The organism is Deltaproteobacteria bacterium (assembly GCA_005879795.1).
Lineage (GTDB): Bacteria > Desulfobacterota > Binatia > DP-6 > DP-6 > DP-6.
Genome location: VBKJ01000131.1, coordinates 1 through 57,032, shown reverse-complemented (window position 1 = coordinate 57,032; position 57,032 = coordinate 1). Strand labels below are relative to the sequence as shown.

The window sequence follows — 57,032 nt, the reverse complement described above, 5'->3', positions numbered from 1 at the left end:
AGGTCGAGCTGCCGGGGCTGCTCATCGGGGCGGAGCTCGGCCACCAGCTCGGGGTGGGCACGGGCGACGTCGTCAACCTGATCTCGCCGCTCGGCACGCCGGGGCCGGCGGGGCCCGTGCCCCGCATCAAGCGCTTCGTGGTGGCCGGCCTCTTCGACTCGGGCATGTTCGACTACGACACCACGCTCGCCTACATGGCGCTCCCCGACGCGCAGCGCTTCTTCGACATGAAGGGCGCGGTCACCGGCATCGAGGTCCGGGTGCGGGACGTCTACGGGGCCCGCGCCGTCGCGCGCGCGATCGAGGCGGCGCTCGGCGGCTTCCCGTACCGGGCGCGCGACTGGATGGAGGTGAACCGCAACCTCTTCTCCGCGCTCGAGCTCGAGAAGGTCGTCTACGGGATCGTCCTCTGCCTGATCGTGGTGGTCGCGGCCTTCAATATTCTGGCGACGCTCACCATGGTGGTGAAGGAGAAGCGGCGCGACATCGCCGTGCTCAAGTCGATGGGCGGCTCGAGCGCGTCGATCGGCCGCATCTTCATCCTGAACGGGGCGGTGATCGGGGTCGCGGGCACCGTCCTCGGCAACCTGCTCGGCCTGGTCGGCTGCTGGCTCCTGGCGCGCTACCAGTTCATCGAGCTGCCGAAGGACGTCTTCCTGGTGACCACGCTGCCGGTGCGGGTGGACCCGCTCAACTTCGCGGTCGTGGCGGCGGTCTCGATCGCGATCTGCGTCGTCGCGGCCCTCTCCCCGGCCCGGCGGGCGGCGAGCCTGGTCCCGGTCGAGGTGATCCGGTATGAGTAGCGCCCGATGCCCGGCCAGCTCCCCCCGCTCGTGCAGGCGGTTCAGCTCGACAAGCGCTACGTGGACGGCCCGTCGATCGTGCAGGTTCTCACCGGGCTCGACGTGGAGGTCGAGGCCGGCGAGCGGATCGCCATCGTCGGCGAGTCCGGGGTGGGCAAGTCGACGCTCCTCCACCTCCTCGGGGCGCTCGATCAGCCGACCGGGGGCCGCATCCTCTTCGAGGGCGTGGACGTGTTCGCGCGCTCGGAGGCCGAGCTGGCCGTCTTCCGCAACCGCGAGATCGGCTTCGTCTTCCAGTTCCACCACCTGCTGGGCGACTTCACGGCGCTCGAGAATGTCATGCTGCCGAGCCTGATCGCCCGCCGGCCGTACGCGGCCACCCGGGCGCGCGCGACCGAGCTGCTCGAGCGGGTCGGGCTCCGGGAGCGGCTCGCGCACCGGCCCGGGCAGCTCTCCGGGGGCGAGCAGCAGCGCGTGGCGGTGGCGCGCGCCCTCGTCCTGCGCCCGCGGCTCGTCCTCGCCGACGAGCCGACCGGCAACCTGGACCCGGCCACCGGCGAGGACGTCCAGCAGCTCATGCTCGAGCTCAACCAGGAGCACGGCGCGGCGCTCGTGGTTGCCACCCACAACGACCGCCTGGCGGCGGCGATGGGGCGGACGCTCCGCCTGGCGGGTGGTGCGCTCCACGAGGTGGGCTCGGGGCCGCGCGGGCGGGCCCACGGCATGACGTCGTGAGAAGGCCCCGGATGGCGAGGCACGGTCGCAGGCGGTGGGTCGCGCTCGGGGCGGCGCTGGCGCTGGTCGCCGGGGAGGTACCGGTCGGCGCGCAGGGCGAGCCCTCGATCGCGCGCGTCGGGGTCGCCGGCAACCTGCGCGTCGAGGAGGACGCCATCCGGGTCCATCTGCGCTCGCAGCCGGGCCAGCCCTTCGACCAGGACACCATCGATCGGGACATCCGCTCCGTCTACGAGATGGGCTTCTTCGACCAGGTGGATGCGGACGTCACGCGGGTGGGCGAGAACCGGGTCGAGGTCGTCTTCCGGGTGAAGGAGCGGCCCCTCGTACGCAGCGTCCGGATCGAGGGCAACAAGAAGGTGAAGCGCGAGGAGCTCGAGGCCGCGCTCAAGATCCGTGCCCATGCCATCCTCGACCCCGAGAAGGCGCGCCAGGGCCTCGAGGCCGGGAAGAAGCTCTACGTCGAGAAGGGCTATCTCGACGCCACGCTCACCTACTCGACCGAGCCGGTCGGCGAGAACGAGGTCGACGTCCTCTACAAGGTCGAGGAGCACGAGCCGGTCAAGGTCGTCGAGGTCGCCTTCGAGGGCAACAAGGCCTTCTCGCCCCGCAAGCTCCGGGGCGTCATGCAGACGCGGGAGAAGTGGCTCCTCGGCTTCATCACGGGCGCCGGCGTGCTCAACAAGGAGGTGCTGCGCACCGACGTCGAGCGGCTGACGGCCTGGTACTACGACCACGGCTACGTCACGGTGCGCGTCGACGAGCCGCGCGTCGAGCGCCGCGACGACGGCCTCCACATCACCGTCAAGATCGACGAGGGCGACCAGTACCAGGTCGGCGAGGTGGCGGTGGCGGGTGAGAACACGCCCACCGACACGAAGCTGCTCCTCCAGGGGCTGCAGATCACCCCCGGCGAGGTCTTCAAGGCGAGCGCGCTGCGCGAGGACACGCAGAAGCTGACCGAGCGGCTCTCCGAGGACGGCTACGCCTTCGCCAGCGTCGAGCCCGAGACCGAGATGCGCCCCGAGGAGAAGCGGGTCGACATCACCTACAAGGTCGAGCGCGGCAAGCCGGTGGTGGTGGACCGCATCGAGGTGACCGGCAACACCAAGACGCGCGACAAGGTGATCCGCCGCGAGATGCGCCTCCAGGAGCAGGAGCTGTTCTCGGCGAGCAAGCTGCGCAAGAGCCGCGAGGCGCTGCAGCGCCTCGGCTTCTTCCAGAGCGTCAACATCACGACCCGGCGCGCCGCCGAGGAAGACCGCATGCAGGTGGTGGTGGACGTGAAGGAGGCCCAGACCGGCGCCTTCAGCGCCGGCGCCGGCTTCAGCTCGGCCGACCAGCTCCTCTTCAACGCGCGCATCGTCGAGAACAACCTCTTCGGGCGGGGCCAGCGGCTCGAGCTCTCCGGCGACATCGGCTCGATCCGGCGCAACGTCGTCCTCTCCTTCACCGAGCCCTACTTCCGCGACACGCCGCTCACCGTGGGGGCGAGCGCCTTCAGCTGGAAGCTTCGCTTCGACGACTTCGACCGCAGCGGCACCGGCTTCGGCACCCAGCTCACCTACCCGGTCACGGCCTGGGGTTACACCTCGCTCTGGGGCCTGCCCCTCGAGGAGGTGCGCGTCGGCAGCGACTACCGCATCGAGTCGGCCAAGATCAGCGGCCTCGGCCTCGACGCCACGCGCTCGATCCGGGTCGAGGAGGGCACGAGCCTGATCAGCAGCGTGACGCCCCGCGTGTCGCGCAACACGCTGAACCACGCCTTCGACCCAACCGCGGGCTCCCTGCAGGACGTCTCCATGGAGGTCGCCGGTCTCGGCGGCGAGCGCTTCATGAAGGCCGAGGCGCGCGAGCGCTGGTACCACACCTTCTGGCGCTCGAAGGCGCTCGGCGACTTCACGTACTCCTTCGGCGGCAGGCTGGGCTACGGCTTCATGGGCGAGGGCGGCGTCAACGGCGGCGAGCTGCCGCTCTTCGAGCGCTACTTCCCGGGGGGGATCGATACGATCCGCGGCTTCAAGACGCGCACCCTCGGGCCGCGCGAGGCGCGCAAGGACATCTTCGGGCGCGTCATCTCGACCACGCCGGTCGGCGGCAGCGAGGAGGGGATCGTCAACAACGAGGTCATCTTCCCGATCGTGCAGGGCATCGGGTTGAAGGGCGTGCTGTTCGTCGACGCCGGCAACGCCTACAGCGCGGAGGAGGGCTTCACCCTCGACGAGACCCGCTTCTCGGCCGGGGCCGGGGTGCGCTGGCTGTCGCCCATCGGCCCGCTGCGCATCGAGCTCGGCAAGCCGTTCCACACCAAGCCCCACGATCAGAAGAGCCTCGTGCTGTTCTCGTTCGGGGCGCCGTTCCAGTACTGAACCGACGGGGGGAGACGGAAGCACATGCGAGATCGGGTCACCGGAGGCAAGAGCGGCCGGAGGGCCCGCGTGGCGCTCGGGCTCGCGGCGATCGTGGTCGGGCTCGGGGCGGCGCGGCCGGCGGCCGCGGAGCAGAAGATCGCCGTGATCGACATGCAGCGGGCGCTCAACGAATGCGATGCCGGCAAGCGGGCGAAGGAGCAGGTGAAGGCGAAGTTCGAGCGCTCGCAGAACCAGCTCAAGAAGCAGCGCGACGACTTGGACCGCCTGAAGGGGGACTACGAGCGCAAGGCGACCGTGCTCAAGGAGGAGGAGCGGCGCAACCTGGAGAAGGACCTCGAGAGCCGCGGCCTCGAGTTCAAGCGCAAGTACGAGGACTTCCAGCGCGAACTCAAGGAGACCGATGCCGAGCTCACCAAGAGCATCGTCGAGGAGCTCTACGGGCTGGTGCGTGACTACGGCGAGAAGCACGGCTACACGCTCGTGCTCGAGGCCTCCAGCGGCGCGCTCCTCTACAACGACAAGACGGTGGATGTGACCGACGAGATCGTGAAGCTCCACAACGCCTCGGCCCACAAGGAGGCGTCGAAGCGGAGCCTGGACAAGGAGTAGCGTTCCATCACTGACACTGACGAGCCCGAGCGAGGCGCGAGCGGGCCGCGGGCGTTCCCCTACGTCCTGGTCGACCGGGTGCTCGAGGTCGAGCCGGGGAGGCGCGCGGTCGGCATGAAGCGCGTGAGCGCCAACGAGCCGTACTTCGCGGGGCATTTTCCCGGCGCACCCCTCCTGCCCGGGGTCATGCTGTGCGAGGCCCTGGTCCAGCTCGGCTCCCGGCTCGCCGAGGACGAGGACCTGCGTCTGGTCGCGGTCGACAAGGCGCGCTTTCGCCGCCCGGTGCTGCCCGGCGACACGCTCCGGCTCGAGGTGACCTGCGCCGCCCCCGGGCCGCCCTGGCGGCTGCGCGGGGTCGCGACGGCGGGGCCGGCGCTGGTGGCGGAGGTCGAGTTCGCGGCGGCGCCCCCGGCGGGCGCGCGCGTCCATCCGACGGCCGTGGTGGCGCGCGGCGCCGAGCTGGACACGGGGGTCACGGTGGAGGCCTACGCCGTGGTCGGGCCGCACGTGCGCGTGGGGCGCGACTCGTGGGTCGGGCCGCACGCGGTGGTGAGCGGGCGCACCACGATCGGCACCGGCTGCCGCATCTTCCAGTTCGCGAGCGTGGGGGCGCCCCCGCAGGATCTCAAGTACCACGGCGAGCCGAGCACGCTCGAGATGGGGGACGGGAACATCGTGCGCGAGTTCGCGTCCATCAACCCCGGCACCGCGGGCGGCGGCATGCGGACCCGGATCGGGAACCGCTGCCTCCTCATGGTCTCCGCGCACGTGGCCCACGACTGCCGGGTCGGCGACGGGGTGATCCTGGCCAACGGCGCGGCCCTCGGCGGGCACGTCGAGGCCCAGGACTACGCGATCGTGGGCGGCCTCGCGGGCGTGCACCAGCACGTGCGCATCGGCGAGTCGGCCCTGTGCGCCGCCGGGGCGATGGTGTCGATGGACGTGCCGCCCTTCTGCATGGTGGCGGGCGACCGGGCCCGGCTGCGCGGTCTCAACCTGGTGGGGCTCCGTCGGCGCGGCTTTGCCGCCGGGGCGATCACGGCGCTCAAGCGCGCCTACCGGGTCCTCTTCCAGGGCGGCGGCCGGCGCGAGGCGCTCGCGCGCGCGCGCGCGGCGTTCGGTCAGGTGCCCGAGGTGGCGCGGCTCGTCGACTTCGTCGCCGCCTCGCGGCGGGGTGTGTGCCGGTGAGCGGGGAGCGCATCGGCCTCATCGCCGGGAGCGGTCGCTTCCCGGTCCTGTTCGCGGAGACGGCGCGCCGCCGCGGCGTCGAGGTGTTCGCGGTCGCGCACCGGGGCGAGACCGACCCCGAGCTCGACCGGGTCGTGGCCGGCATCAGCTGGCTCTACCCCGGCGAGCTCGCGGCCATGATCGACGCGCTCAAGCGCGCCGGGGTGCGGCGCGCGGTCATGGTCGGCGGCATCGCCAAGCCCCGGCTCTTCCGCGAGTTCCGGCCCGACGCCCGTGCCCTGGCGGTCATTGCGCGCGTCGGCAAACTGCGCGACGACCTGGTGCTGCGCGCGGTGGCGAGCGAGCTCGAGTCGGAGGGGATCGCGGTGGTCGAGTCGACGTTGTATCTGCAGGAGATCGTGCCGAGCGCGGGCGTGCTCAGCGCCCGGCGGCCGAGCCCGGAAGAGTGGAGCGACATCCGCTTCGGCTTCCGCGCGGCCAAGGTGATCGGGCAGTTCGACATCGGGCAGAGCGTCGTGGTGCGCGGGGGCGCCGTGATCGCCGTCGAGGGCATCGAGGGCACGGATGCGACTATCCGCCGCGCCGGCCAGCTCGCGGGCGGCGACATCGTCCTCGTCAAGGTGTGCAAGCCGACGCAGGACACCCGCTTCGATCTCCCGGCGGTGGGGCCCGGCACGGTGGCGGCGCTCGCGCAGGCAAAGGGGCGGGTGCTCGCCATCGAGGCGGGCAGGACGGTCACGCTCGACCGCGCCGAGCTGGTCACGCTCGCCGATCGGGTCGACATCGCCGTGGTCGCGGTCGACGGGAGGGAGGTCGATCGATGAGGCTCCGCACCGCGGTGGTGGGCGTGGGGTACCTGGGCCGCTTCCACGCCGAGAAGTACGCCGCGCACCCGGGGGCCGAGCTGGTCGGCGTGGTCGACGTGGATCCCGGGCGCGCACGCGAGGTCGCGGCCGCGCTCGGCGCGGAGGCGCTCACCGATCACCGCGCGCTCGCGGGACGGGTCGACTGCGCGAGCGTCGCGGTCCCCACCCAGCAGCACTTCGAGGTGGCGCGCGATCTCCTCGAGGCGGGCATCGACGTGCTGGTCGAGAAGCCGGTCACCACCACGGTCGAGGAGGCGAAGGCGCTGGTCGAGCTCGCCGTGCGCGGCGCGCGCGTCTTCCAGGTGGGCCACCTCGAGCGCTTCAACCCCGCGGTGCTCGCGCTCGAGGGGCTGGTGACCCAGCCGCGCTTCATCGAGTGCCACCGCCTCGCGCCCTTCACCGAGCGCGGCACGGACGTCGACGTCGTGCTCGACCTGATGATCCACGACCTCGACGTGATCCTCTCCATGGTGCCGTCGGCGCTCCGCTCGGTCGAGGCGGTGGGCGTCCCGGTACTCACCAACTGCGTCGACATCGCCAACGCGCGGCTCCGCTTCGCCAACGGCTGCATCGCCAACGTAACCGCGAGCCGCGTCTCCATGAAGCGGGAGCGAAAGATCCGCATCTTCCAGGCCGACGCCTACCTGGCGGTCGACTACGGCGAGCGGCGGGTGCGCATCTGCCGGCGCGAGCCGGACGCCGACGGCCAGGCGGCGCTCACCCTCGAGGAGCGCGAGGTGCCGGAGGGCGACGCGCTCGAGGCCGAGGTCGACGCCTTCCTGCGCGCCGTGCGCGCGCGCGAGGCGCCGGCGGTGAGCGGCTGGGACGGGCTGCGCGCGCTCGAGGTCGCGCACGTGATCCGCGAGAGCCTCGAGACCGAGGTGCGCGCAGTGCAGGCGGCGTCGGCCTCCTAGCCATGTCGGACGGCGGCGCCTCCCGCGCCTGGCGCGCTCCCGCGCGTCCGCGCCGGCTCCTCCTGGTGGCTGGCGAGGCCTCGGGCGACCTCCACGGCGCGGACCTGGTGCGCGCGCTGCGCGCCTCGGTTCCCGCCCTCGAGGTGTTCGGCGTGGGCGGGGAGCGGCTGCGCGAGGCGGGCATGGTGACGGTCGCCGACGTGGGGCAGGTGGCGACCATGGGGCTCGAGGCGACCGGACGGCTGCGCGCTCTCTGGCATGCTTACCGCACGCTCGCGCGCCGCCTGCGCGCGGACCCGCCGGACCTGTGCGTGCTGATCGACTTCCCCGAGTTCAACCTCCGCCTGGCGCACGTCGCCAAGCGCGCGGGGGTGCCCGTCCTCTACTACATCGGGCCGCAGGTGTGGGCCTGGCGCCGCGGCCGCGTGCGCAAGATCGCGCGCCGCGTGGACCGGCTGGCGGTCGTTTTCCCCTTCGAGCCGGCGCTCTACGCCCCGCGGCTGCCGGGGGTCGAGTTCGTCGGCCATCCGCTCCTCGACCGCGTGCGGGTGACGCGCGGGCGCGCGGAGACGCTCGGCGCGCACGGGCTCGACCCCGCGCGGCCGACCGTGCTCCTCCTGCCCGGCAGCCGGCTCTCCGAGATCGACTATCTCCTGCCGCCGCTGCTGGACGCCGTGCGCACTCTGGGTCGGGACGGTCGGCTCCAGTTCCCGCTCGCCCTCGCCCACACGCTGCCCGCGGACGAGGTCCGCCGCCGGGTCCGCGCCGCCGGCCTGGACGTCAAGGTGATCGAGGACGACACCTACAACCTCATCGGGGCCTCGGACCTGGCGCTCGTCAGCTCGGGCACGGCGACGCTCGAGTGCGCGCTGCTCGAGCGCCCGATGGTGATCGTGTACCGGCTCGGGCCGCTCAGCTACGTTCTCGGCCGCCTCCTCGTGCGTGGCGTCAGGTACATCGGCATGCCGAACATCGTGGCCGGGCGCGAGGTCGTGCCGGAGCTGCTGCAGCGGCAGGCGACGGGCCCGCGCATCGCCGCGGCGGCGCGCGCCCTGCTCGACGATCCGGCGCGCCACGCGGCGATGATCGAGGAGCTGCGCGAGGTGCGGCGGCGGCTCGGCCGCGGCGGCGCGGCGGGACGCGCGGCCGCGATCGCGCGCGAGATGCTGGAGGGCTGCCGGGGATGAGGCAGTACCGGCGCCTGCTCTCCTACCTCCGGCCCTACCTCTGGCCGCGCTTCGTGCTGGCCGTGGCCTGCATGCTCTCCCGCAGCGCCGTGGAGACCAGCGTCCCGTTCCTCGCCAGGTTCACCTTCGATCAGGTCTTCCACCAGCAGCACCCCGAGGCGCTGCCGCTGGTGGTGCTCCTGGTGCTCGGGGCGGCCTTCCTGCGCGGCGGGCTCGACTTCGTCGGCGGCTATCTGAACGACTGGGTCGGGCAGCGCGTGGTGACCGACCTGCGCAACGAGCTCACCGCGCACATCCAGCGCCTCGACCTGGCCTTCTTCAACCGCCGCCGGGCGGGGCAGATCGTCTCGCGGGTGATCTCCGACGTGGGAATCGTGCGCGGCGCGGTGACCGACGCCGTCACCTCGATCTTCCAGGAATTCCCCACCCTACTCGGGCTCACGGTCACCGCCTTCTACCTCGACTGGGTGCTCGCCCTGCTCGCCATCTGCCTCTTCCCGGCGGCGGCGCTCCCGATCCGCTACCTCTCCCTCCAGCTCCGCCAGACGACTCGCCGCATGCAGGACGGCATCGGCCGGCTGAATGCGCTGCTGCACGAGAACGTGCAGGGCAACCGGGTCGTCAAGGCCTTCGGTCAGGAAGGCTACGAGCAGCGGCGCTTCGACGAGCACAACGAGCGGCTCCTCCGCATCTACATGCGAACCAGCGTGCTGCGCGCGCTGCCGATCACCGAGATGCTGGCCGGCATCGCGGTCGCGGGCATCATCTGGTACGGGGGCAGCAGCGTCATCTCCGGCGCGCGCACGCAGGGCTCCTTCATGGCCTTCATCATCGCGCTCTTCCTCCTCTACGAGCCGTTCAAGAAGCTGGTGCGCACCAACAACACCATCCAGCAGGGCCTGGCCGGTGCCGAACGCGTCTTCGAGCTGCTCGACACGGCGCCGCAGGTCGTCGACCGGCCGGGCGCGGTCGCCCTCCGCGGCGTGCGCGCGGCGATCGAGTTCCACGCCGTCAGCTTCGCCTACGATCCCGGCGAGCCCGTGCTGCGCGACATCAACCTCCGCATCCCGGTCGGGCAGGTGGTGGCGCTGGTCGGCATGAGCGGGGGCGGGAAGAGCACGCTCGCCGATCTGATCCCGCGCTTCTACGACGTGACCGCGGGCCGCATCACGATCGACGGCACCGACATCCGCGACCTGACCCTCGCGAGCCTGCGCACGCACATCGCGGTGGTGACCCAGTTCACGTTCCTCTTCAACGACAGCGTGCGCAACAACATCGCCTACGGCGATTCCAACCGCTCCATGGACGAGATCGTCGCCGCGGCGCGCGCCGCGAACGCGCACGACTTCATCGTCGAGATGTCGCGCGGCTACGAGACCGGGATCGGCGACCTCGGCGTGCGGCTCTCGGGCGGTCAGCGGCAGCGGCTCGCGATCGCGCGCGCGCTGCTCAAGAACGCGCCCATCCTGATCCTCGACGAGGCGACCTCCGCGCTCGACACGGAGTCCGAGGGCCTGGTGCAGGAGGCGCTCGAGCGCCTGATGGCGAACCGGACGACGCTGGTGGTCGCGCACCGCCTCTCCACCGTGCGGCGCGCCGACCGGATCGTCGTGGTCGTGCGCGGCGAGATCGTCGAGAGCGGCACGCACGACGAGCTCCTCGCCCGCGGCGCCGAGTACCGCAAGCTCTACGAGCTCCAGTTCCGCGACGTGGAGGCGCTGGAGGGCGGGGCGGACGTGGCCGCGGACAGCGTCCGGGCGCGGAAGGCCGCGCCCTAGCTGGGTTCGGAGCGCCACGTGCAGCGCGCGACATCGGCCGACGTGGCGCGCGACGGCGCCGGGCCCGCCGATTCGGCCTTCCGGCGGCGCTGGAGCCGGCGCACGCAGGCCTGGGTGGTGGTCGCGGGCTGGGTCCTGGCCCTGGCGCTCCGCCTCCTCTATCTCACCCTGCGCGTCCGCCTGGTGGATCACGGCGAGCTGTTCGCACGCCGCCGGCGCGGCGAGCAGGTGCTGGCCGCCTTCTGGCACGACGGGATCGTGCTCCTCCCGCTGGTGGTGACGCGGCTTCGCTGGCCGGGGACGGTGAACGTCATGCTCAGCTGGCATCGTGACGCGGAGGTCGCCGCGCAGGCGATGCGCCACCTGGGCATCCGGGCGGTGCGCGGCTCGGCCACGCGCGGCTGGCTCGGCGCGGTGCGCGGGCTGCTCGCGGCGCGCGCGCGCGGCGAGGACATCGCCATCGTGCCCGACGGGCCGCGCGGGCCGCGTCACGAGGCGAAGGACGGAGCGGTGCAGCTCGCGCGTGCGACCGGGCTGCCGCTCCTGGTGGTGGGCGTCGCGGCCTCGCCCGCGCGCCGCCTCGGCAGCTGGGACCGGCTGCAGGTGCCACGGCCGTTCGCGCGCGTGGCCCTCGTGCTGAACGCGCCGGTCGTGTTGCCGGCGGACAAGGCCGCGGCGCGGGCCGCGCTCGAGGCCGCGCTCGGCGAGGCGAACGCCGAGGCCGCGCGTGCGGTCGGGGCGCGCCCCGCATGATGGAGCGGCTCGCGGTGGGCGCCTACCGCGGCGCGATGACGGCGGCCGCGGGCGTGGCCGAGCTCGCGAGCCGGCTCCCCGGTGCGCCGCCGCGCTGGCGCGCGCTCGGGGCGCGGCTCGGGCGGCTCACCGACGACGAGCGCACGCTCGCCGCGGGCGCCCCCGCGGTCTGGCTCCACGCGGCGTCGGTGGGCGAGCTCAACGCCGCGCGCCCGCTGCTCCGCCGGCTGCGCGAGCGCTTCGCGGAGCGGCTGTGCGTCGTCTCGACGCTCACGCGGACGGGCCTCGAGCTCGCGCGCGCGAGCCCGGAGGCGCACCTGGCGCTCCTCCTGCCCCTCGACGCGCCCCGCACGGTGCGCCGGCTCCTCGCGTCCTTCCAGCTCGAGGCGTTCTTCTTCACCGAGACCGAGATCTGGCCGACGCTCCTCGCCGAGCTGGCCGAGCAGGGGGTGCCGACCTTCATGGTGAGCGGCCGCGTGGGTCCCGGGACGATGCGGCGCGCGCGCTGGCTCCGCCCGCTCTACCGCGGCGCGCTCACCAGCGTGGACTGCTGCATGCAGAGCGAGGAGGACGCGCAGCGCATCCTCGCGCTCGGCGCCGATCTGCGGCGGGTCCAGGTGGCGGGCAGCCTCAAGTTCGAGGGCGCCGCCTCCGACCCCCCGCCCGAGGTCCTCCGCCTCGCCGCCGCGCTCGGCACGCGGCGCATGATCGTGGCCGGCAGCACGCACGAGGGCGAGGACGAGATCGTGCTCGAGGCCTTCCGGCGCGTGCTGCCGGGTCGCGCCGACCTGGCGCTCCTCCTCGCCCCGCGGCACCCCGAGCGCCTCGACGCGGTGGCCGCTCTGGTGAGCGCCGGCGGGTTCTCGCTCGCGCGCTACAGCGAGCTCGCGACGCTCGGGGAGGGGAGGGCGCCCGCGGTCATCCTCCTCGACGCGGTCGGACCGCTCGCGCACTGCTACGCGCTCGGGGTGATCGCCTTCGTCGGGGGGAGCCTGGTGGCGGTCGGCGGGCACAACGTGCTCGAGCCGGCGCGCGCCGGCCGGCCCGTGCTGGTCGGGCCGCACACCGAGCACGCGGCCGAGACGGTGGAGCGTCTGGTGACGGGCGGCGCGGCGCTGCGCGTGAGCTCGGCCGAGAGCCTCGCCTGGGCGCTCGCCGGCCTGCTCGACGAGCCCGTGCGCATGGCCGACATGGGGCGGCGGGCGCGTGCGCTGGTCGAGGGCGGGCAGGGCTCGATCGAGCGGCACCTGAAGGTAATCGCCGCCCGCCTCTCCATGGCGCGCTTCGCGCGCGCGGTGGGATGACGGCTGCGCTCGAGCGCGTGGCGTGGCGCGCCTGGACAGGAGAGACCGTGGGCGGACGCGCCCTCCGCGCCGCGCTCGTGCCCGCGGCGCTCACCTACGGGGCACTCGCGACGCTGCGCAACCGCCTCTACGACGCCGGCTGGCTCGGCACGGCGCGCGTGCCTGCGCACGTGGTGAGCGTCGGCAACCTGGCGGTGGGCGGGAGTGGCAAGACGCCGACCGCGCTCTGGCTCGCCGAGCGGCTCGCGGCGCGCGGGCTCCGCACCGGCATCGTCGCGCGCGGCTATCGCAAGCGGCGCCGCGGGGTGGTGGTCGTCGGCGAGGGGGGCCGTCCGCTGGTCGGCCCCGAGGAGGGCGGCGACGAGGCCGTCATGCTCGCGCGGCGCTTCGCGGGGCCGGTGGTGGCGGGCGAGCGTCGGGCCGCCGCGGCGGCCTTCGCCTGCACGCGCTTCGGCCTCGACGCGCTCGTGCTCGACGACGGCTTCCAGCACCGCGCCCTCACGCGCGACGCCGACCTCGTGCTGGTGGGCGAGGAGACGGCGCGCGCCTGGCCACTGCCCGCGGGCCCGCTGCGCGAGCCGCTCGCCGGCCTCGCCCGGGCGCGCGCGCTCCTGGCGCTCGACGGTGCCCCGGGCGCGCCGCCCGGCCTCCCGCTCTTCCGCGGCCGGCTCGTCGCCACGGCGCTCGTGCGCGCAGGGGCGGATCGGGCCTGGGGGGAGGAGCCGCTCGGCCGGCTGCGCGGCGCGCGCGTCACCGCCGTTGCGGGCGTGGCCCGGCCGGAGCGCTTTCTCGCCACGCTCGCCGCGGCCGGCGCACGGGTGGAGCGGGTCCTCCGCTTCCCGGACCACCATCGCTACCGTGCCGCGGACGTCCGCCGCATCGCGGCAGCGGGCGGCGACGGCCTCGTGGTCACCACGGAGAAGGACCTCGTGAAGCTCGCCCCCATCTCGACGCTCGCCGCCCTGTGCGCCGTGCGGGTCGAGCTCGAGGTGGACGACGGCGAGCGCCTGGTCGACGTGCTGGTGAGGAAGTGACGGCCACCGCCTCGGCGTCTGCTCGATCCGCCGTGCTTACACGAGTACGTACATGCTCCATGCAGCGGTCGCGGACTCATCGAGTGAGCCCAATCCTCTCCGAATGCGTACACTCGCCTTCACCATCGTTCTCCCGTCTTTTTGGGATTGCCGGAGTCGAGGCCCCCCTTTAGTTAGCAATCTGTCCCCACCCGACGAGCCGGGGGGCGACCGGCGCTCCGACCAATCGTACGGACGGGGACGAGTCGCCTCCCGGCTCGCTCCGCCGTGCGGGCTCATCCGGATCATCCCCGCGCGGCGGTTGGGTTCAACGATGCCAAGCGCACCGGGAGGCCGTGAGAGCACGATGACAGCGCGCAAGACCGTCCGCGAGAGGGCAGGGTCCTCTTCTATTATTGTAGACAGCGTCCCGAATGGGAGACTGCCCATTCTCTTGGTCGCAGAGCCTGGCCACCAGGAACGTCGTGACGGCCGGGCGCCTGAGAGTGAAGCTTGCGGCCCCGCGGTGGCATCTCGGTTGCTCTCGTCGCCCAGAACGGCAGGCATGCTCACACCGGGCTGGGCAGGGGATGGAACGGCGCTGCACGCCGGCGTCATCATCCGCGCCTGGCGCCGCCGCATCGGGATCACGCAGGAGGGGCTGGCGCAGGCCCTGAGCGTCACCTTCTCCACCGTGAGCCGGTGGGAGAACGGCCACGTGAAGCCGAGCAGACTCGCGTGGAGGGCTCTCGAGCGACTCGACGCCCGGCTCGGCAGCTCGCTGCTGGACGGGTCGGACCCGGTCTGAGCGTCGGTTCGATCCGAGCTGGCCCGCGCTGGGCTGTGGCTCGGCTGGCCGTCCACCCCACGTCTCGATCAGCGGCTCCAGCTCCGTCCGGCAGCCGTTCGGCTCGCCAATGCCAAAACCCGAGGTGGTTCCGGAACGCCTGCTCGACGAAGCCGGGGCCCCGGGTGCGGGCGGCGCCGCGGCGGAGTGGGGCCACGACCAGTTGGATTTGCGCAGCGATTGACGCTACGGGGGAGTGGGAGGAGGGGCGTTCATGGCCATCAGTGAGGAGCTGCTCGCGATCCTCGCCTGCCCGCAGTGCAAGGGCGAGGTCACGCTCACCCCCTCGGGGGACGGGCTCGTGTGCGCGAGCTGCAAGCTCGAGTACGCGATCAAGGACGACATCCCGATCATGCTGATCGATGAAGCCCGCCGCCTCCCCTGATGCCCGCGGGCCGGCGCTGCTCGTGGTGCAGACGAGCTTCCTCGGCGACGTCGTCCTGACCACGCCGCTCGTCTCCGCGCTCCGCCGTCGGCTCGCGCCGCGCCGCCTGGCGTTCCTCGTACGTCCCGAGGCGGCGTCCTTGGTGGCGGGGCACCCGGACGTCGACCAGGTGCTGGTGGACGACAAGCGGGGCGCCGACGGCGGCGCGCTCGGCTGGCTCGGCACGGCGCGCCGCCTGCGCGCCGAGCGCTTCGAGGTGGCCGTGTCGCCGCATCGCTCGCTGCGCACGGCGCTGCTGCTCGCGGCGGCGGGCATCCCGCGGCGCGTGGGCTTCCGCGAGAGCCGCGGCGCGCGCCTCTTCCACGAGCGCGTGCCGCGCGACCGCGGGCGCCACGACGTGGAGCGGAACCTGGCCCTGCTGGCGCCCTTCGGCGGCGGCGAGGCGGAGCCCCCGCCGCTCCACGTCCCGATCGCTCCCGAAGCACCGGGCCGCGCCGCCGCGCTGCTGCCGCCCGGTGCCGGCCCGCTGGTCGGCGTGGCGCCCGGCTCGGTGTGGACCACGAAGCGCTGGGCGCCGGAGGGCTTCGCGGCCGTGATCGGCGCGCTGGCGGCGGAGGGGGCGCGCTGCGTCGTCCTCGGCGCCCCGGACGACGCGGCGCTCGCGGCGGAGATCAACCATCGCGCCGGCGGTTGCGCCACGGTGCTCGCCGGGCGCACGGATCTCCCCACCATGGTCGCGGTCGTCGATCGCCTGGCGTTGCTCATCGCCAACGACAGCGCGCCCATGCACATCGCCTGCGCGCGCGGCGTGCCGGTGGTGGCGGTCTTCTGCGCCACCACGCCCGCGCTCGGCTACGGGCCCTGGGGGCCGCGCACGACCGTGGTGGAGGCCGATCTCGCCTGCCGGCCCTGCGGCCGCCACGGCGGGCGACGCTGCCCGCGCGGCACCGAGGACTGCATGCGGCTCGTCCCGCCCGCGGCGGTGCTCGCCGCGGCGCGCGCGGCGCTCGGGACGACGGCGGGCGCAGCCGCCGTGCGATGAGAGCGTCGCTCCAGGACGTCGCCGCGGTCGTGCTCGCGAGCCGCGGCGGAGCGCGCCTCGAGCGCGCCCTGGACAGCGTCGCGTGGGCGGGCGAGCGGATCGTGCTCGATCCTGCCGGACGCCTCGGTACGGAACCGCTACCGAGCGGTGTGCGGCGGGGTGGCGACCCGGCCGAGGCGGCCGCGGCCCCGTGGCTTCTCCTCGTCGAGGAGCACGAGGCGGTCGGGGCGCCGCTCGCTGCCGCCATCGCGAGCGCGGTGGAGGCCCCCGCCGCGCGCGCCTATCGCATCGCGCAGGAGGTGAGCGCGTTCGGGACGACGCTCCGGCTCCGGCGCGCGCCCGTCCGCCTGGCGCTCCGCGCCGGCGCGCGCCTCCGCCTGCGGACCGGCCTCACGCCCGAGCTCGTGCTCGACGGCGGACGCGCACCCGAGCTCCCCGAGCGCCTCATCGCGCACGGCGTCCCGACGCTCGCCGCCGCGGTCGAGGAGCTCGACGCGCAGGCGGCGACGCTCGCCGCGCTGCTGCACGCGCGGCACGTCCGCCCGCGCGCCTGGCATCTCGTGATCCCGCCCCTCGTGGCGAGCGGGCGGGCGCTCGTGGCGCACGGCCCGGCGGGAGGGTTCTGGGGACGCTGGACGCTCGCCGTGCTGGGCGGCTATCGGGCGCTGGTCGCCTACGCCAAGCTCTGGGAGATGCGGCGGGAGGAGGCCGCGCGGCCGCGGTGAGGATGCCGGCATCGTACGCTCTCCTGCGCTCGGGGGCGGTGCGGGCCGCGATCCGCACGGACCTGATTCAGGCGCTCGCGCCCTGGCTGCTCGCGGCCCGGCTCGAGCTGCCGCTAGGGACCGAGGCGATCGCCTCGGGCCGTGGCCCCGCCTACCGCGTCCGGGTCGGCGAGGGCGCGCCCCTGGTGCTGCGCATCTGCCGGCGGGGCGGGCTCGCCGCTCGCCTGCTGCGCGAGACCTACTTCGGACTCCGCCCGCGGCCGTTCCACGAGCTCGCGCTCACCGTCGAGGCGCGCCGCCGCGGGGTGGCCGCCGCCGAGGTGCTCGCGGCGCGCGTCGAGGGCCGGTTCGCGTACCGCGGGGCGCTCGTGACGGCCGAGGTGCCCGAGGCCACGACCCTGCTCGAGGCGCTCCGCCGGGCGGCCGATCGGGGAGCCCGCTGCGGGCTCGCCGCCGCCGCCGGGCGCGCCGTCGCCGGGTTGCACGCGGCGGGCGTGTTCCACGCCGACCTGAACCTGCGGAACCTCCTCGTCCACCCCGGCCCCGAGGGCGTGCGCGTGGCACTCCTCGACTTCGACCGCGCCTGGCTCGGCGCCGCTCCGTTGCGCGCGCCCGCGCGCGGCCGGAACCTCCGCCGTCTCGTACGCTCGCTCGCCAAGCTCGATCCCGGAGGGCGGCTCGCCGGCGCCGAGGAGCGCCGCGCCTTCCGCGCCGCCTACACGGGCCACGACCCGCGCCTCGTCCTGGGGGACGCGTGCGGCTGCTGATCGTCCTGCCCGGCGCGCTCGGCGACGTGATCCGCGCCCTCCCGCTCCTCGGGCGCATCCGGCGCGCGCGGCCCGACGCCTGGCTCGGCTGGGCCGTGGAGCCGCCCTCGGCGCCGCTCCTCTCCGGCCACCCGTGGCTCGACCGGCTGCACGTCTTCGAGCGCCCGCGGGGCATCCGCGCCCTGCCGCCGTTCCTGCAGCGCGTGCGCCGAGAGCGCTACCAGGTGGCCCTCGACCTCGGACGGGGCATCAAGAGCGCGCTCATCGCGCGTGCCTCGGGTGCGGCCGAGCGACTCGCCTTCGCGCGCGCCGACGGGCGCGAGGGGAGCTGGCTCCTCGCCACGCGCCGCCTCCCGCCCCAGGGGATCGAGCGGCCGAAGCTCGCCCAGTTCCTGGCCTTCGCCGAGGCCCTCGGCCTTCCGCCCGTGCCGATCGAGTTCGGGCTCGCGCCGTCGGCCGAGGAGGCGGGGGACGCGGCGGCGCTGACCGCCGGCCTCGACGGCCCGCTGGTGGCCGCGTGCGTCGGCTCCTCGTGCCCGAGCCGGCGCTGGTTCGCGGAGGACACCGCGGCCGTGCTGCGCGAGCTGCACGCGCGGCACGGCGCGAGCGCGGTCCTGCTCGGCGCCGCGGCCGACGCGCCCTTCGCGCTCGATACGCTGCGCGCGATCGACGGCGGCGTGCGCGATCTGGTGGGCCGCACCACGCTCCGGCAGCTGCTTGCCGTCCTCGCCCGGGCCCGGCTCGCCTTCGGTCCCGACTCGGGCGCGCTGCACCTGGCGGCGGCGCTCGGCACCCCGGCGCTGTCGCTGTGGGGCCCGACCAGCCCGGTGCGCTCCGCGCCCTTCGGCTGCGAGCGCCTGACGGTGGTGGGACGGGCCCCGTGCGCGCCCTGCTTCCTCCGCGCCTGCCCGATCGGGCGCGTGTGCATGCGCGACGTCGCGGCCGATGCGGTCGTGGCGCGCGCCGCGGCGGTGCTGGCGCAATGACCGCCCGGATGCCCTGGCAGGCGGAGGGGTGGCGCGGCTGGGTCGACGCGGCGGCGGGGATCGATCCGGCCGCCTGCCTGGCGGCCGCGGCGGGAGACGTCGGGCGCGCGTCGCGCCACGCGCGCACCCTCTCGCTCTCCGCACCTGGCGGCGCGCTCTTCGTGAAGACCTATCCGGCGCCGGGCGGCTGGCGGGCCGCACGCGCGCTGCGCATGGGGCAGGCGCTCGCCGGCGCGGGGCTCGCCGCCCCCGAGGTGGTCGCGGCCGCACGGCGCGGCGGCGCGGGGCTCCTCGTCATGCGCGACGTGGGCGGCGAGGACCTGCTCGCGGCGGTCGCCCGGCGGCGCGCGCGCCCCGGCGAGAAGCGCGCGCTGCTCCGCCGCCTCGGCGCCGAGGTGGCGCGCCTCCACCGCGCGGGCTTCGTGCACGGCGATCTCGTGCCCCCCAACGTCCGCGTCGTCGGCGAGTGCTTCATCTTCCTCGACAACGACCGCACGCGGCGGAGCCGGCTGCTGGTCGGCCTGGTCGGGCGCCGGAATCTGGTCCAGCTCGGGCGCTTCGTCGTGCCCGGGCTCACCTTGAGCGACCGGGCGCGCGTGCTCGCGGCCTATGCGGCGGGACGCGGCCTCTCGCGCCGGACCCACCGGCGTCTCGCCCGCTGGCTGGTCGCGAAGACCGTGGCGCGCCGCTGCGCCGTCGACCGCATCCCCGAGGCGGCCGCGGCGCGCGCCGGCTTCCGGGAGCTCATGCGGAGCGGCGGGCCCTTCGACCCCGAGGCGGTCGCATGAAGCGCGCGCTCGTCACCCTCGGGCATCCGGATCACGCCGGCATGCTGCGCGCGCTCCGCGTGCTCGACGCCGCGGCGCCGCGGTACGGCTGGGAGCTCCGCTTCGTGCTCGCCGGCCCCCATCCGCAGGTGGCCGCGGAGGGCCTCCCCGTGGCGCGCGTCACCTACCTGCCGGCGCTCCGGCGCTGGCGGGCCTGGCCGGCGCGGCTCGCGCTGCCGGCGACCGTGCTGCGCCTCGCGCGCCTGGCGCGGGGGGCCGACGTCCTCTACGCTTGCACGCTGTCGAGCTTCCCGTACTGTCTCTTCGCCGGGCGGCTCGCGCGCGTGCCGCAGGTGGTGCACGTCTACTCGAGCTACGGCGACGGCGCGGCCTATCGCAAGCACCTCCTCGGCCGAGCCCGACACCTGATCGCGCCCTCGGCCGACTCGCTCGCGCTCGCGCGCCGGGCGCTCGGCGACTTCGCGCCCGGGACGCGGGCCCGCGTGGTCTACAACGGCCTGGACGTGGAGCGCATCGCGCGCGCGGCGGCGGCGCCCGTGCCGGCCGACGTGGCGCTCGGCGACGGCCCCCGGGTCGGCATGGTGGGGAACCTCGATCAGCGGAAGAATCCGGCCGTCCTGGCCGAGGCCATGGCCGCGGTGCGCGCAGCCGTGCCGGGCGCGCGCGCTCTCCTGGTGGGGGCCTTCCGCGATCCGGCCTACGAGCGCAGCGTGCGCGAGCGCATCCAGGCGCTCGGCCTCGCGGAGGCGGTGTCCGTGACGGGCTTCCTCCCGAACCCGTTCCCCGTCGTCGAGCGGCTCGACGTGCTCGTCCACCCGGCGCTGCGCGACCCCTTCCCGCTCGCGCTCCTCGAGGGGATGGCGCTCGCGCGCCCGATCGTGGCGAGCGGGGTGGGCGGCATCCCCGAGATGCTGGAGGACGGGGTGAGCGGGTGCCTCGTCCCGCCCGGCGACGCCCGCGCGCTCGCGGCGGCGCTGGTGGCGCTCCTGCGCGATCCCGTGCGGCGAGCGCGCCTGGGTGCGGCGGCGCGCGAGCGCCTGCTGATGCGCTTCTCGCTCGAGGGCTTCGCGGCGGGCGTGTTCGCGGCCTTCGACGACGCGGTGGGCGCGGCATGAGCCCCCGGGTCTCGGTCATCGTGCCCACCTACGACCGGGCGCACGCCCTGGGCGAGAGCGTCGCGAGTCTCCTCGCCGAGCGCGACGTGGACCTCGAGGTGGTGGTGGTGGACGACGGTTCGACCGACGGTACGGCGGCGCTGCTGGCCGGCCTCGGCGACCCGCGCGTGCGCCCGGTGATCCGCCCGCACGCCGGCATCGCCGCCGCCCGCAACGCCGGCATCGCGGCGGCGCGCGCACCCTACATCGCCTTCCACGACTCGGACGACCTGGCGCTCCCCGGCCGTCTCGCCGTGCCGCTCGCCTTCCTCGCGGCGCACCCCGACGTCGACCTCGTGATCCAGAACGGCCGCATGCTGCCCCCCGAGGGCGATCCCGGCGGCCGGGAGGAGCCGTGGATAAAGCCGAGCGTGGCGCGGGCGCTCGCGGCGCGCCCGATCGGCGTCGCCGAGGTCTTCCGCTGGAACCTGGGGCAGCTCCAGGGCATGTGTTTCACCCGCCGCGCGCTCGACGCGACCGGGCCGCTCGACCCGAGCTTCACCATCCTGGACGACCTGGACCTCGTGCTGCGTGTCACGCTGCGCTTCCGCGCCGCCTTCCTGGACGTGCCCGCCTTCGCCTACCGGCGCCACGCGGCCGGCGTCGCCCGCGACCGCGAGCGCATCCGCGAGGAGGCCATCCGCCTCGCCGAGAAGCTCGTGCGCGAGCATCCCGAGACCCTCGACCGGCTCGGGCGCAGGGTCTTCGTCCGCCGCCAGGCGCGCCGCTGGGGGCGGCTCGCGACGGCGCGTCTCAGGGCGGGCGACGCGCGGGGCGCGCGCGCGGCGCTGGCCGAGGCGCGCGCGCTCCACCCGGGCAACGTCGCCTACCGCCTGCGCGCGCTCTGGCTCGCGCTGCGCGGCCGGGAGTGAGGGTGCGGATCGCCTTCATGCACCGCCGGCTGGCCGGCGGCGGAACGGAAGCCGACCTCCGCCGCATGGCCGCCGGGCTCGCGGCGCGCGGGCACCAGGTGCACGTCTTCGCGGCGCGCGCGGACCGGGCGCCGCCCGGCGTCACGCTCCGGCGCGTGCCGGTGGTGCGCGCCGGTCGGCTCGTCCGCCTGCTCTCGTTCGCGGCCCTGGCGCCGCGTCTCGTCGCACGCGAGCGCTGGGACGCAGTGGTGGGCTTCGGGCGCACGCCGCGCCAGGACGTGGTGCGCGTCGGTGGCGGGACGCACCGGAGCTACCTCGCCCGCATGGAGGCCGCGGGCCTCCGGCGGCGCTGGCGTGGGCCGTACCACCGCGCCGTCCTCCGGCTCGAGGCGCGCGCCTTCGCCCCGGGCGCCTACCGGCGTGTCCTCGCCGTCTCCGCGCGGGTGCGCGACGAGGTCGCCGCCGACTACCGCGTGCCGCGCGAGCGGATCCGCGTCCTCTACAACGGCGTCGATCTCGAGCGCTTTCATCCCGCGCGGCGCGCGACGCTCGGGCCGGCGGCGCGCCGTGCCCTCGGCCTCGCGGACGGCGAGCGGGTGTGCGCGGCCATCGGCAGCGGCTTCGCGCGCAAGGGGTTCGATCTGCTGCTGCGCCTCTGGCGCGAGGCGCCGCCGCGCGACACGGCCCTCGTCCTGGTGGGCGACGACGAGCGCCTGGCGTCCTACCGCCGGCAGGCGGAGGCCCTCGGCAGGCGCGTGCGCGTGACCGGCCCGCGCCCCGACGTGGAGGCCGTGCTCGCGGCCGCCGACGTCACGTGCCTGCCCTCGCGCCAGGAGGCCTTCGGCAACGTCGTCCTCGAAGCCTGCGCCGCGGGCGTCCCGGTCGTCACCACCCGCCGCGCCGGCGCTGCCGAGCTGCTCGACGGCCCGCTCGCCGCCCTGGTCATCGACGACCCCGAGGACCTGGACGCGCTCGCGCGCGCGCTGGTGCGTGCCCTCGGCCCCGAACACGACGCCTTCGCGCGCGCCGCCCGCGCCCGCGCCGAGGACTTCCCCTGGGAGAACCACCTGGATCGCCTCGAAGCGCTGCTGGGCGAGGTGGCCCGTGGCGGATAGCGCGACGGCGGTGGCGGAGGCGCCGCTACCGCCCGCCGGGACGCCGCGATGACCGCGGCCCGCTACCTCCGCCGCGGCCGGCTCCGCGCCTGGGTCGCCCCCGGCGTAGACCTCGAGCACGCGATAGCCGACGACGGCGACCCCGATCACCTCCTCACGCGCCCCGACTGCCGCATCGTGAAGCTCCAGCGCAAGGTGGTCGTCGGCCGCATCGAGACCGCCGCCGGCACGCTGTGGGTGAAGCGCTACGCGGTCTTCGCGTGGCGGGTCGCGCTCGCGAGCCTCGGGCGGACCTCACCCGCCTTCGGGGCGTGGGCGGGCGCGGCCGCCCTCGCCGCGCACGGCTTTGCCACCCCGGAGCCGATCGCCGCGATCGAGTTCCGGCGCGCCGGCCTGCTCCGGCGGAGCTTCTTCGTGACGCGCGAGGTGGCGGGCGCGGTGACGGCCGACGTGCGCTGGCAGGCGATCCTGGCGGACCCGGATGCGCCGCGGCGGCGCGCGGCCCGCCGCGCCTTCGCGCGCGCGCTCGGCGAGCTCTTCCGCGGCCTGCACGCCGCGGGCCTCTACCACAACGACCTGAAGGACGTGAACGTGCTGGTGGACGGCCCGCCCGCGGCGCCTCGCTGTGTCCTCCTCGACCTGGAGCGCGTGCGCGCGCTCGGGCGGATCGGGCGCCGCCGCCGCCTGAAGAACCTGGTCCAGCTCGTGCGCACGCTCGGCCGGCAGGCGAGCGCGACTGACCGCGCGCGCTTCCTCCGCGCCTACCTCGGCGGGTCGCCCAGGCGCGCCGAGCGGCGCGCCTGGGCGACGGTGGTCGCGCGCCGCGCCGCGCAGAAGGACCGCCGGCGCGGCCCCGCTCCGGCACCGGGTGGCGGACCGACCGTCACCTGCACCGTCGTCTGCCAGGACGAGGAGGCGCACATGGTGCCGTGCCTCGAGAGCGTCGCCTGGTGCGACGAGATCGTGGTGGTCGACGGCGGCTCGCGCGACCGGACGGCCGCGGTCGCGCGCCGTTTCACGGACCGCGTGCTCGTCAACCCCTGGCCCGGCTACCGTGCGCAGAAGCAGTTCGCCCTCGACGCCGCGCGCGGCGAGTGGGTGCTGAACCTCGACGCCGACGAGCGCGTCTCGCCCGAGCTGGTGGACGAGATTCGCGCCGCGCTGCCCGCCGCTCCCCCGGGGGTGGCGGGCTTCGCCATCCCGCGGCTCGTCTGCTACCTCGGGCGCTGGTGGTTCCGGGGCGACTGGTACCCGCGCCGCGTGGTCCGCCTGGTGCGGCGGGCGGCGACGCGCTGGGGCGGCACGGATCCGCACGAGCGCGCGGAGGTGTCGGGACGCGTCGTCTGGCTGCGGCAGCCGCTCCTGCACCACAGCTACGCCGACATCTCGGACCACCTGCGCAGCCTGAACAAGCTGACGGCCGTGGCGGCCGCGCAACCTGGTCTGCCGCGCCGGGTCGGCCCCTGGCGCCTGGTGGGCGAGCCGGCGTGGCGCTTCGTGCGCGCCTATCTCCTGCGGGGCGGTGTGCTCGAGGGGTTCCCGGGGCTCTTCGTGGCCGCGACCGGCGCGTTCTACGTCTTCCTCCGCTGGGCCAAGGTGCGCGAGCGGCGCGCGGCTTGATCCCTGGGGGGTGAGACGCCCTCGCCGCGCGCCCGGCCTTCTGCTACACGGCGACCGGGCCGGCGCCGCGTGGTGCCCGCCCGCTTCGCGTGACGGTCTCGGTCATCATCGTCAACTGGAACGGCGGGCCGGCCCTCGACGCGTGCCTGGCGAGCCTCGCAGCAGGCGGCGTCTCCGAGGCCGAGGTGATCCTGGTCGACAACGCTTCGAGCGACGCGAGCGCCCGGGCGGCCTGCGCGCGCCACCCGCGGGTCCGGCTCTTGGAGACGGGCGCCAACCTGGGCTTCGCGGCGGGTGCCAACCGCGGCGCGGCCGCGGCGGGCGGCGACGTGCTCGTCTTCCTGAATCCCGATGCGCGCGCGCTGCCCGGCGCGCTCGCCACCCTGGTCGCGGCGCTCGCGGGCGCGCCACGGGCGGGCATTGCCGGCGGGGGTCTGGCGGGCGAGGGCGGCCGATGGCAGCCGGCGTCGGCGCGCTTCGGGCCGCTCGCACATCTCGTCCTCGACACCACGCTCGGGCGGCTCGGGGCGCGGCTCCGTCGCGCGCCCCACCGCGTCGACTGGGTGTACGGCACCTTCATGGCGGTCCGCCGCGACCTCTTCCGCGAGCTCGGCGGCTTCGACCCGCGCTACTTCCTCTACGGCGAGGACCTCGACCTCTGCTACCGCGCCGCGCGCCTCGGGGCGCGCACCCTCCACGTGCCCGCGGCGCGCGCAGTCCATGGCCCGAACCTGAGCGCCGCGCAGCGCTTCGGGGATGCGCGCGAGGCCGAGGTGGTGAAGGGTGAGATGCGCTTCTACGCCGCGCGCGGCGGGCCGGGTGCGCTCCGGCTCTTCCGCGCCGCGGCGGCGTGCAAGTTCGGCCTCAAGACGGCGCTCGCGGCGGCACTCGGCCGGCGCGCCGCGGCCGTGACCTACGGCCGCGTGGTGCGCGCCTGCCTCACCTTCGCTCCGGACGCCTCGTGACCGAGCTGGTGACGCTCGCCGTCCCGTGCCGCAGCGACGAGCCAGCGCTCGGGCGCACGCTCGCGGCCGCGCTCGCGAGCTGGCGGCACGTGCCCGAGTCGGCCACCCACGGGCTCGAGGTGCTGGTCTGTCTCAACGGCGCCGACGCGCGGCGGCCGCGCGAGGCGCTTCTCGCGTTCGCCCGCGCGGCGGGCGTGCCGCTCGCCGAGGTCGACCTCGAGCGAGCCGACGGGGCCGGGCTTGCACCGCCGGCGTCGGCCCTCACGGTGGCGGCGCTCGTCACCCGGCGCGCCGGGAAGCCGATCGCGTGGAACGCGCTCCGCCGGCGCGCACACGGGACGCTCGCCCTCTTCGTGGACGCGGACGTGTCGTTCGCGCCCGACGCGTTCGCCCTCCTCCTGGGTGCGCTCGCGGCAAGCCCGCAGGCGGCGCTCGCGTCGGCCAAGACCACCTGCGCGCCGCGCGCCGGGCTCTTCGAGGGCATCATGGCGGCGCCCTACGGGGTCGACTTCCCGAACCTCTCGCCGCAGCTCTACGCGGCGCGCGTCGCGGCGCTCCCGCCGGCCATGCCCGAGGACCTGATCGAGCCCGAGCGCTGGCTCGAGCTCGTGCTGGGCCGTGACCGGATCGTCCGCGTGCCGGCGGCACGCGTGGCCGTTCGCCTCCCCGGCACGCTCCCCGACTTCTTCCGGCAGCGCATCCGCATCGAGATGGGCAAGGTGCAGCTCGCGCGTCAGTACCCCGAGCTCGCGGCGCGTGGGGCGCCGCAGCCACGCGCGCGGGCCGCGCTCGCGAGCCTCGGCCCGGCGGGCCTCGCACGCCTCGCCGGCTACTTGGGGCTGCGCAGCGCCGCGCACGCCGTGGCCTGGTTGCGCTACCGCCGCGGCGCGACGGCCGGCATCTGGCGCCAGGCGGCCACCACCAAGGAGTGGGACCCCGCATGAAGGTCCTCTTCCTGGTGACGCGCTTTCCCGTACCGCCGTGGCGCGGCGACCAGCTGCGTGCCTACCACCACCTCCGCCTCCTCGCGCCGCGGCACGAGATCACGTGCGCCGCGCTCGTCCTCCGCCCCCCGCCGCCCGAGGCGGCCCGGGCGCTGGCCGCGCTCGGCGTGCGCGTCGAGGTCGTGCGCCTCGGCCTCGCCGGGGCCGTGCCGGCGCTCGGCCGTGCGCTCCTCGGCGATCCCCGGCCGTTACAGGTGCTGCTCTACGCGCGGCGGCGGGCGCGGGCCCGCGTGGCCGCGCTCGCCGCCGGCGCCGACCTGGTGCACGCGCAGCTCGTGCGGGCGGCCAGCTACCTGCCGGCGGGGCGGCGGCCGGCGGCCGTGGTCGACCTGGTGGACGCGCTGTCGGCGAGCTTCGCCCGCCACGCGGTGCGCGCGCGGGGGCCGGTCGTGACGATCGCGGCCGCCGAGGCGGCGCGACTCCGCCGCTACGAGAGCGGGATCGTGCGCCGCGGGCTCCCTTGCCTGGTGGTGGCGGAGACCGAGCGCGGGTTGCTCGGGGGCGGCGAGGCGGTGCGCGTCGTCCCCAACGGGGTCGACCTCGCCGACTTCGCGTACGTCGAGGACCGGCGGCCGGCGGCGCGCCTCGTGTTCGCGGGCAACCTCGGCTACTTCCCGAACGTAGACGCGGCGGTCTTCCTGGTGCGCGACGTCTTTCCGCGCGTGCGCGCCGCCGTCCCGGGCGCCGAGCTCCGGCTGGTCGGGGCGCGCCCGACCCGGCGAGTGCGGGCGCTCGCGCGGCGGGCGGGTGTCTCGCTCGCCGCCTCGGTGCCGGCGATGGCGCCGGAGCTGGCTGCGGCGACCGTCGCGGTCGCGCCGCTGCGCGCCGGCTCGGGCCTCCAGAACAAGGTGCTCGAGGCGATGGCGGCGGGAACGCCGGTGGTCGCGACCCCGCACGCGGTCGCGGGCCTCGCGCTCGGCGCGGGCGAGGAGGTGCTGGTGGCCGACGACGCCGCGGGCCTCGCGGCGGCGGCCGTCGCGCTCCTCCGCGACCCGGCACGGGCACGCGCCCAGGCGCGGGCGGCGCGCGCGCTGGTCGAGCGGCGCTACCGCTGGGAGGACTCGGCGGCGGGCGTCGAGGCGGCGTGGCGGGCGGCGTTGGGGGCCTGACTGACCGTCTCCGTCTGGTCCGCAAGTTTGGCGACCGCTACCACGAGATGCCGCACTGGAAGGCGATCTACTGGCTGTACCGCACGCCTCGCGTTCACTGGGACGCAGACCACCTGGTCAACCCACGAACCGGCACGCTTTACCACACCATCGAACCGGGGCAGCCGCCACGCCTCGAACACCGCCTGCCGGTCCCCGTGCCCAGGCCTCGCGCGGAGGAGATCCTCGGTGCCTGCGAGAGGCACGCCAAGAGCCCAGCCCGACCCCGCTTAGCTGTTTCCTAATCGCATAGCCATCGGCCGACCTACTTCTGAGCCGCCGACTCGATCTCGGCGGGGAGGCGGTACGCCCGCGCGGTCGCGCCCATCAAGGTGAACAAACCGACGAGTCTCGCGTAGCTCGCGCCGGCGCGCGGCCTCGTCACCGGTGAGCCGGGCTAACGGTCGCCTCCACGTGCACGTGGTACTCCGCAAGGGAGGCAGTACGCTCGCATGGAGATATGATTCCGTTCGCCCGCCCGGCTTACGGCTATCGGATTGTGACAGGTGCTCGCGTCGGGAAACGAGCCTCACCAGCACTCACCACCGCCCGTTCACCGCTCGAAGTCACGCTGCCCCCAGACGCAACGAGGCCGGCGCGTGTCGTATACACGGCTTCGTCGAGAAGACTGCCGCCGCAGCCGCCGCTCGGGGCGTTGGCCAGCGCAAAGACCCCGTGGGCGGTGCCGCCCGCGAACGACGTGGAGATGTAGTCAGCGACCATAGCGCCCTGATTCGTGCGGGCAAGCCAACCGAGTGACATGGGACCAGCGAGCTGCATGGGAGTGCTCCAGCTCGCGCCCCCGTTGCTCGACGAAATGAACCCCACGTCGAGCTGACACGTGGAGGTCGAACAGTTGGCCTGAGGATAGTAGTAGTAGGTAAGGCCCAGGTGTGCCGAGCTGCCCGCGGTCGCCTTGTCCACGGCGAGGCCCGGAATGAAGTGGTCCACCACGCTCGTCGTATCATCGATGGGGATGCGGACGACCGGCGACCATGCAGTCCCGTTGGACGAGGTGCTCATGACGATATCATTGGATGCGCACCCGCTGCGGAAGCGGCAGTCCTGCCACACCACGTACACCCGCCCGGCCCCGTCGATTTCGGCGGAAGGCAGCGGAGGCGACCGCAGGTTGCCTGCCACAGTATGCGCCAAGATGGGTGCGATCGTGACCGGGCCAGCGTAACTCAGACCTCCGTCGGTCGACGTGACGGCCCGCACGCTTGACAGATAGGCATCGCCCAGGGGGACGATGACGGTGCCGTTCCGCTGCACGACCGGCTGGCCGCCGGCCGCACCCATGCTCGGCACCGCGGCTTCGCTCCATGTGAGGCCCCCGTCCGTGGAGGTCGCCATGCGAAGTTGGTCGCCGGTGCTCACGTCGTCGTACTGGGTGTAGCAATTGCCGTAGAAGGGGCTCGTGGCGGTGGTGTCGCACACGGTCCAGTTCTTATCCAGGTCGCGGCCGGTCGCGACGACTGCGGGGTTCGCCCAGGTGAGGCCGCCGTCTCGCGAGCGGCTCACCACGACCGCCGGCGCCACGGGCGGGTTGCTGCCGCCGACTTCGCGAAGCGCTAGCGATGAGATGAGCCAGACGTCGTGGCGCGCGTCGTAGGCGACCGACGGGTCACTCACGCGATCATAGGGGCCGGAACCCTGGAACTTCGTGATCCCGGACAGTAGCCCGTTCGACCAGGTGGTGCCCCCGTCGGTGGAAGTCGCCCATCCGATGTCGGAGGCGCCTCCGTCGAAGAAGCGGCCCACCTGAAGGGCTGCCACGATGGTCGAGCCAAACGCGAATGTATCCGGTTCAACCTCGGTCCGGTGCTGGCTGGTGGAATTCGTGAAGGGATCGGTGCTCAGCTCCCTCAGTCCGGCATTGCATTGAGCCTGCGCTCGGCCGGTCACAAAGAGGAGGGCCATGACGGACGGAAGTCCCACGACGGTGAGCAGCGTGCGTGGACTCCGTACAGGGTAGGCGTCGGCAGTCTTCACGATCGCGCGTCGCACCGCAGTCTCGGAGACCAGCTCTGGACCTTCCACGGCCGCCTCGGGCTTCGCACTCTCCGCGTTGGCGGAGGTGTATCCTCCCGGTTCTCGGGAGGCTCCGTCAATGGGTGTGTAACGAGATCACGCCTTTGAGCTGCACGCGGACTCCCGCCGCGCCGCGCGGAGCCCCGGAGGCCGCTCCCGGGCGCGGCCTCCAAACCCGCGCCCTCATCTGCTATGTCGCGGTCGGTGTACCGGCGCGACGGAGGATGGCGCCTGCGCTGGGCGATCCTGGTTGCGGGCGACCTGCTGGCGGCCTGCCTCGCCTATCTGCTCGCCTTCGTCCTGCGCACGCACGTCCCCCTGCCGCTGACACAGGGTTATCTCCCCGGCGTCCGCTTCGCCGAGGTGCACCATCACTGGCCGGAGATGCTGCTCGCGCAGGCCGCCGTCCTCTACTTCCTCGGGCTCTACGAGGCGCACGCGCTCACCCGGCCGCGCGATCACGTGGGCGCAATGGTGGCCGCTGCCCCGCTCCAGGCGCTCGTGTTGGTCGCGGTCTATTTCTTCCGTCAGGATCTCATGTTCCCTCGCTCGATCTTCGTGGTGCTGGCGGCGCTCGACGCGACGCTGCTGGTCGCCTGGCGGCTCGGCAGCCGCCCGCTCCTCGGCAGCTACCCGCGCCGGCGCGTGGTGGTGGTGGGCACCAACGCCACCGCGGCCGAGGTGATCGGCACCATCCGGGCGCAGCACTGGCTCGGCATGGACATCGTGGGGGCGGTCGCGGGCGACGGCGCCCGCGCCGCGGCGCTCGGCGACGTGCCCGTGCTCGGCGGGCGCGAGGAGCTGCCCGCCCTCTGCCAGCGCCACGAGGTGGACGAGGTGATCATCGCCTCGGACCACGTCTGGCAGGACCAGCTCCTCGACGCCCTGAGCCAGTCCGAGGGCGCGCGCGCCCGCATCTGCGTGGTGCCCTCGCCCTACGAGATCCTGATCGGCCGCACCGAGCACCTCCGCCTGCACGACATCCCGCTCATCGAGGTGATCCGCGAGCCGGCGGGCGGCGCGAGCGTCGTCAAGCGTGCCTTCGACGCCGTGGTGGCCGCCGTCCTCTTCCTCGCCACGCTCCCCGTCATGGCGCTCGTGGCCCTCGCCATCCGGCTCACCTCGCACGGGCCGGTGCTCTTCTTCCAGGAGCGGGTGGGCAAGGACCGCCGCTCCTTCACCATGGTCAAGTTCCGCACCATGCAGGTCGATGCCGAGCGGAAGACGGGCCCCGTGCTGGCGAGCGAGAACGATCCGCGCATCACCTGGCTCGGGCGCTATCTGCGCGCGCTCCGCCTGGACGAGCTGCCGCAGCTGTGGAACGTGCTCTGCGGGGACATGAGCTTCGTCGGCCCGCGCCCGGAGCGGCCGGAGTTCGTGCGCGGCTTCGAGCGCGACATCAAGGGCTACGCCGAGCGCTTCAAGCTGCGCCCGGGGCTCACCGGCTACGCGCAGGTGAACGGCGAGTACCACACCTCGCCCGCGACCAAGCTCAAGTACGACCTGGCCTACATCTACAATCGCTCGCTCTGGCTCGACGTGCGCATCCTGGCGGACACGGTGAAGGTGATGCTCACCCGGCGGGGCGTCTAGAGCGTGGCCGGCACACCCCCCCTCGCCGCGCGCCGCGCGGCCGACGCGCTGCTCGGCCTGATCGCGGCCGCCATCCCGCTCTCGACGACGGGCATGGAGGCCGGCGTGCTCGGGCTCGGGGCGCTCAGCGTCGCGGCGCTGATCGGGAGCTGGGGCGTCGTGCGCCGCACGCCCCTCGACGGCGTCCTCGCGCTCCTGGCGGCGGTCCTCGCCCTCTCGACGCTCGCGAGCGGGCATCCGCTCGAGGCGAGGGGGTGGGCCCGCCTGTGGATCGCGCTCGCGTACTTCGCCGTCTTCTGGTGGCTCCGCGACCGCGCGCACGCCGTCCGCCTGGCGCGCACGATCGTCGTCGGCGGTGCGGTGGCGGCGGCCTACGGCATCCTCCAGCACTTCACCGGTGCGGACTGGTACCGCACGCTGCTCGGCCGCCCGACCTACGTGTACCCGCGCGAGCCGGGAGCGCCCGGCTACGCGGTGGTCGGGTTCTTCCGCAACTACCTCACCTTCGCGCACGTGATGATCTTCCCGCTCGCCTGGGCGCTGGCAGGCGCACTGGCGGGCCGGGCGGCGGCGCTCGGGGCCGCGCTGCTCGTCGTGCTGGCGCTCGTCTTCTCGACCGCGCGCGGGGCCTGGCTGGCGGCGCTCGCGCTCGGGGCCGCCCTGGCGCTCGTGGCGCGCGACCGGCGCGCGCGGCTCGTGCTGCCCGCGTGCGCCGCGACCGCGGGCCTCGCCTTCGCCGCGACGCCGGCGCTGCGCGCGGAGGCAGCGCACATGTTCTCCGCGCGGGGCGCCAACGCGGGCCGCGTCGGCATCTATCGGGCGAACCTCGACATCGTGCACGAGCGGCCGATCCTGGGGCTCGGCTTCGGCCGCTACCGGACGGCGGCGCCGCCGTACTACGCGGCGCATCCCGCCGCCGACCGGCGCTCGCACGCGCACAACAACTTCCTGCAGATGGCGGCCGAGGCGGGCCTCGCCGGCCTCGCGGCCTTCGGCCTCGTCTACGCGACGGCGCTCCGGCGCGGCGCCGAGGTGATCGAGCAGGCGGCGGACCACCCGACGTGGGCTGCGGCCGCGGGCGCCTGGGCGGGCGTGATCGGGTTTCTCGTGGGGGGCCTCACGCAGTACACCTTCGGCGACGCGGAGGTCGCGATCGCCATGTGGGTGGCGCTCGCGATCCTCATGCGGCTCGGGGAGGCGGGGTGAGGGCGTAGCATGCGCGTGCTGCACGTCGACCCGGAGCGCGCCTGGGGCGGCGGCGAGGTGCAGGTCCTGGCCCTGGTGCGCGAGCTCGCGGCGCGCGGCCACGCCTCGACCGTGGCGGCGCACCCGGGGGCGCCGCTCGCTCGCGCCGCCGCCGCGGCCGGCGCGCGGGTCGTCCCGCTCGGGATCGTGAACCACTTCGACGTGCGCGCCGCGCTTGCGCTGCGCCGCCTGGTGGCCGCCTTTGACGTGGTCCACTTCCACACTGCGCGCGCCCACGCCCTGGCGCCGTTCTGCCGCGGCCGGGGCGCGCGGCTCGTGGTCACGCGCCGCATGGACTACGTGCCCGCGGGCGGGCCCTACGTGCGCTTCCTCTACAATCGGGCGGTGGATGCGGTGATCGCCATCTCGGAGGGTGTGCGCGCCGCGCTCGTCCGCGTCGGGGTGCGCGCGGAGCGCATCCGCGTCGTGCCGAGCGGGATCGACGCGGGAGCGTTCGTCGCGCCGCCCGAGGCGCGCGCGGCCGTGCGGCGTGAATGGCGCCTCGGCGACGATGATGTCGCAGTGGTCGTCGTAGGTGCGCTCGAGGCACGCAAGGGGCACGCGGTCCTGCTCGCGGCAGCGGCCGCGCTGGCGCCCGCGGGGCTCGGCCTGCGCTACGTCTTCTGCGGCGAGGGGCGGCAGGCGGAAGCCCTGGTCCGCGCGGCCGCGGCGCTCGACGGGACGGTCGAGTTGGTGGGGTTCCGGCCCGACGTGGCCGCCTGCCTCGCGGCGGCGGACGTGGTCGCGCTCCCGTCCCGGCAGGAAGGGCTCGGGGTGGCCGCGCTGGAGGCGATGGCGGCAGGCCGCCCGGTGGTCGCGAGCCGGGTGGGCGGGCTCGCCGAGGCGATCGTGCCCGAGGAGACGGGCCTCCTGGTCCCGCCCGGCGACCCGACAGCGCTCGCCACCGCCCTCGCCCGCCTGGCGCGCGACCCGGGCCTGCGCGCGCGCCTCGGGGCCGCCGGCCGGGCGCGCGTGCGGGCGCGCTACACCACCGCGCGCATGGCGGAGGGGACGCTGGCCTGCTACGAGGACCGTGCATGCGCATGAGCGGACGGCGGCTCGCCGAGCTGATCCGGCGCTTCGCCGGGGTGCGCGTGCTGGTGGTGGGCGACCTGATGCTCGATCGCTTCGTGTGGGGACGGGTCGAGCGTATCTCGCCCGAGGCCCCGGTGCCCGTGGTGCACGTGACCGGGGAGGACGAGCGCCCCGGCGGCGCCGGGAACGTGGTGAGCAACGTCGCCGCGCTCGGTGGCCGGGCGGCGGCGTGCGGGATCGTGGGCGACGACGCGGCCGGCAAACGGCTCGTCGCCGCGCTCGCCGCGCTCGGCGCGGGCACGGAGGGCATCGTCGTCTCGCGCCACGCGCGCACCACGCAGAAGACGCGCATCATCGCGCACCAGCAGCAGGTGGTGCGCCTCGACCACGAAGCGGCACCCGTGCTCGACGGGGCGGGGACGCGCCGGGTGCGCGACCTCGTGCTGGGCGAGCGCGCGCGGTTCGACGTGGTGGTGGTGTCGGACTACGCCAAGGGCGTGATCGGGCCGCACCTGCTCGCGGCGCTCGCGGCAGCCCACGCCCGCGCGCCCTTCGCCTGGGTCGTCGATCCGAAGCGCGCCAACTTCGCCCACTACCGCCGCGCCTCGCTCATGAAGCCGAATCGCGCCGAGGCGGCGGAGGCCGCGGGCATCGAGATCCGCGACCGCGCCTCGCTCTGCGCCGTCGGGGCGCGCCTCCTCGAGCGCTGGGAGACGGAGGCCGTCCTCATCTCGCGCGGCGACGAGGGCATGGCCCTCTTCAAGCGGGGCGGCGCCGTGCAGGAGTTCCCCACCGTGGCGCGCGAGGTCTACGATGTGACCGGCGCCGGCGACACCGTGCTCGCCGCCTGCGCGCTCGCGCTCGGTGCCGGCGGCACGCTCGAGGAGGCGACCGTGCTCGCGAACCACGCCGCCGGGGTGGTGGTCGGGAAGATCGGGACCGCCACGCTCGGCGCCGACGAGCTACGCGCCGCCTTGCGAGAGGGGAGGCCGCCGGCGAGAGACGCCGAGCCGCGCGCGGCGGGAGCCGCGCAGGCGTCGACCGGGGGCTATCGGAAGCGCGCAGCACGCGGCGCGCGCGAGCAGTGGACGGGCCCCCGGATGAGCAGGCGGCTGTCGGACCTCTAGGAGGCCGTCCGGGTAATCATGGCGGCTGCGGCGAACGATCCGGGGGCTGCGAGCGGCGTGCTCGCTCCTCCCTCCTGCGGCGTGCCTTCAGGCACGCCTCGTCGGTCGTCGCTGCGCTTGCCGCTCTCGCTCCCCGGCTCGTTCGCCTCGCTCACCATGATTACCCGGACGGACTCCTAGGCGGCGTGCGCAGCATGACGGGATACGGCGCCGGGCGCGCCGATGCGCCGACCGCGCGCGTGACGGTCGAGGTCCGCGGCGTCAATCAGCGCTTTCTCGACCTGAAGATCGTGGCTCCGCGCGAGTACGCGGCCTGGGAGCGCGAGATGCGCGGGCGCGCGAGTGCGATGGCGCAGCGCGGGCGGGTCGAGATCACCGTTGCACGCGCGGCGGTGGCGGCGCGGCGCCGCTACGCCGTGGTCGTACGCGCCGAGCTGGCGCGCGCCTACGTGGCGGCGGCGCGCCGGCTCGGCCGGCGCCTCGGGCTCGAGGGGGACGTCGCCCTGGTCGACGTCCTCCGCCTGCCCGACGTCTTCGAGGTGAGCGAAGAGCCACCCGAGCTGCGCGGCGAGCTCCCGGCGCTGCGCCGCGCGCTCGCGCGCGCGCTCGGCGCCTTCGACCGCGAGCGCCGGCGCGAGGGCGGCCACCTCCGCCGCGACATGCTCGGCCGCGCGGCGGCGCTCAGGCGGGCGACGGCGGCCATCCGCCGCCGGTTGCCGCACGCTCTGGCCGCGCTCAGGAACCAGGTCGAGGAGCGCCTGGTGCGCCTGGTGGGCGGCGCCGAGCTCGACCGCGGGCGGGTGGCGCAGGAGGTCGCCATGCTCGCCGAGCGGAGCGACGTGACCGAGGAGGTGGTGCGGCTCGAGGCGCACCTCGGCGCGCTCGCCACGGCGCTCGGCGAGCGCGGCCCGGTCGGCAAGCGCATCGAGTTCCTGCTCCAGGAGATCCAGCGCGAGCTCAACACCACCGGCGCCAAGGCGGGGGACCGCGAGATCACGGACCTGGTGCTCGGCGCGAAGGCCGAGGTGGAGAAGCTGCGCGAGCAGGTGCAGAACGTGGAGTGATGCGGGCAGTCGGCCGTGGTGACGACGGGGGCTTCCGGCACGCCCGGGAGCCTCCGCGCGCCCCGGCGGCGGGCGCGGCCGCCTCGTGCAGAAGCGCGAACGACGCGCCTATAATGGCCGCGTGCTGATCACCATCTCGGGCCTGCCCGGCAGCGGCAAGACGACCGTCGCGCGCCTGGTCGCCCGGGCCCTCGGCCTGGAGCACGTCTACGCGGGCGACCTCTTCCGCCGCCAGGCCGAGGCCGCCGGGCTGACGCTCGAGGAGTACGCGCGCCGCGCCGAGACCGATCACTCGATCGACCGCCGCCTCGACGACGCGATGCGCGCGCGCGCCCGGCGGGGCGACGCGGTGCTCGAGGGCCGGCTCGCCGCCTTCAAGGCCGAGGAGGCGGGCGTGCGCGCGCTGCGCGTCTTCCTGGACGCCCCCGAGCGGGTGCGCGCCGCGCGCATCGCCGGGCGCGAGGGCGGCGACGCGGCCGAACGGCTGCGGCAGATCCAGGCGCGCGAAGCCTCGGACGCGCGCCGTTACCGCGAGATCTACGGCGTCGACTACCACGACCCCGGGCGCTACGATCTCGTGCTCCACACCGACGGCCGCTCGCCCGAGGAGCTGGCGGCCGAGATCGTGGCGCGCGCGCGGCGGGCGTCATGACCATCGGCGAGCTGGTAGAGCGCGTGCGCGCCTACACCCCGACCGCCCCGGTCGACGTGATCCAGCGCGCCTACGAGTTCTCGGCGAGCGTGCACAAGGGCCAGCGGCGCGCCTCGGGCGAGCCCTACCTGACCCACCCCCTCCAGGTGGCGGGCATCATCGCGGACCTCCGCCTCGACGTGCCGAGCGTCGCCACCGGCCTCCTGCACGACACGGTCGAGGACACGCTCGTCACGCTCGCCCAGGTCGAGGAGCGCTTCGGCGCCGAGATCGCGGGCCTGGTCGACGGCGTCACCAAGATCGGCCGGATCAACTTCACCTCGCGCGAGGAGAAGCAGGCGGAGAACTTCCGCAAGATGCTCCTCGCCATGGCGCGCGACATCCGCGTCATCCTGATCAAGCTCGCCGACCGCACGCACAACATGCGCACCCTCGGCCACCTGCCGCCCGAGCGGCAGGCGGACATCGCGCAGGAGACGCTCGACATCTACGCGCCCCTCGCGCACCGTCTCGGCATCTACTGGATCAAGTCGGACCTGGAGGACAACGCACTGCGCTTCCTCCACCCCGAGGTCTACTACCAGCTGAAGCGCAGCGTCGCGAAGCGTAAGGCCGAGCGGGAGAAGTACATCCGGGAAGTCATCTCCGTCCTCGGCAAGAAGCTCGCCGAGTCCGAGGTCGAGGCCGAGGTGAGCGGGCGTCCCAAGCACTTCTACTCGATCTACCAGAAGATGCAGGCTCAGAACCTGCTCTACGACCAGATCCACGACCTGGTCGCGTTCCGCATCGTGGCGGACTCGGTCGGCGAGTGCTACCAGGCGCTCGGCGTGGTGCACGCCCACTGGAAACCGGTGCCCGGGCGCTTCAAGGACTACATCGCGCTCCCCAAGGCGAACGGCTACCAGTCGCTGCACACCACGGTGATCGGCCCCTACGGCGAGCGCATGGAGATCCAGATCCGCACCCGCGACATGCACCGTGTGGCCGAGTACGGCGTGGCCGCGCACTGGCGCTACAAGCAGCCGGGCGCCGAGGGCGACGGCGCGCAGCGCTTCGCCTGGCTGCGGCAGATGCTCGAGTGGCAGCAGCAGCTCCAGGACCCGCAGGAGTTTCTCCGCTCGGTGAAGGAGGACCTGTTCGCCGAGGAGGTGTTCGTCTTCACGCCCAAGGGGGACCTGCTCAACTTCCCGCTCGGCTCGACGGTCATCGACTTCGCCTACCGCATCCACTCCGAGGTCGGGCACCACTGCGCCGGGGCGCGCGTCAACGGGAAGATCGTGCCGCTGCGCTACCAGCTGCAGAGCGGCGACACGGTCGAGATCGTCAGCACCGCCAACCAGCAGCCGTCGAAGGACTGGCTCAAGCTGGTGAAGACGCCGCGCGCGAAGGGGCGCATCCGCGCCTGGGTGAAGGCGCAGCAGTCGAGCCGCTCGGTGGCGGTGGGGCGCGAGATCCTGGAGCGCGACCTCGGCCGCCACCAGCTCGACCTGGCGAGGCTGCGCGGCGACGGCACGCTGCGCCGCGTGGCCGACGAGCTCGGGCAGAAGGACGAGGACACGCTGCTCGCGAGCGTCGGCTACGGGAAGCTGACGGCGCAGCAGGTGCTCGGCAAGCTCCTCTCGCCCGAAGAGCTCGAGCGCCGGCGCGAGCGGGGCGAGGGCCGCCTCCAGCGCCTGCTCCGGATGGTCAGCCGGCAGACGAAGAGCGGCGTCCAGGTCTCGGGCGTGGAGGACATGCTGGTGCGCTTCGGGAAGTGCTGCAGCCCGCTGCCCGGCGAGCGCATCACCGGCTTCATCACGCGCGGGCGCGGCGTGACGGTGCACACGCTCGACTGCCCGAAGGTGCTCGAGAGCGACCCGCAGCGGCGGATCGACGTGCAGTGGGAGGACGGGAAGGGGACGCCGCGCCCGGTGCGCGTCGAGGTCACGTGCGTCGACCAGCCCGGGCTGCTCGCCGCCATGTCGAAGGCGATCAGCTCGGCCGGCATCAACATCACCCGCGCCCACGTGCACGCCCTCGGCGACCGCAAGGCGCAGAACGTCTTCGAGCTGATGGTGACCAGCGCCGAGGAGCTGAACCGCGTGATGCGCAACCTGGGCCGCGTGCGCGGCGTGATGAAGGTGGCGCGGGTCCGCACGTGAGCCGGATCGCGAGCGACGGCGCGCCCCGCGCCCTCGGGCCCTACGCGCAGGCGGTGGTGGCGGGCGACCTCGTCTTCTGCTCGGGGCAGGTGGGCATCGATCCGGCGAGCGGCGCCCTCGTCCCCGGGGGGATCGCGGCGGAGACGGCGCGCGTGCTCGAGAACCTGGGCGCGGTGCTGCGCGCAGCCGGGCTCGGCCTCGCGGACGTCGTCAAGACGACGGTGTACCTGACCGACCTGAGCGAATTCGCGGCCATGAACGAGGTCTACGGCCGCTACTTCCCGCTCCCGCATCCGGCGCGCGCCACCGTGCAGGTGGCGCGGCTGCCGGCGGGCGCGCGGGTCGAGATCGAGGCGGTGGCGGCGCGGGCGCATCCCGGCGCGGGACAAGGGTCCCGAGACCCTGCTCCTTCCGGCGGCGGTCCGAGGAGCCGTGCATGAACGCGAGGCTCGGGCGCCGCTGCGAGCCGTAGGGCCCGGGCGGGCTTCGCAATTTAGGCTTCCCAACGGCACGGTTATTGGGTAGATTGCCAGCCCAATGCGCCACCCTCGGGGCCTCGCCCTGCTCGCCGTAATCACCTTCGCCCAGGTGCTCGCCGCGCGCCCCGTCGGCGCCGAGGCGCCCTTCAGGCGCCCGCACATGCACCGGCCCGGGCACGGATGCCAGATCGCCGTGGGCCCGGTCACCGTGCCGCGCGGCACGGAGCTCACCGAGTGCACGTACGTGAAGTTCCCGGGCAAGCGGGACATGGCCGTCAACCGGGTGAGGATCAAGGTGAGCGGCGGGAGCCACCACGTCCACCTCTACCGCCCGGCCGATCCCACCCTGGACAAGCCCGACGGCGCGGAACTCTGCAACTTCGCCCTCGACTTCAGCGTCTGGCAGCTGATCCTGGCGACGCAGGAGCTCAACCTCGACTGGAAGCTGCCGCCGGGGGTCGCCTTCCACTTCCGCGCCGGCGAACAACTCGCCGCGCAGACCCACTTCGTCGACAACGGCCTCCTGCGGACGCCGAGCGGAAGGGGCTGGGCGCTCTTCAACCTCTACTCGATGCCGCGGAGGAAGCTCACCTCCTACGCCGGCGCGTTCTTCGGCCAGGACCGCGACGTGGTCGTGCCGCCGCACGCAACCTCGACCGCCACCACGCGCTGCGTCTTCCCGAAGCCGGTCAGGCTCCTCGCGCTGACCGGCCACTACCATTACCGCGGCGTCGAGTTCACCGCGGGCACGTGGGACGGCACGAGCGGCGTGCAGCTCTACGACCAGCACGGCTACCTCGATCCGCCCTTTCTCCGCTACTCGGCGCTCGACGCGCCCACGGTGAGCGGTCTCCAGTGGCAGTGCACGTACGACAACCCGACCGATCAGACGTTCACGTTCGGCCCCTTCACGGAAGAGAACGAGCACTGCAACCTGTTCGCGTTCTACTACCCGACCGCCACGCCCGACGAGTTCACGACCTGCGTCCAGAAGGACGGCGTCGTGACCACCACGGTGCGGGGCGAGTGACCCGGGAGACCGCCGGCTAGGCGGTCGCGCCGCGCCGCTGCGGTGCGGCTTTCAGCACCCGCCCCGAGCGCAGGCAGCGGGTGCAGACGAGGAGCCGCCGCCCGCCGCCGGCCACGCTGGCGTGCACCCGCTGGAGGTTCGGCCGCCAGAGCCGCTTCGTCTTGTTGTTGGCGTGGCTCACGTTGTGGCCGACGGAACGCTGCTTGCCGCAGATGTCGCACGCGCGCGCCATGGGGCCGGTTGCGTAGCACGCGGCCGGGGGCGGTGCAACGTGCGGGCGGGCGGGACGGCGGCGGGAGGGGCGTCGGCGCTCCCGCTCGCGCGCCGCCGCCCGCCGCCTTCTCCACCGACGCGCCGCGCGCGGCGCGCTCGAAGGTCGCGGCGCGCCCCTCCCGCCGCCGGTGCGCGCCGTTAGCGCTCCCGGATGCGGCGGATCAGCTCGCTCGTGGAGATGCCGGGGACGAGAGGGATGCGCTCGACCACTCCGCCGCGGGCGAGGGTCTCGTGGCGGCCGGCGATCTCGTCCTCGGGCCAGTCGGCGCCCTTGACCAGCACGTCCGGGCCGAGCGCGGCGACGAGCGCGCGCGGCGTGTCCTCGTCGAACACGATCACGTGATCGACGGCGGCGAGGCCCGCGAGCACCTCGGCGCGTTCCTCGGCGCGGAGGATCGGCCGGCCGGGGCCTTTCAGGCGGCGGACCGAGGCGTCGCCGTTCAGCCCGACGACCAGCACGTCGCCCAGCGCGCGGGCGGCGTCGAGGTAGCGCACGTGGCCGGGATGGAGGAGATCGAAGCAGCCGTTCGTGAACACCACGCGCGCGCCCGCCGCGCGACGCGGCGCGAGCGCGGCCGCGAGCGCGGCCAGGTCGGGCGCGAGCTTCGGTACCGGCACGGCGGGCGAGCATAGCGCACGCCTTCAGCGCGCGGAAACCCGCGGCGGAAACCCGCAGCTTGACCCCCCGGGGCGGCAGCAGCTACACCCGGCCGCACGATGGCGAACTACCGACGCCGTCGCTGGCGGGAGACCATGACGGTCCGCGTCGACCTGAACGGGCTCCTCGCCGCGGCGGTGGGGGCGGGCGGACTCGCCGCCGAGGAGGTCACGGGGCTCGAGCCGGAGCTCGCCCGCGTGCGCGACGAGCTCGCGGGGCGCCGGGCCGCGGGCGCGCTCGCCTTCGCCGAGCTGCCGCACCGGCACGACGACGTCCGCCGCGTCCTCGACGTGGCGGCCGGCGTCGGGGCCGACGTCGACACGCTGGTCGTGCTCGGCATCGGCGGCTCCGCGCTCGGCACACGCGCGCTGCTCGGCGCGCTCGGCGACGCGGCCGGCGGGCGGCGGGTGATCGTCGCCGACTCGATCGACCCCGACGCCTTCGGCGCGCTGCTCGCACGGATCGACCCGCAGCGGACGCTCTTCAACGTGATCAGCAAGTCGGGCGAGACCGCCGAGACCATGGCCCAGTTCCTGGTCGTGCGCGACCGCCTGCTGCGCGAGCTGGGCGCGGTCGACTACAAGCAGCACCTGGTCGTCACCACCGACGCGGAGAAGGGCGTGCTGCGCCAGATCGTCAACGACGAGGGCTTCCGCGACCTGGTCGTGCCGAGCGGCGTGGGCGGGCGCTTCTCGGCGCTCACCGCCGTGGGGCTCTTTCCCGCCGCGATCGCCGGCATCGACGTCGAGGAGCTGCTCGCCGGTGCGGCGCACATGGACGAGCGTGCGCGCGCGGCCGCGCCGCTCGCCGACCCGGCGCTGGCACTGGCGGGGATGCTCTTCCTCCTGGCCAGCGCGCACGCGAAGCCGATCGTCGTCTTCATGGCGTACTGCGAGCGCCTGGCGGCGACCGCCGACTGGTTCTGCCAGCTCTGGGCGGAGAGCCTCGGCAAGGCGCAGGACCTCGCCGGCCGCACCGTCGAGTGGGGCCAGACGCCCGTGCGCGCGCTCGGCGCCGCCGACCAGCACTCGCAGCTCCAGCTCTACGTGGCGGGCCCGCGCGACAAGGTGGTCCTCTTCGCGCGCGTCGAGGACCACGGCGTGGTGGTCGACCTGCCGACGACCTACCAGGACCTGGAAGGGGTCGGCTATCTCGGCGGCCACTCGCTCGGCGAGCTGCTCAACGCCGAGCACCAGGCGACCGAGCTGGCGCTCGCCAAGTGCGGCCGGCCGAGCGCGACCTTCGTCCTGCCGGCGGTGAACGCCTTCACGCTGGGGCAGCTCCTCTACCTCCTCGAGACGGCGACCGTCGCCGTGGGCGCGCTGGCGGGTATCGACCCGTTCGGGCAGCCCGGTGTCGAGGAGGGGAAGCGGCTCGCCTACGGGCTCATGGGACGCCCCGGTTTCGAGGCGAGCCGCGTCGAGGTGGAGGCCTGGCTGGCGCGCAAGGACGCGCGCTTCATCCTGTAGGTCGCGTCATGGGCAAGATCGCCGTGCTGCCGCCCGCCGTGCAGGGGCAGATCGCGGCCGGCGAGGTGATCGACCGCCCGGCCTCGGTGGTGAAGGAGCTGGTCGAGAACGCGCTCGACGCCGGCGCCCACCACGTGGACGTGCGGCTCGCCGCGGGCGGGCTCGAGCTGATCGCCGTGCGCGACGATGGCGAGGGCATGGCGGCGGAGGACGCGCTGGTCGCCTTCGCGCGCCACGCGACCAGCAAGCTCGCGCGCGCGGAGGACCTGCCGACGGTCGCGACGCTCGGCTTCCGCGGCGAGGCGCTGCCCAGCATCGCCGCGGTGGCGCGGGTCCGCGTGGTCACCCGCCGGGCCACCGAGGCGGGCGGCGTCGCGGTCGAGGCGGATGCGGGAGGCGCGCGGTCGGCGGGCGCGGCGGGCGCGCCGCCGGGCACGAGCGTGGAGGTGCGCGGGCTGTTCGCCGCGACCCCGGCGCGGCGGAAGTTCCTGCGCAGCCCGGCGACCGAGGTGGGACACGCCGTGGACGTGCTCACGCGGCTGGCGGTCGCGAGCCCGACCGCCGGTTTCCGCCTCGAGCACGACGGGCGCGAGGTGCTCGCCTTCCCGCCGGTCGCCGGGGCGCGCCAGCGCCTCGTGCAGGTGCTCGGGCGCGAGCGCGCCGAGGGCCTCGTGCCGGTCGAGGCCGCCGCGGGCGGCTACGCGCTCACCGGCTTCCTCGCCCCGCCGCGCGAGACGCTGGCGACTGCGCGCCTGGTGTGGACCTACGTGGCCGTCGGCGGCGCGGGCAGCGCGCGCTGGGTGCGCGATCGGCTCCTCCTGCGCGCCGTGCTCGATGGCTATGCCGCGCTCGTGATGCGGGGCCGCTACCCGATCGCGGTCCTCTTCCTCACCATCCCGCCCGGCGAGGTCGACGTGAACGTGCATCCCGCGAAGCTCGAGGTGCGCCTCAGGACCCCGGCGGCGGTGCACCAGCTGGTCGTGCCCGTGCTGCGCGCCCGCCTGGCAGCGGCGCTCGCCCCGCCGCCGGCGGCGCTCGCGCGCGAGGCCGCGCTCCCCTACGGGGCGCCGCGCGGGGAGGGCGACCCGCACGCCGGGCCCGCGGCACAGGCCCCACTCTGGACGCCCGCGCCGCGCGGGTTTGCGGCGCTGCGCTTCATCGGCCAGATCTTCGAGGGCTACCTCCTCTGCGAGGGCGAGGGACGCGTCGTGCTGATCGACCAGCATGCGGCCCACGAGCGGGTCGCGTTCGAGCGCCTGCGCACCGAATGCCGCGCGGGCGGCGTCGCGCGCGACCGCCTGCTCGTGCCGGAGACGATCGCGCTCGCGGCGGCCGAGTCGGCCGCGCTCGCCGAGCACGCCGCGGCGCTCGCGGCCGCGGGCCTCGAGGGCGAGCCCTTCGGCGAGGGCACCTTCCTCCTGCGCACCGTGCCACGGCTGCTCGCCGGACGCGACGTGGGCGCCCTGGTGCGGGCCGTCGCCGGCGAGCTGGTCGAGGAAGGGGCCAGCGCGGCGGCCGAGCGCGCCACCGACGCGGCGCTCGCCACCATCGCCTGCCACGGCGTGGTGCGCGTCGGGCAGCGGCTCGGCGCGGCCGAGGCGCAGGCGCTCCTCGCGTCGATGGACGGCGTCGAGGTCTCGGCCCACTGCCCGCACGGCCGCCCCGTCGCCGCCGAGCTACCCCGCGGCCAGCTGGAAGCGCTGTTTCGGAGATGAGGCCGGTGGCCCCCAGATGAGTTGAATCATGCGCGTCCTCTGCATCGTCGGCCCGACGGCGAGCGGGAAGAGCGCGCTCGCGCTCGACCTCGCCGAGCGGGTGGGCGGCGAGATCGTGTCCGCCGACTCGCGGCAGGTCTATCGCGACCTCGACATCGGTACGGCCAAGCCGACCGCGGCCGAGCGCGCCCGCGTCCCGCACCACTGCCTGGACCTGGTCGCGCCGAGCGAGGCTTTCGATGCGGCGCGCTTCCGGGACGCCGCGCGCGCGGCGATCGCAGACATCGTCCGCCGCGGCCGCGTGGCGCTCGTGGTGGGCGGCACGGGCCTCTACGTGCGTGTGCTCCTGGGCGGCCTCTGCCCGGCGCCGCCGCGGGTGCCGGCGCTGCGCAGGGCGCTCGCGCCGGAGGAGGCGGCGGCGCTGCATCGCCGGCTCCGAGTCCTCGACCCCGCAGCCGCGGCGCGCATCGCGCCCCGCGACCGGGTGCGCATCGTGCGCGCGCTCGAGGTGGCGCTCACGACCGGCGTGCCGCTCTCGCGCTGGCAGGCCGAGCACGGCTTCGCCGAGCCGGCATACGACGCGCTGGTGATCGGCCTCGCCCGCCCCACGCCCGAGCTGAACGCGCGCATCGCGGCGCGCGCGCGCGCGATGGCGGAGGCGGGCTTCCTGGACGAGGTGCGTGCGCTTCGCCGGCGCGGGCTCGGCGCCGGGGCGCCCGGCCTCTCGGCGGTCGGCTACCGCGAGCTGCTCGCCTGCGTGGAGGGGCGGACGGACCTGGCGACTGCGCTCGCGGCGACCGTGCGTGCGACGCGCCGGTTCGCGAAGCGCCAGCGCACCTGGTTCCGGCGCGAGCCTGGGATCGTGTGGTGCCACCCGGAGCGCGAGGCGGGAGCGATCGCGGCCGCGGCCGAGGGATTCCTGGCGGGCGCGGCGCCGGCGGCGCGGCCGGCGTGATGGGCGGGCGGGCGGCGGCCACGCCGACCTATCTCGACTTCGAGCGGCCGCTCGAGCGGCTCGATGCCGAGATCGCCCGCCTGGCCGGCGCGAGCCCGAGCACGGCCGAGGGCGAGTGCCTCCGCCGCCTGCGCGCCGAGCGCGGGCGCGTGCAGCAGGAGCTCCTCGTGCGCCTGACGCCGTGGGAGCGCGTGCAGCTCTCGCGTCACCCCGACCGCCCCTCGGCCCTCGACTACCTGGGCGTCCTCTGCCGGGACCTGGTCGAGCTGCACGGCGACCGCCGCTTCGGCGAGGACGGGGCGATCGTCGGCGGGCTCGCGCGCTTTCGCGGCCACGCCGTCGTGGTAGTCGCGCAGCAGCGCGGCCGCTCCGCCGCCGAGCGCCTCGCGCGTAACTTCGGCATGCCGCGCCCCGAGGGCTACCGCAAGGCGATCCGCCTCTTCGAGCTGGCGGAGCGCTTCCGGCGCCCGGTCATCACCTTCGTCGACACGCAGGGTGCGGACCCCGGCATCGGGGCCGAGGAGCGCGGGCAGGCGGAGGCGATCGCGGCGAGCCTGCGCACGCTGGCAGCGCTCCGCGCGCCGGTGGTGAGCGCCGTGATCGGCGAGGGCGGGAGCGGCGGGGCGCTCGCCCTCGCCCTCGCCGACCGCGTGCTGATGCAGGAGCACGCCTGGTACTCGGTCATCTCGCCCGAGGGCTGCGCCTCGATCCTCTTCCGCGAGCGCACGCCCGAGACCGTCGCGCGGAGTGCGGCGCTCCTGCGCCTGACGGCGGCCGAGCTGGCCTCGTTCGGTGTGGTGGACGCGATCGTGCCCGAGCCGGGCGGTGGCGCGCACCGCCAGCCGGCGCGCGCGGCCGTGCTCCTGGGCCGCGCGCTCGAGCGCCACCTGACGGCGCTCCGCGGGATGCCGCCGGGGGCGCTGGTCGCGCGCCGCTACGCCCGCTACCGGCGCATCGGCCGCGATCTGCCCGCGGTGTGAGCGCTCGCAGCACTCTAGGCCGCCGGCCGCAGCGGCCTCGGGCCGGTGGTCTCGATCCGGATCGGCCCCTCCGACGACGCGTGCCGGTCGCGGGTGAGGACGTATGCGGCGACGAGTCCGCCGAGACCCCAGAGGAGCGGCGCTAGCGATGCCAGCTCCACGCTCATGGTATCGCCCTCCTTTCCACTGCCTGGCACAATGCAACGGCGATGCCACCGGGGGCGCGCGCGAAAGGCCGCGGCGCCCGGGCGTGCAGGCTCGAGCCTGCGTCGTTTTGCCCGTTCGCCGTGTCGCCAAATCGCACCGCGGCCGTTGCAAGTTTGCAAAACACCAGGTCGCGGGCTAGACCACGCGCCGAGCGCCGCATGCTGCGCAAGGCCTCGATTCCCGCGCTCCGGCAGCAGATCGACCGGATCGACGACCAGCTGCTGCGCCTTCTCAACCGACGCGCCGCGCTCGCGCTCGCGGTCGCCGAGCAGAAAGCGCGCAGCAACTCCGGGGTGTATGCGCCGGCGCGCGAGAAAGGCGTGCTCGAACGCCTGGTGCGCGCGAACCGGGGTCCGCTGCCCGTCCACCTCGTGCGGGCGATCTTCCGCGAGATCATCTCGGCCTCGCGCAGCCTCGAGCAGCGGCTCCGCATCGCGTACCTGGGGCCCGAGGCGACCTTCGCGCACCTCGCGGCGCGCCAACAGTTCGGTGCGGCGGCCGACTACCTCGGCGCCCCCTCGATCGCCGACGTGTTCCACGAGGTGGAGAGCGGCCGTGCGGACGTGGGTGTGGCGCCGGTCGAGAACTCGACCGAGGGCATGGTCGCGCACACGCTCGACCTCCTCGCCGCCTCGCCGCTGCAGATCTGCGCCGAGATCTCGCTGCCGGTCCGGCACAACCTGCTGGCGCGGGCGGGCACGGGCATGAGCGGCATCCGGCGAATCGCCGCGCATCCACAGGCGCTGGCGCAGTGCCGGCACTGGCTCGGGGAGCACCTGTCCGGCATGCCGATCGAGGCCGAGGCGAGCAACGCGCGCGCGGCCGAGCGGGCGCGCGCGGAGGAGGGGACCGCCGCGATCGCCGCCGAGGCCGCGGCGGAGACCTACGGTCTCGCCGTCCTCTCCCCCGCGATCAACGACGAGCCCGGTAACCTGACTCGTTTCGTGGTGCTCGCGCCGCACGACACCGGACAGCCGACCGGCGACGACAAGACCTCGATCCTGTTCAGCGTGCGCGACGAGGTCGGCATCCTGGCGCGCATGCTGAAGCCCTTCGCGGCGCACGGCATCGACCTCATCAAGATCGAGTCGCGGCCGCTGCGCGGGCGGCCCTGGGAGTACGTGTTCTATCTCGATCTGAAGGGGCACCGGCGCGAGCGGCGGGTGCAGCAGGCGCTCGCCGAGGTCGAGCGCGGAGCGACGCGGCTCAAGGTCCTGGGCTCGTACCCCGCGGCGCCGCCCGAGGCCTGATGGACGTGCGCGCCCTCGTGCCGGAGTGGATCCGGACGCTCACCCCGTACCCGCCCGGCAAGCCGATCGAGGAGCTCGAGCGCGAGCTCGGCATCCGCGACTCGATCAAGCTCGCCTCGAACGAGAACCCGCTCGGCCCCTCGCCGAAGGCCGTCGCCGCGATCACGGCCGCGCTCCGCAACTTGCACCGCTACCCCGACGGCTCGGCCTTCCATCTGAAGCGCCGGCTCGTCGCGCGCCTCGGCGTGTCCGAGGACGAGCTCGTCGTCGGCAACGGCTCGAACGAGATCATCGAGTTCGCCGTGCGCACCTTCCTCCGTCCCGGCGACGAGGCGGTGATGGCGGACCAGGCCTTCGTCATCTACCGGCTGGTCGTGCAGGCCGCAGGAGGTACCAGCCGGGTTGTCCCGCTGCGCGACTTCACGCACGACCTGGAGGCGATGGCCGCCGCCGTCACGCCGCGCACCCGGCTCGTCTTCCTCGGCAACCCGAACAACCCGACTGGCACGATCTTCCGCCGCCGGGCGTGGGAGGCGTTCCTGCGCGCCGTGCCCCGCCACCTGCTGGTGGTGGCCGACGACGCCTACGCCGAATACGTGGAGGACCCCGAGTACCCCGACACCATCCGCGAGCGCGGCGACGGCCGCGTGCCCGTCCTCTCGCTCCGCACCTTCTCCAAGCTCTACGGCCTGGCCGGGCTCCGCATCGGCTACGGGGTCGCTCCCGCGCCGGTGATCGACGCGCTCGAGCGCATCCGCCAGCCCTTCAACGTGAACGCACTCGCGCTCGCGGGCGCGCTCGCCGCGCTCGACGACGAGGAGCACGTGCGCCGGACGCTCGCCACGAACCGCGCCGGCATGGTGTTCCTGGTCGACGCGTTCCGTGCCCTCGGGCTCGCGCACGTGCCGAGCGCGGCGAACTTCGTGCTGGTGCGGGTGGGCGACGGCGCGCGCGTCTACGAGGCGCTGCTCCGCCGCGGGGTCATCGTGCGGCCGATGGCCGTCTACGGCTTTCCCGAGCACGTGCGCGTGACGATCGGCACCGAGGCGGAGAACGCGCGCTTCTCGACGGCGCTGCGCGCGGTCCTCGCATGACGCCGCTCTTCGCCCGGCTCACGATCGCGGGGGTCGGCCTGGTGGGCGGCTCGCTCGGCGCGGCCGTGCGCGCCGCCGGGCTGGCCGGCGAGGTGGTCGGCTTCGGGCGCACGGAGGCGAACCTCCGTCGGGCGCGCGAGCGCGGCCTCGTCGATCGCGTGACGTGCGACGCGGCGGCCGCGGCCGCCGGGGCCGACGCGATCGTGCTCGCGGTGCCGGTCGGCGCGTCGGCGGCGCTCGCGGCGGCGCTCGGCCCGCACGCGAACACGGGCACGCTGCTCACCGACGTGGGCAGCGTGAAGGGGGAGGTCGTCGCCACGCTCGAGGCCAGGTGGGCCGGCATCGGAGCGGTGGTCGGCGCCCATCCCATCGCCGGCAGCGAGGCGTCGGGCGCGGGCGCGGCGCGCGCCGACCTCTTCCGCGGGCGGCGCTGCATCCTCACCCCGACGCCGGTGACCGATCGGGCCGCGCTCGGGCGCGTGCGCGCGCTCTGGGAAGGGGTGGGGGCCCGGGTCGAGGAGATGCCGCCGTCGCTGCACGACGAGCTCCTCGCGCGCGTGTCGCATCTGCCCCATCTCCTCGCCTATGCGCTCGCGACGGCGGTGGGCGAGCAGACGATCGGCGGCCGGCGCGCGCTCGACTACGCCGGCGGCGGCTTCCGCGACACGACGCGCATCGCCGCCAGCCCGGCCGAGCTGTGGCGGGACATCGCCCTCGCGAACGCGCCCGCGCTCGCCGCGGCCCTGGGCGAGTTCCGCGCGGCGCTCGCCCGGCTAGAGGGGCTGCTCGCCGCGCGCGACGCCGCGGGCCTCGAGGCGGCGCTCGCCCGGGCGCGCGCCCTGCGCCGCCGCCTGGGCGGGGAGGAGTGATGGCGACGGTGCGCGTGGGGCCGCCGCCCGGCGGCCTCGCCGCGACGCTCGGCGTCCCCGGCGACAAGTCGATCGCGCACCGGGCACTCCTCCTCGGCGCGGTCGCCGAGGGCGCGACCACCGTCACGGGCTTCCCGGGGGGCGGCGACGTCCTCTCCTCGCTCGGCGCCATGCGGGCCCTCGGCGTGTGCATCCAGCAGGCGGGGGACGCCGTCCGCATCGAGGGTGCGGGCGCACGCCTCGGGAGCGACGGCCGGGTCGCGATCGACTGCGGCAACTCGGGCACCACCATGCGGCTCACCGCCGGCCTGGTCGCCGCCGGGCCGGGCACGGTCGTGCTCGACGGCGACGCGTCGCTCCGCCGCCGCCCGATGGAGCGCGTGGCGGCGCCGCTGCGCGCCATGGGGGCCGCGGTCGAGACGACCGACGGGCATGCGCCGGTCACCGTCCGCGGCGCCGCGCTCCGGGCGATCGACTGGACGCTCCCGGTGCCGAGCGCGCAGTTGAAGTCGGCGCTCCTGCTCGCCGGGCTCTCGGCGCGCGGCACCACGCGGGTTTGCGAGCCGCTCGCGAGCCGCGACCACACCGAGCGACTCCTCGGGCATCTCGGCGTGCGCCTGCGGCGCACGGCCGGATCGATCGAGGTGAGGGGGGGGCAGCGGCCGATCGGCGCGGCCGTCCCGCTCCCCGGCGACGTGTCGTCGGCGGCGTTCCTGGTGGTCGCGGCCCTCGTCGTGCCGGGCTCGGAGCTCCGCCTGCCGGGGGTGGGCGTGAACCCGACGCGCACCGGCGCGCTCGCCATCCTCCGGCGCATGGGGGCGCCCATCGAGGTGGTGGACACGCACGACGTGGCAGGCGAGCCGCGCGCCGAGCTGCGGGTGCGCACGGCGCGGCTCCGCGGCACGACGGTCACGCCGGCCGAGGTGCCGGGCGCGATCGACGAGCTGCCCATCCTCTGCGTCGCGGCCGCGCTCGCCGAGGGCGAGACGACGATCACGGGCGCGGGCGAGCTGCGCCTCAAGGAGAGCGACCGCATCGCGGCGCTGGAGCAGCTCCGCCTCCTCGGCGTCGCGGTCGGCGCGACCGCGGACGGCCTCGTCATCCGCGGCACGGGCGGCCGGCGCCTGCGCGGCGGCCGCGTCGAGTCGCACGGCGACCACCGCATCGCCATGGCGTTCGGGGTGGCCGGGCTCGCGGCCGACGGCGGGGTCGAGATCGCCGACGCGGGCGCGGCCGAGGTCTCGTTCCCGGGCTTCTTCCGGCGCCTGGCCGAGCTGGGCGCGGCGGTGGAGGGGCTCTGAGGCCGCTGGTCGCGGTCGACGGACCCGCCGGCGCGGGGAAGTCGAGCGCCAGCCGCGCCCTCGCGCGCCGCCTGGGCTTCGGCTACGTCGACACGGGCGCGATGTACCGCGCCGTCGGCGTGCTCGCCGCCGAGCGGGGCATCGACCCGGACGATGCCGCGGCGCTCGGGCGGCTCGTCGCCGCGCTCGACTTCGAGCTCGCCGACGACGGCGAGCGGCTCCTCGTCGGCGGGCGGAATCTCTCGGCGGCGATCCGCCGGCCCGAGGCGGGCGAGCTGGCCTCGCGGGTGTCGACCCAGCCGGTCGTGCGCCAGCGCCTGGTCGCCCTGCAGCGCGCGCTCGGCGCGGCGGGCGGCATCGTGATGGAGGGCCGCGACATCGGGACGGTCGTGTTCCCGGACGCGCCGGTGAAGCTCTACCTGACCGCCGACCCGGCGGTGCGAGCGGCGCGGCGGGCGGCGGAACTGCGCGCCGGCGCCGCGACGATCGACGAGGCGGCGCTCGCCCGCGAGCTCGCGGGGCGCGACCGCCGCGACGCCGGGCGTGCGCACTCGCCGCTCCGTCGGGCCGCCGATGCCGTCGTCCTCGACACCACGGCGCTCACCCTGGAGGAGGTGGTAGAGCGCATGGAGCGCCTCGTGCGCGAGCGCTGGCCCGGCTGAGCTCGAATCATCCAGGCACCTAATTTCACGCTTGAATACCCTGCGGGAGCGGAGTATGTGGGGACGGTTCATCCGCATTCCGCAAGAATCCCGCCCGCAGGGGGTACCGCTTTGATGCCCGAGACGACGAAGCCGTCCGATCGCGAGATCGGCGCCGAAGAGGACTTTGGTGCCCTCTTCGAGCGGAGTCTCAAGAGCCCGAAGCAGGGCGAGGTGATCACCGGCCGGGTCGTCTTGATCGGGCGCGACGCCGTCACGATCGACATCGGCTACAAGTCCGAGGGCACCATCCCGATCCACGAGTTCATGACGCGCGACGGCGAGCTCACCGTGCACGAGGGCGACGAGGTCGACGTCTACTTCGAGGCGAGCGACACCGAGTCGGGCGACATCGTCCTCTCGCGGCACAAGGCCGAGCAGTTCAAGGTCTGGCGCGAGATCGAGAAGGCCTACGAGCGCGACGGTGCGGTCGAAGGGACAATCGTCGGCAAGGTGAAGGGCGGGCTCAAGGTGGACATCGGCGTGGCCGCGTTTCTCCCCGGCTCGCACGCCGACCTCCGGCCGACGCGCAACCTCGACCGCTACATCGGCCAGCGCGGTCGCTTCGCCATCCTCAAGTTCAACCGCTCGCGCGGGAACGTGGTGGTGTCGCGCCGGTCGGTCCTCGAGCGCGAGCGCACGGCGCTCAAGTCCGAGACCCTCAAGGTGCTGGAGGAGGGCGTCATCCTCGAGGGCACGGTGAAGAACATCACCGACTACGGCGCCTTCGTCGACCTCGGCGGCATCGACGGGCTCCTCCACGTGACCGACATGTCGTGGGGCCGCGTCGGGCATCCCTCCGAGGTCATCAACGGCGGTGACCGCGTCAAGGTGGTCGTCCTCAAGTACGACCCGGAGCGCGAGCGCGTCTCGCTCGGCATGAAGCAGATCATGCCCGACCCGTGGACGACCATCGCCGAGCGCCTGCCCCTCAACGCGCGTATCCGGGGCAAGGTCGTGAGCCTCACCGACTACGGCGCCTTCGTCGAGATCGAGAGGGGTATCGAGGGCCTGATCCATGTCTCCGAGATGTCGTGGACCAAGCGGGTGACGCATCCCTCCAAGGTGCTCGAGGTGGGCCAGGAGGTCGAGGTCCAGGTGCTCGACATCGACCCGACCAACCGCCGCGTGTCGCTCGGACTCAAGCAGACCGAGCCGAATCCCTGGGAGCTGGTGCGCATCAATCACCCGGTGGGCTCGAAGATCCGTGGCAAGATCAGGAGCATCACCGACTTCGGCCTCTTCGTCGAGGTGGAGGAGAGCATCGACGGCTTGGTGCACGTCTCCGACCTCCACTGGACGAAGAAGGTCAAGCACCCCTCGGAGCTCTACCGGAAGGGCGACGAGGTCGAGGCGGTCGTGCTCGGGATCGACGTGGACAACGAGCGCATCTCGCTCGGCATCAAGCAGCTCACCGAGGACCCGTGGCTGCAGGTGCCGAAGCGCTACGCGCCGGGCACGCGGGCCAGGGGCACGGTCACGAGCGTCACCGACTTCGGGGTGTTCGTCGAGCTGGAGGAGGGGATCGAGGGGCTGGTGCACGTCTCGCAGCTCTCGACCGAGCGCGTCGACAAACCGTCCGCGCTCTTCAAGCCCGGCGACCCGGTCGAGGCGGAGGTCACCACGGTCGACGCGCGGGAGAAACGGATCGGGCTCTCCATCAAGGTGCTCCGCAAGACCGAGGAGCGCGCCGACATGGAAGCCTATCTGGCGCGCGAGCGTGACAGCGGGCGGTTCTCGCTCGCCGACGTGATGCCCGAGGCCGACAAGCAGAAGGGCTAGCCGCGCGTGGCCGGCGGCGCGGGGGCGGAGCCCGAGGCGATGGCGCGACGACACCCCATCTTGCGCGTGTTCACGCTCCTGGCCGTCGGTGCGCTGGTGGCGGGCGCGCTGGTGGCGGGGCTGGCGCTGTTCGGCGGCGGCCTCGGCGAGCGCCCGCTCTACGGCAACGTGGTCGGCGTGGTCGAGCTGCGCGGGGTGATCCAGGACGCCAGCGATCTGGTGGAGGCGCTCGAGCGCTTCCGCACCAGTGACAAGACCGTTGCCGTGGTGCTCCGCATCGACTCGCCCGGCGGCGCTGTCGCGCCCTCGCAGGAGATCTACGACGAGGTGTGGCGCGTGCGCGAGCGCAAGCCCGTCATCGCCTCGCTCGGCAGCGTCGCCGCCTCGGGCGGGTACTACGTCGCCTCGGCGGCGAACAAGATCGTCGCCGACCCGGGGACCATCACCGGCTCGATCGGCGTCATCATGAGCGTGCCGTACTACGCGCCGCTGGCGGACAAGATCGGCTTCTCGGAAGAGACGGTGAAGAGCGGCCGCTACAAGGACACCGGCCACCCGCTCCGCAAGCTCACCCCCGACGAGCGCACGCTCCTGCAGGGGATGGTGGACGACGTGCTCGGGCAGTTCGTCGAGGCGGTGGCGCACGGCCGCAACATGAAGCCCGCGCAGGTGCGCGCCCTGGCGGATGGGCGCATCTACTCGGGTACCCAGGCGCTGGCCGCCGGCCTGGTCGATCGGCTGGGCGGCCTCGAGTCCGCGACGCGGGAAGCGTGGAGCGAGGTGAACCAGCCGGGCGAGCCGCGCGTGTGGCGTGTGCGGTTCCGCCGGCTGCCGTGGCTCCTCCAGCTCCTCGGCGAGACGCTGCTGCCCGCGCCACGCGAGACGCCGGGCGGCCTCTTCTTCCTCTACCGGGGTCCCGTCCCCCGATGAGCGCGAGCATGACCAAGCGCGACCTGATCGACGAGGTGCTGAATCTCTTCCCCCGCTTCTCGCGCCGCGACGCCGAGGTGATGGTGAACGCGGTCTTCGACAGCATGGCCCAGGCGCTCACGCGCGGCGAGCGCATCGAGATCCGCGGCTTCGGCAGCTTCGTCGTGAAACACCGGCAGGCGCGCGAGGGGCGGAACCCGAAGACGGGCGTGCTGGTCGCCGTGCACGCCAAACGCGTCCCGTTCTTCAAAGTGGGGAAGGAGCTCCGCCTGCGCGTCGACGGCAAGCCGTGGACGGCGGCCGACGCGGACGAGCCGTAAGCGCGGTCGCCCGCGCCAGCAGCTAAGGCAAGGGCGGGCACCAGACGCTCTTCGTGCTATCCTGACCGGCACGGGAGGAGCGCATGGACGTCCTGTGGGCGCCCTGGCGGATGACCTACATCGGCGCCGCCCGGGAGGAGCGGGAATGCATCTTCTGTGCCGCGCGGGCGGGTGAGGCGCGCGAGCGCCTGCTGCTCGGCACCACCGCGCACAGCCTCGTGATGCTGAACCGCTACCCGTACCAGAACGGGCATCTCATGTTGGCACCGCGCCGCCACGCGGCCGACTTGCCGACGCTGCCCGCGGCCGAGCACACGGACCTGGCCGAGACCCTGCGCCGCGCGCTTGCGTCGCTCGAGAGCGCCCTTCACCCCGAGGGGTTCAACCTGGGCATGAACCTCGGCGCCTGCGCCGGCGCCGGCGTGCGCGACCATCTCCACTGGCACATCGTGCCGCGCTGGGCGGGCGACACGAACTTCATGCCGGTGGTGGGCGACGTGCGCGTCATGCCCGAGCACCTGCTCGCGACCTACGACCGTCTCAAGCCCGCCTTCGCCTGGCTCGGGTGAGGTCGCGGATTGTGCCGCGCGTGCGGCGGTGCGTATAATCCGCGCACTTCTCTCGAACGGGGGACGCGCTCGTGCCGGAGGTTGGATCGCCGCGAACGCTGGGGGAGCTCAGGGCTGCGGGGGACCGGGTGCTCCCGGTCCGCGAGGAGATGCGGAAGAACCTCCTCGCCCGCCTCGGCCGGGGCGAGCGCATCCTCCCGGGCATCATCGGCTACGATGACACCGTCATCCCCGAGATCGAGAACGCGATCCTCGCCGGGCACCACATGGTCTTCCTGGGCGAGCGCGGGCAGGCGAAGAGCCGCGTCATCCGGGGCCTGACCTCGCTCCTCGATCCGCTCGTGCCGGTGATCGCCGGCTGCCCGATCAACGACGACCCGATCGCGCCCATCTGCCGCGAGTGCAGGCGGCGCGCGGCAGCCGAGGGCGATGCGCTCGCGCTCGCCTGGATCGGGCCCGACGAGCGCTACGCCGAGAAGCTCGCGACGCCCGACGTCTCCATGGCCGATCTGGTGGGCGAGATCGACCCGATCAAGGTGGCCGAGGGTCGCTACCTGGCCGACGAGGAGACCATCCACTACGGCCTCATCCCGCGCACGAACCGCGGCATCTTCGCCATCAACGAGCTGCCGGATCTCACCGAGAAGGTCCAGGTCGGCCTCTTCAACCTGATGGAGGAGAAGGACGTCCAGATCAAGGGCTACAAGATCCGCCTGCCCCTGGACATCGTCATCGTGGCGAGCGCGAACCCCGAGGACTACACCAGCCGCGGTCGGATCATCACCCCGCTCAAGGACCGCTTCGACGTCCAGATCCGCACCCACTACCCGCGCTCGCTCGAGGACGAGATCGCGATCATGGAGCAGGAGGTGCCGGTCTCCGACCGCGAGGCGACGGCGGTGCGGGTGCCCGACTTCATGAAGGAGATCGTCGCCCATCTCACCTTCGAGGCGCGCGGCTCGAACGAGATCAACCAGTCCTCGGGCGTGAGCGTGCGCGTCACCATCAACAACTACGAGAGCCTCCTCTCCAACGCCGAGAAGCGCGCCGTGCGCCTGGGCGAGCACGAGATCGTCCCGCGGCTCACCGACCTGCACTCGATCCTCGCCTCCACCGCCGGCAAGATCGAGCTCGAGTACGTGGGCGAGGACAAGCGCGAGGACGACCTGATCGACCGGCTCATCAACCGTGCCGTGCTCAAGGTGTGGGACCAGTACCTGAAGGTCGAGGCGCTCAGGAAGGTGACCGAGCACTTCGAGGCGGGCTGGGGCGTGGAGGTCTCCGACCGCATGCGCGCCGAGGAGTACCTCGAGGGCATCCGCCAGATCCCCGGGCTGCGCGACGCGGTGGCGCAGCTCGGCCCCTTCGAGAGCCCGGGCCTCATGGCGGCGGCCATCGAGTTCGTGCTCGAGGGGCTCCATCTCCACCAGAAGCTCAACAAGGACCGCGCCGGCGGCCGATACACCTACCGCGCGTAGCGCCACGGGCGCGCGCCGCTGGGTGCTCGCGCCGTCGCCCTGGCTGCGCCCGGGCGCGGTTCTCTTTGCGCCGGGGCTGCGCTAAGGTCGCCGGCGATGCTCCGCGTCCGCTACACCGCCTGGGACGGCACCCAGGAGATCCGCCTCGAGGCGGACCGGGTCCTCGAGAAGCTCGCCGAGTACCTCTCCTTCACCGACGACGTGCAGCAGGCGCTCGACTGGCTCCTCCACCAGGGGCTCGAGTGGGAGGACGGCGTGCGCGTCATGGGGCTGGACGACTTCCTGGAGCAGCTCCGCGAGGCGATGCGGAGCCGCTACCGGGAGGTGAACCTGCGCGAGGCGTTCCGCGAGTTGCGCGAGAAGCTGGAGGAGCTGCTCGACCTCGAGCGCGATACGCTCGACCGCCGCGGCGACGCCGAGGCGGCCGCCCGCAGGCGGGAGGTGCTCGACCGCCTCTCGCCGCGCCTCTCGCAGGCGCTCGAGCAGTTGCGCGACCACCCCTTCGCGGACGACGACGCGCGCCGCATGCTCGAGGACCTGCTCGAGGAACTCGACGACATCCGCGACCTCGAGGACTTCCAGCGGCGCTACGGCGACCTCTTCCAGGGCCCGCGGTCGCTCTCCTACAGCGAGGCGGTCGAGCTGATGCGGGAGATGGAGCGCCTCAAGCGCCTCGAGGAGGAGCTGCTCTCCGGGAACTTCGACTCGGTCGATCTCGAGAACCTGGGTGCGCTCCTCGGGCCGGAGGCGGCGCGCAACTTCCGGCTGCTGAAGGAGGTCATGGTCCTCCTCGACGACGCGGGCTACGTGACCCAGCGCGAGGGACGTGCGCACCTCTCGCCCAAGGGCGTGCGCAAGATCGGCCAGCTCGCGCTGCGCGATATCTACCAGGGGCTGCTCCGCGACCGGGCCGGGGGCCACCAGACCGACCATCGCGGCTCGATCGACCTCCGCCCCGAGGAGACCAAGCGCTACCGGCACGGTGACCCGCTGGTGCTCGATCTGGTGCGCACCTTGAAGAAGGCGCTCGCCCGGCGCCCCGGCACGCCGCTCGACGTCCGCCCCGAGGACTTCGAGGTGCACGCCGCCGCGCACACCACCACCACCTCGACCGTCCTCCTCCTCGACATGAGCTGGT

At 74.3% G+C, this 57,032-nt stretch carries 53 protein-coding genes (1 of these 53 running past the window's edge); 50 read left to right on the top strand and 3 right to left on the bottom strand.

All coding sequences use genetic code 11. The annotated features are described in order from the left end of the window. From E6J59_08580 to E6J59_08455, 26 genes are all read left to right on the top strand, one after another. On the top strand, positions 1–803 hold the 3' portion of the coding sequence (locus E6J59_08580) for an ABC transporter permease (protein TMB20476.1). It extends 460 nt beyond the left edge of the window; the window shows 803 of its 1,263 coding nt (coding positions 461–1,263); its start codon lies off the left edge, out of view; the stop codon is at positions 801–803. 6 nt (positions 804–809) lie between these two features. Beyond that, positions 810–1,538, top strand: coding sequence for an ABC transporter ATP-binding protein (locus E6J59_08575; protein TMB20475.1), 729 nt, complete (start codon positions 810–812; stop codon positions 1,536–1,538). 11 nt (positions 1,539–1,549) lie between these two features. After that, complete coding sequence (gene bamA, locus E6J59_08570) at positions 1,550–3,907, top strand: outer membrane protein assembly factor BamA (protein ID TMB20474.1); 2,358 nt, start codon at positions 1,550–1,552, stop codon at positions 3,905–3,907. Positions 3,908–3,931: 24 nt separating this feature from the next. Beyond that, a complete protein-coding gene (locus E6J59_08565; GenBank protein TMB20473.1) occupies positions 3,932–4,519 on the top strand; it encodes an OmpH family outer membrane protein in 588 nt (195 codons plus the stop codon). 114 nt (positions 4,520–4,633) lie between these two features. Beyond that, a complete protein-coding gene (lpxA, locus tag E6J59_08560; protein TMB20472.1) occupies positions 4,634–5,707 on the top strand; it encodes an acyl-ACP--UDP-N-acetylglucosamine O-acyltransferase in 1,074 nt (357 codons plus the stop codon). Further along, entirely contained in the window at positions 5,704–6,531 is an 828-nt protein-coding gene (locus E6J59_08555; protein TMB20471.1) for a DUF1009 domain-containing protein, read from the top strand. Before lpxA ends, E6J59_08555 begins: the two co-directional genes overlap by 4 nt. Continuing rightward, on the top strand, positions 6,528–7,487 hold the full coding sequence (locus E6J59_08550; protein ID TMB20470.1) for a Gfo/Idh/MocA family oxidoreductase: 960 nt from the start codon (positions 6,528–6,530) through the stop codon (positions 7,485–7,487). Before E6J59_08555 ends, E6J59_08550 begins: the two co-directional genes overlap by 4 nt. Before the next feature lie 2 nt (positions 7,488–7,489). Continuing rightward, positions 7,490–8,674 (top strand): lipid-A-disaccharide synthase, encoded by a 1,185-nt coding sequence (locus E6J59_08545; protein TMB20469.1) that lies wholly within the window; start codon positions 7,490–7,492, stop codon positions 8,672–8,674. After that, positions 8,671–10,455, top strand: a complete 1,785-nt coding sequence (locus E6J59_08540) for an ATP-binding cassette domain-containing protein (GenBank protein ID TMB20468.1) — start codon at positions 8,671–8,673, stop codon at positions 10,453–10,455. Before E6J59_08545 ends, E6J59_08540 begins: the two co-directional genes overlap by 4 nt. Before the next feature lie 18 nt (positions 10,456–10,473). Then, a complete protein-coding gene (locus tag E6J59_08535; protein ID TMB20467.1) occupies positions 10,474–11,208 on the top strand; it encodes a DUF374 domain-containing protein in 735 nt (244 codons plus the stop codon). Continuing rightward, entirely contained in the window at positions 11,205–12,512 is a 1,308-nt protein-coding gene (locus E6J59_08530) for a 3-deoxy-D-manno-octulosonic acid transferase (GenBank protein ID TMB20466.1), read from the top strand. Before E6J59_08535 ends, E6J59_08530 begins: the two co-directional genes overlap by 4 nt. Continuing rightward, on the top strand, positions 12,509–13,546 hold the full coding sequence (lpxK, locus tag E6J59_08525) for a tetraacyldisaccharide 4'-kinase (GenBank protein TMB20465.1): 1,038 nt from the start codon (positions 12,509–12,511) through the stop codon (positions 13,544–13,546). The genes E6J59_08530 and lpxK overlap by 4 nt, the downstream gene beginning before the upstream one ends. A 544-nt stretch (positions 13,547–14,090) precedes the next feature. Further along, on the top strand, positions 14,091–14,333 hold the full coding sequence (locus E6J59_08520) for a helix-turn-helix transcriptional regulator (protein TMB20464.1): 243 nt from the start codon (positions 14,091–14,093) through the stop codon (positions 14,331–14,333). Between the two features lie 253 nt (positions 14,334–14,586). Next, a complete protein-coding gene (locus E6J59_08515) occupies positions 14,587–14,757 on the top strand; it encodes a Trm112 family protein (GenBank protein ID TMB20463.1) in 171 nt (56 codons plus the stop codon). Continuing rightward, complete coding sequence (locus E6J59_08510) at positions 14,735–15,799, top strand: glycosyltransferase family 9 protein (GenBank protein ID TMB20462.1); 1,065 nt, start codon at positions 14,735–14,737, stop codon at positions 15,797–15,799. The genes E6J59_08515 and E6J59_08510 overlap by 23 nt, the downstream gene beginning before the upstream one ends. Then, on the top strand, positions 15,796–16,524 hold the full coding sequence (locus tag E6J59_08505) for a hypothetical protein (GenBank protein TMB20461.1): 729 nt from the start codon (positions 15,796–15,798) through the stop codon (positions 16,522–16,524). The genes E6J59_08510 and E6J59_08505 overlap by 4 nt, the downstream gene beginning before the upstream one ends. Then, positions 16,521–17,291: a hypothetical protein gene (locus E6J59_08500; protein ID TMB20460.1), complete on the top strand. Its 771-nt coding sequence runs from the start codon at positions 16,521–16,523 to the stop codon at positions 17,289–17,291. The genes E6J59_08505 and E6J59_08500 overlap by 4 nt, the downstream gene beginning before the upstream one ends. Further along, positions 17,279–18,277, top strand: a complete 999-nt coding sequence (locus E6J59_08495; GenBank protein ID TMB20459.1) for a glycosyltransferase family 9 protein — start codon at positions 17,279–17,281, stop codon at positions 18,275–18,277. Before E6J59_08500 ends, E6J59_08495 begins: the two co-directional genes overlap by 13 nt. Then, on the top strand, positions 18,274–19,065 hold the full coding sequence (locus tag E6J59_08490; GenBank protein ID TMB20458.1) for a hypothetical protein: 792 nt from the start codon (positions 18,274–18,276) through the stop codon (positions 19,063–19,065). The genes E6J59_08495 and E6J59_08490 overlap by 4 nt, the downstream gene beginning before the upstream one ends. Continuing rightward, the gene (locus E6J59_08485) at positions 19,062–20,180 is read left to right on the top strand and encodes a glycosyltransferase family 4 protein (GenBank protein ID TMB20457.1); all 1,119 of its coding nucleotides are present in this window, start codon (positions 19,062–19,064) and stop codon (positions 20,178–20,180) included. Before E6J59_08490 ends, E6J59_08485 begins: the two co-directional genes overlap by 4 nt. Next, positions 20,177–21,091 carry a glycosyltransferase family 2 protein gene (locus E6J59_08480; protein TMB20456.1) on the top strand — a complete coding sequence of 305 codons (915 nt, stop codon included), beginning with the start codon at positions 20,177–20,179 and terminating at the stop codon, positions 21,089–21,091. The genes E6J59_08485 and E6J59_08480 overlap by 4 nt, the downstream gene beginning before the upstream one ends. Then, the gene (locus E6J59_08475) at positions 21,088–22,206 is read left to right on the top strand and encodes a glycosyltransferase family 4 protein (GenBank protein TMB20455.1); all 1,119 of its coding nucleotides are present in this window, start codon (positions 21,088–21,090) and stop codon (positions 22,204–22,206) included. Before E6J59_08480 ends, E6J59_08475 begins: the two co-directional genes overlap by 4 nt. Positions 22,207–22,254: 48 nt before the next feature. Beyond that, complete coding sequence (locus E6J59_08470) at positions 22,255–23,826, top strand: glycosyltransferase (protein ID TMB20454.1); 1,572 nt, start codon at positions 22,255–22,257, stop codon at positions 23,824–23,826. A gap of 89 nt (positions 23,827–23,915) precedes the next feature. Next, positions 23,916–24,791 carry a glycosyltransferase gene (locus E6J59_08465; GenBank protein TMB20453.1) on the top strand — a complete coding sequence of 292 codons (876 nt, stop codon included), beginning with the start codon at positions 23,916–23,918 and terminating at the stop codon, positions 24,789–24,791. After that, positions 24,788–25,735: a hypothetical protein gene (locus E6J59_08460; GenBank protein ID TMB20452.1), complete on the top strand. Its 948-nt coding sequence runs from the start codon at positions 24,788–24,790 to the stop codon at positions 25,733–25,735. The genes E6J59_08465 and E6J59_08460 overlap by 4 nt, the downstream gene beginning before the upstream one ends. Then, positions 25,732–26,904, top strand: coding sequence for a glycosyltransferase (locus E6J59_08455; GenBank protein TMB20451.1), 1,173 nt, complete (start codon positions 25,732–25,734; stop codon positions 26,902–26,904). The genes E6J59_08460 and E6J59_08455 overlap by 4 nt, the downstream gene beginning before the upstream one ends. A 528-nt stretch (positions 26,905–27,432) precedes the next feature. Here the strand turns inward: E6J59_08455 and E6J59_08450 are convergent. After that, complete coding sequence (locus E6J59_08450) at positions 27,433–28,866, bottom strand: exo-alpha-sialidase (GenBank protein ID TMB20450.1); 1,434 nt, start codon at positions 28,864–28,866, stop codon at positions 27,433–27,435. Positions 28,867–29,169: 303 nt separating this feature from the next. On the opposite strand from E6J59_08450, the gene E6J59_08445 reads away from it, so the two are divergent. From E6J59_08445 to E6J59_08405, 9 genes are all read left to right on the top strand, one after another. Beyond that, positions 29,170–30,570 (top strand): sugar transferase, encoded by a 1,401-nt coding sequence (locus tag E6J59_08445; protein ID TMB20449.1) that lies wholly within the window; start codon positions 29,170–29,172, stop codon positions 30,568–30,570. A gap of 3 nt (positions 30,571–30,573) precedes the next feature. Continuing rightward, on the top strand, positions 30,574–31,776 hold the full coding sequence (locus tag E6J59_08440; protein TMB20448.1) for a hypothetical protein: 1,203 nt from the start codon (positions 30,574–30,576) through the stop codon (positions 31,774–31,776). A gap of 9 nt (positions 31,777–31,785) precedes the next feature. Next, entirely contained in the window at positions 31,786–32,862 is a 1,077-nt protein-coding gene (locus tag E6J59_08435; GenBank protein ID TMB20447.1) for a glycosyltransferase family 4 protein, read from the top strand. Further along, positions 32,853–33,977, top strand: coding sequence for a D-glycero-beta-D-manno-heptose-7-phosphate kinase (gene rfaE1 / locus E6J59_08430; GenBank protein ID TMB20446.1), 1,125 nt, complete (start codon positions 32,853–32,855; stop codon positions 33,975–33,977). The genes E6J59_08435 and rfaE1 overlap by 10 nt, the downstream gene beginning before the upstream one ends. Before the next feature lie 194 nt (positions 33,978–34,171). Then, on the top strand, positions 34,172–35,041 hold the full coding sequence (locus tag E6J59_08425; GenBank protein TMB20445.1) for a YicC family protein: 870 nt from the start codon (positions 34,172–34,174) through the stop codon (positions 35,039–35,041). Between the two features lie 121 nt (positions 35,042–35,162). Next, on the top strand, positions 35,163–35,693 hold the full coding sequence (locus E6J59_08420) for a cytidylate kinase (GenBank protein TMB20444.1): 531 nt from the start codon (positions 35,163–35,165) through the stop codon (positions 35,691–35,693). After that, a complete protein-coding gene (locus E6J59_08415) occupies positions 35,690–37,834 on the top strand; it encodes a bifunctional (p)ppGpp synthetase/guanosine-3',5'-bis(diphosphate) 3'-pyrophosphohydrolase (protein ID TMB20443.1) in 2,145 nt (714 codons plus the stop codon). Before E6J59_08420 ends, E6J59_08415 begins: the two co-directional genes overlap by 4 nt. Then, a complete protein-coding gene (locus E6J59_08410) occupies positions 37,831–38,274 on the top strand; it encodes a RidA family protein (GenBank protein TMB20442.1) in 444 nt (147 codons plus the stop codon). The genes E6J59_08415 and E6J59_08410 overlap by 4 nt, the downstream gene beginning before the upstream one ends. 97 nt (positions 38,275–38,371) lie before the next feature. Beyond that, the gene (locus E6J59_08405) at positions 38,372–39,343 is read left to right on the top strand and encodes a hypothetical protein (protein TMB20441.1); all 972 of its coding nucleotides are present in this window, start codon (positions 38,372–38,374) and stop codon (positions 39,341–39,343) included. A gap of 16 nt (positions 39,344–39,359) precedes the next feature. On the opposite strand, the gene rpmB is transcribed toward E6J59_08405, so the two are convergent. Both rpmB and rfaE2 read right to left on the bottom strand, forming a co-directional pair. Next, positions 39,360–39,575 (bottom strand): 50S ribosomal protein L28, encoded by a 216-nt coding sequence (gene rpmB / locus E6J59_08400; protein ID TMB20440.1) that lies wholly within the window; start codon positions 39,573–39,575, stop codon positions 39,360–39,362. Positions 39,576–39,754: 179 nt separating this feature from the next. Further along, positions 39,755–40,234, bottom strand: a complete 480-nt coding sequence (rfaE2, locus tag E6J59_08395) for a D-glycero-beta-D-manno-heptose 1-phosphate adenylyltransferase (GenBank protein ID TMB20439.1) — start codon at positions 40,232–40,234, stop codon at positions 39,755–39,757. A 99-nt stretch (positions 40,235–40,333) separates the two neighbouring features. Here rfaE2 and E6J59_08390 point away from each other — a divergent pair, with 99 nt between their 5' ends. The 15 genes from E6J59_08390 to E6J59_08320 all read left to right on the top strand — a co-directional run. Then, positions 40,334–41,743 (top strand): glucose-6-phosphate isomerase, encoded by a 1,410-nt coding sequence (locus E6J59_08390; protein TMB20438.1) that lies wholly within the window; start codon positions 40,334–40,336, stop codon positions 41,741–41,743. A gap of 8 nt (positions 41,744–41,751) precedes the next feature. After that, entirely contained in the window at positions 41,752–43,458 is a 1,707-nt protein-coding gene (gene mutL, locus E6J59_08385) for a DNA mismatch repair endonuclease MutL (GenBank protein ID TMB20437.1), read from the top strand. A 28-nt stretch (positions 43,459–43,486) separates the two neighbouring features. After that, on the top strand, positions 43,487–44,413 hold the full coding sequence (gene miaA / locus E6J59_08380; protein TMB20436.1) for a tRNA (adenosine(37)-N6)-dimethylallyltransferase MiaA: 927 nt from the start codon (positions 43,487–43,489) through the stop codon (positions 44,411–44,413). Continuing rightward, on the top strand, positions 44,413–45,393 hold the full coding sequence (locus tag E6J59_08375; GenBank protein ID TMB20435.1) for an acetyl-CoA carboxylase carboxyltransferase subunit alpha: 981 nt from the start codon (positions 44,413–44,415) through the stop codon (positions 45,391–45,393). The genes miaA and E6J59_08375 overlap by 1 nt, the downstream gene beginning before the upstream one ends. A 365-nt stretch (positions 45,394–45,758) precedes the next feature. Further along, positions 45,759–46,850, top strand: a complete 1,092-nt coding sequence (gene pheA / locus E6J59_08370) for a prephenate dehydratase (protein TMB20434.1) — start codon at positions 45,759–45,761, stop codon at positions 46,848–46,850. Continuing rightward, positions 46,850–47,944, top strand: coding sequence for a histidinol-phosphate transaminase (locus E6J59_08365; GenBank protein ID TMB20433.1), 1,095 nt, complete (start codon positions 46,850–46,852; stop codon positions 47,942–47,944). The genes pheA and E6J59_08365 overlap by 1 nt, the downstream gene beginning before the upstream one ends. Then, positions 47,941–48,813 (top strand): prephenate dehydrogenase/arogenate dehydrogenase family protein, encoded by an 873-nt coding sequence (locus E6J59_08360; GenBank protein TMB20432.1) that lies wholly within the window; start codon positions 47,941–47,943, stop codon positions 48,811–48,813. The genes E6J59_08365 and E6J59_08360 overlap by 4 nt, the downstream gene beginning before the upstream one ends. Then, entirely contained in the window at positions 48,813–50,114 is a 1,302-nt protein-coding gene (gene aroA, locus E6J59_08355) for a 3-phosphoshikimate 1-carboxyvinyltransferase (GenBank protein ID TMB20431.1), read from the top strand. The genes E6J59_08360 and aroA overlap by 1 nt, the downstream gene beginning before the upstream one ends. Next, positions 50,111–50,776 carry a (d)CMP kinase gene (locus tag E6J59_08350; GenBank protein ID TMB20512.1) on the top strand — a complete coding sequence of 222 codons (666 nt, stop codon included), beginning with the start codon at positions 50,111–50,113 and terminating at the stop codon, positions 50,774–50,776. The genes aroA and E6J59_08350 overlap by 4 nt, the downstream gene beginning before the upstream one ends. 114 nt (positions 50,777–50,890) lie before the next feature. Beyond that, on the top strand, positions 50,891–52,597 hold the full coding sequence (locus tag E6J59_08345; GenBank protein TMB20430.1) for a 30S ribosomal protein S1: 1,707 nt from the start codon (positions 50,891–50,893) through the stop codon (positions 52,595–52,597). Positions 52,598–52,603: 6 nt separating this feature from the next. After that, on the top strand, positions 52,604–53,527 hold the full coding sequence (gene sppA, locus E6J59_08340) for a signal peptide peptidase SppA (GenBank protein ID TMB20429.1): 924 nt from the start codon (positions 52,604–52,606) through the stop codon (positions 53,525–53,527). A gap of 8 nt (positions 53,528–53,535) precedes the next feature. After that, positions 53,536–53,847, top strand: coding sequence for an integration host factor subunit beta (locus E6J59_08335; protein TMB20428.1), 312 nt, complete (start codon positions 53,536–53,538; stop codon positions 53,845–53,847). Between the two features lie 83 nt (positions 53,848–53,930). Beyond that, positions 53,931–54,416 (top strand): HIT domain-containing protein, encoded by a 486-nt coding sequence (locus E6J59_08330; protein ID TMB20427.1) that lies wholly within the window; start codon positions 53,931–53,933, stop codon positions 54,414–54,416. A gap of 71 nt (positions 54,417–54,487) precedes the next feature. Next, positions 54,488–55,894 carry a magnesium chelatase gene (locus tag E6J59_08325; protein ID TMB20426.1) on the top strand — a complete coding sequence of 469 codons (1,407 nt, stop codon included), beginning with the start codon at positions 54,488–54,490 and terminating at the stop codon, positions 55,892–55,894. A 96-nt stretch (positions 55,895–55,990) separates the two neighbouring features. After that, the coding region (locus E6J59_08320) for a hypothetical protein (protein ID TMB20425.1) at positions 55,991–57,032 on the top strand (1,042 nt) is incomplete at its 3' end.

Bases quoted from the DNA above. Each gene is read 5' to 3' on its own strand.
- E6J59_08425 (TMB20445.1), top strand. From the start codon at position 34,172: ATGACGGGATACGGCGCCGGGCGCGCCGATGCGCCGACCGCGCGCGTG.
- E6J59_08510 (TMB20462.1), top strand. From the start codon at position 14,735: ATGAAGCCCGCCGCCTCCCCTGATGCCCGCGGGCCGGCGCTGCTCGTG.
- rpmB (TMB20440.1), bottom strand. From the start codon at position 39,575: ATGGCGCGCGCGTGCGACATCTGCGGCAAGCAGCGTTCCGTCGGCCAC.
- E6J59_08360 (TMB20432.1), top strand. From the start codon at position 47,941: ATGACGCCGCTCTTCGCCCGGCTCACGATCGCGGGGGTCGGCCTGGTG.
- E6J59_08450 (TMB20450.1), bottom strand. From the start codon at position 28,866: ATGGCCCTCCTCTTTGTGACCGGCCGAGCGCAGGCTCAATGCAATGCC.
- E6J59_08515 (TMB20463.1), top strand. From the start codon at position 14,587: ATGGCCATCAGTGAGGAGCTGCTCGCGATCCTCGCCTGCCCGCAGTGC.
- E6J59_08390 (TMB20438.1), top strand. From the start codon at position 40,334: ATGGCGAACTACCGACGCCGTCGCTGGCGGGAGACCATGACGGTCCGC.
- E6J59_08330 (TMB20427.1), top strand. From the start codon at position 53,931: ATGGACGTCCTGTGGGCGCCCTGGCGGATGACCTACATCGGCGCCGCC.
- E6J59_08405 (TMB20441.1), top strand. From the start codon at position 38,372: ATGCGCCACCCTCGGGGCCTCGCCCTGCTCGCCGTAATCACCTTCGCC.
- bamA (TMB20474.1), top strand. From the start codon at position 1,550: ATGGCGAGGCACGGTCGCAGGCGGTGGGTCGCGCTCGGGGCGGCGCTG.
- E6J59_08565 (TMB20473.1), top strand. From the start codon at position 3,932: ATGCGAGATCGGGTCACCGGAGGCAAGAGCGGCCGGAGGGCCCGCGTG.
- aroA (TMB20431.1), top strand. From the start codon at position 48,813: ATGGCGACGGTGCGCGTGGGGCCGCCGCCCGGCGGCCTCGCCGCGACG.
- E6J59_08545 (TMB20469.1), top strand. From the start codon at position 7,490: ATGTCGGACGGCGGCGCCTCCCGCGCCTGGCGCGCTCCCGCGCGTCCG.
- E6J59_08540 (TMB20468.1), top strand. From the start codon at position 8,671: ATGAGGCAGTACCGGCGCCTGCTCTCCTACCTCCGGCCCTACCTCTGG.
- E6J59_08520 (TMB20464.1), top strand. From the start codon at position 14,091: ATGCTCACACCGGGCTGGGCAGGGGATGGAACGGCGCTGCACGCCGGC.
- lpxA (TMB20472.1), top strand. From the start codon at position 4,634: ATGAAGCGCGTGAGCGCCAACGAGCCGTACTTCGCGGGGCATTTTCCC.
- E6J59_08365 (TMB20433.1), top strand. From the start codon at position 46,850: ATGGACGTGCGCGCCCTCGTGCCGGAGTGGATCCGGACGCTCACCCCG.
- E6J59_08375 (TMB20435.1), top strand. From the start codon at position 44,413: ATGGGCGGGCGGGCGGCGGCCACGCCGACCTATCTCGACTTCGAGCGG.
- E6J59_08455 (TMB20451.1), top strand. From the start codon at position 25,732: ATGAAGGTCCTCTTCCTGGTGACGCGCTTTCCCGTACCGCCGTGGCGC.
- E6J59_08550 (TMB20470.1), top strand. From the start codon at position 6,528: ATGAGGCTCCGCACCGCGGTGGTGGGCGTGGGGTACCTGGGCCGCTTC.
- E6J59_08490 (TMB20458.1), top strand. From the start codon at position 18,274: ATGACCGCCCGGATGCCCTGGCAGGCGGAGGGGTGGCGCGGCTGGGTC.
- E6J59_08530 (TMB20466.1), top strand. From the start codon at position 11,205: ATGATGGAGCGGCTCGCGGTGGGCGCCTACCGCGGCGCGATGACGGCG.
- rfaE1 (TMB20446.1), top strand. From the start codon at position 32,853: ATGCGCATGAGCGGACGGCGGCTCGCCGAGCTGATCCGGCGCTTCGCC.
- E6J59_08335 (TMB20428.1), top strand. From the start codon at position 53,536: ATGACCAAGCGCGACCTGATCGACGAGGTGCTGAATCTCTTCCCCCGC.
- E6J59_08345 (TMB20430.1), top strand. From the start codon at position 50,891: ATGCCCGAGACGACGAAGCCGTCCGATCGCGAGATCGGCGCCGAAGAG.
- E6J59_08505 (TMB20461.1), top strand. From the start codon at position 15,796: ATGAGAGCGTCGCTCCAGGACGTCGCCGCGGTCGTGCTCGCGAGCCGC.
- E6J59_08445 (TMB20449.1), top strand. From the start codon at position 29,170: ATGTCGCGGTCGGTGTACCGGCGCGACGGAGGATGGCGCCTGCGCTGG.
- E6J59_08485 (TMB20457.1), top strand. From the start codon at position 19,062: ATGAAGCGCGCGCTCGTCACCCTCGGGCATCCGGATCACGCCGGCATG.
- lpxK (TMB20465.1), top strand. From the start codon at position 12,509: ATGACGGCTGCGCTCGAGCGCGTGGCGTGGCGCGCCTGGACAGGAGAG.
- E6J59_08415 (TMB20443.1), top strand. From the start codon at position 35,690: ATGACCATCGGCGAGCTGGTAGAGCGCGTGCGCGCCTACACCCCGACC.
- E6J59_08480 (TMB20456.1), top strand. From the start codon at position 20,177: ATGAGCCCCCGGGTCTCGGTCATCGTGCCCACCTACGACCGGGCGCAC.
- E6J59_08435 (TMB20447.1), top strand. From the start codon at position 31,786: ATGCGCGTGCTGCACGTCGACCCGGAGCGCGCCTGGGGCGGCGGCGAG.
- E6J59_08470 (TMB20454.1), top strand. From the start codon at position 22,255: ATGACCGCGGCCCGCTACCTCCGCCGCGGCCGGCTCCGCGCCTGGGTC.
- pheA (TMB20434.1), top strand. From the start codon at position 45,759: ATGCTGCGCAAGGCCTCGATTCCCGCGCTCCGGCAGCAGATCGACCGG.
- miaA (TMB20436.1), top strand. From the start codon at position 43,487: ATGCGCGTCCTCTGCATCGTCGGCCCGACGGCGAGCGGGAAGAGCGCG.
- E6J59_08575 (TMB20475.1), top strand. From the start codon at position 810: ATGCCCGGCCAGCTCCCCCCGCTCGTGCAGGCGGTTCAGCTCGACAAG.
- mutL (TMB20437.1), top strand. From the start codon at position 41,752: ATGGGCAAGATCGCCGTGCTGCCGCCCGCCGTGCAGGGGCAGATCGCG.